The 55516-nt window shown below is 73.1% G+C and carries 58 protein-coding genes and 1 pseudogene (1 of these 59 cut by a window edge); 15 read left to right on the forward strand and 44 right to left on the reverse strand.

What is annotated here, in order from left to right:
• Positions 1-128: 128 nt before the first annotated feature.
• A complete protein-coding gene (gene rpsB / locus ACFXGA_RS14960; RefSeq protein WP_378088048.1) occupies positions 129-974 on the reverse strand; it encodes a 30S ribosomal protein S2 in 846 nt (281 codons plus the stop codon).
• Between the two features lie 484 nt (positions 975-1458).
• Between rpsB and ACFXGA_RS14965 the strand changes: the two genes are divergently transcribed.
• Positions 1459-1857, forward strand: coding sequence for a M23 family metallopeptidase (locus ACFXGA_RS14965; protein WP_378088050.1), 399 nt, complete (start codon positions 1459-1461; stop codon positions 1855-1857).
• A gap of 676 nt (positions 1858-2533) precedes the next feature.
• Here ACFXGA_RS14965 and ACFXGA_RS14970 read toward each other — a convergent pair.
• From ACFXGA_RS14970 to ACFXGA_RS15105, 28 genes are all read right to left on the reverse strand, one after another.
• Positions 2534-3520, reverse strand: a complete 987-nt coding sequence (locus ACFXGA_RS14970) for a FliA/WhiG family RNA polymerase sigma factor (protein WP_378088052.1) — start codon at positions 3518-3520, stop codon at positions 2534-2536.
• On the reverse strand, positions 3495-4472 hold the full coding sequence (locus tag ACFXGA_RS14975; RefSeq protein WP_378088054.1) for a tyrosine recombinase XerC: 978 nt from the start codon (positions 4470-4472) through the stop codon (positions 3495-3497). The genes ACFXGA_RS14970 and ACFXGA_RS14975 overlap by 26 nt, the downstream gene beginning before the upstream one ends.
• Before the next feature lie 33 nt (positions 4473-4505).
• Complete coding sequence (dprA, locus tag ACFXGA_RS14980; protein ID WP_378088056.1) at positions 4506-5654, reverse strand: DNA-processing protein DprA; 1149 nt, start codon at positions 5652-5654, stop codon at positions 4506-4508.
• A gap of 532 nt (positions 5655-6186) precedes the next feature.
• A complete protein-coding gene (locus ACFXGA_RS14985) occupies positions 6187-7698 on the reverse strand; it encodes a YifB family Mg chelatase-like AAA ATPase (RefSeq protein ID WP_378088058.1) in 1512 nt (503 codons plus the stop codon).
• Positions 7698-8051 (reverse strand): YraN family protein, encoded by a 354-nt coding sequence (locus ACFXGA_RS14990; protein ID WP_378088060.1) that lies wholly within the window; start codon positions 8049-8051, stop codon positions 7698-7700. Before ACFXGA_RS14990 ends, ACFXGA_RS14985 begins: the two co-directional genes overlap by 1 nt.
• 195 nt (positions 8052-8246) lie before the next feature.
• Positions 8247-8570 (reverse strand): DUF2469 domain-containing protein, encoded by a 324-nt coding sequence (locus ACFXGA_RS14995; protein WP_033431454.1) that lies wholly within the window; start codon positions 8568-8570, stop codon positions 8247-8249.
• Complete coding sequence (locus tag ACFXGA_RS15000) at positions 8570-9364, reverse strand: ribonuclease HII (RefSeq protein ID WP_378088062.1); 795 nt, start codon at positions 9362-9364, stop codon at positions 8570-8572. The genes ACFXGA_RS14995 and ACFXGA_RS15000 overlap by 1 nt, the downstream gene beginning before the upstream one ends.
• A 9-nt stretch (positions 9365-9373) precedes the next feature.
• A complete protein-coding gene (lepB, locus tag ACFXGA_RS15005; RefSeq protein WP_378088064.1) occupies positions 9374-10276 on the reverse strand; it encodes a signal peptidase I in 903 nt (300 codons plus the stop codon).
• 16 nt (positions 10277-10292) lie between these two features.
• Positions 10293-11195, reverse strand: a complete 903-nt coding sequence (gene lepB, locus ACFXGA_RS15010; RefSeq protein ID WP_378088066.1) for a signal peptidase I — start codon at positions 11193-11195, stop codon at positions 10293-10295.
• A 35-nt stretch (positions 11196-11230) separates the two neighbouring features.
• Positions 11231-11590: a 50S ribosomal protein L19 gene (rplS, locus tag ACFXGA_RS15015; RefSeq protein WP_073896548.1), complete on the reverse strand. Its 360-nt coding sequence runs from the start codon at positions 11588-11590 to the stop codon at positions 11231-11233.
• 164 nt (positions 11591-11754) lie between these two features.
• Positions 11755-12489, reverse strand: a complete 735-nt coding sequence (gene trmD, locus ACFXGA_RS15020; protein WP_378088069.1) for a tRNA (guanosine(37)-N1)-methyltransferase TrmD — start codon at positions 12487-12489, stop codon at positions 11755-11757.
• Positions 12479-12997, reverse strand: a complete 519-nt coding sequence (gene rimM / locus ACFXGA_RS15025; RefSeq protein ID WP_378088071.1) for a ribosome maturation factor RimM — start codon at positions 12995-12997, stop codon at positions 12479-12481. The genes trmD and rimM overlap by 11 nt, the downstream gene beginning before the upstream one ends.
• An 8-nt stretch (positions 12998-13005) precedes the next feature.
• Positions 13006-13245 carry an RNA-binding protein gene (locus ACFXGA_RS15030; protein ID WP_015104447.1) on the reverse strand — a complete coding sequence of 80 codons (240 nt, stop codon included), beginning with the start codon at positions 13243-13245 and terminating at the stop codon, positions 13006-13008.
• Positions 13242-13682, reverse strand: a complete 441-nt coding sequence (gene rpsP / locus ACFXGA_RS15035) for a 30S ribosomal protein S16 (RefSeq protein WP_378088073.1) — start codon at positions 13680-13682, stop codon at positions 13242-13244. The genes ACFXGA_RS15030 and rpsP overlap by 4 nt, the downstream gene beginning before the upstream one ends.
• Before the next feature lie 153 nt (positions 13683-13835).
• Positions 13836-14603, reverse strand: a complete 768-nt coding sequence (locus tag ACFXGA_RS15040) for a LamB/YcsF family protein (RefSeq protein ID WP_378088075.1) — start codon at positions 14601-14603, stop codon at positions 13836-13838.
• The gene (locus ACFXGA_RS15045; protein WP_378088077.1) at positions 14600-15376 is read right to left on the reverse strand and encodes a CPBP family intramembrane glutamic endopeptidase; all 777 of its coding nucleotides are present in this window, start codon (positions 15374-15376) and stop codon (positions 14600-14602) included. Before ACFXGA_RS15045 ends, ACFXGA_RS15040 begins: the two co-directional genes overlap by 4 nt.
• Before the next feature lie 9 nt (positions 15377-15385).
• Positions 15386-16096: a CPBP family intramembrane glutamic endopeptidase gene (locus ACFXGA_RS15050; protein ID WP_378088079.1), complete on the reverse strand. Its 711-nt coding sequence runs from the start codon at positions 16094-16096 to the stop codon at positions 15386-15388.
• A gap of 226 nt (positions 16097-16322) precedes the next feature.
• Positions 16323-17399 (reverse strand): amidohydrolase family protein, encoded by a 1077-nt coding sequence (locus ACFXGA_RS15055; RefSeq protein ID WP_378088081.1) that lies wholly within the window; start codon positions 17397-17399, stop codon positions 16323-16325.
• Positions 17396-18940, reverse strand: coding sequence for a signal recognition particle protein (gene ffh, locus ACFXGA_RS15060; protein WP_378088083.1), 1545 nt, complete (start codon positions 18938-18940; stop codon positions 17396-17398). The genes ACFXGA_RS15055 and ffh overlap by 4 nt, the downstream gene beginning before the upstream one ends.
• Before the next feature lie 67 nt (positions 18941-19007).
• A complete protein-coding gene (locus ACFXGA_RS15065; RefSeq protein WP_378088085.1) occupies positions 19008-19550 on the reverse strand; it encodes an AAA family ATPase in 543 nt (180 codons plus the stop codon).
• A 218-nt stretch (positions 19551-19768) separates the two neighbouring features.
• Positions 19769-22153: a [protein-PII] uridylyltransferase gene (locus ACFXGA_RS15070; RefSeq protein WP_378088087.1), complete on the reverse strand. Its 2385-nt coding sequence runs from the start codon at positions 22151-22153 to the stop codon at positions 19769-19771.
• A gap of 30 nt (positions 22154-22183) precedes the next feature.
• Positions 22184-22522 (reverse strand): P-II family nitrogen regulator, encoded by a 339-nt coding sequence (locus ACFXGA_RS15075; protein WP_378088089.1) that lies wholly within the window; start codon positions 22520-22522, stop codon positions 22184-22186.
• A complete protein-coding gene (locus tag ACFXGA_RS15080; protein WP_378088091.1) occupies positions 22519-23862 on the reverse strand; it encodes an ammonium transporter in 1344 nt (447 codons plus the stop codon). Before ACFXGA_RS15080 ends, ACFXGA_RS15075 begins: the two co-directional genes overlap by 4 nt.
• 420 nt (positions 23863-24282) lie before the next feature.
• Positions 24283-25281 (reverse strand): allantoicase, encoded by a 999-nt coding sequence (gene alc / locus ACFXGA_RS15085; protein ID WP_378088093.1) that lies wholly within the window; start codon positions 25279-25281, stop codon positions 24283-24285.
• A 25-nt stretch (positions 25282-25306) separates the two neighbouring features.
• Positions 25307-26599: an allantoinase AllB gene (gene allB / locus ACFXGA_RS15090; protein ID WP_378088167.1), complete on the reverse strand. Its 1293-nt coding sequence runs from the start codon at positions 26597-26599 to the stop codon at positions 25307-25309.
• 81 nt (positions 26600-26680) lie between these two features.
• Entirely contained in the window at positions 26681-28396 is a 1716-nt protein-coding gene (gene gcl / locus ACFXGA_RS15095; RefSeq protein WP_378088095.1) for a glyoxylate carboligase, read from the reverse strand.
• Positions 28396-29268: a 2-hydroxy-3-oxopropionate reductase gene (locus ACFXGA_RS15100; RefSeq protein WP_378088097.1), complete on the reverse strand. Its 873-nt coding sequence runs from the start codon at positions 29266-29268 to the stop codon at positions 28396-28398. The genes gcl and ACFXGA_RS15100 overlap by 1 nt, the downstream gene beginning before the upstream one ends.
• Positions 29268-30026 (reverse strand): hydroxypyruvate isomerase family protein, encoded by a 759-nt coding sequence (locus tag ACFXGA_RS15105; RefSeq protein WP_378088099.1) that lies wholly within the window; start codon positions 30024-30026, stop codon positions 29268-29270. Before ACFXGA_RS15105 ends, ACFXGA_RS15100 begins: the two co-directional genes overlap by 1 nt.
• 156 nt (positions 30027-30182) lie before the next feature.
• On the opposite strand from ACFXGA_RS15105, the gene uraD reads away from it, so the two are divergent.
• The 3 genes from uraD to pucL are packed head-to-tail and all read left to right on the forward strand — an operon-like array spanning position 30183 to position 31855.
• Positions 30183-30668, forward strand: a complete 486-nt coding sequence (gene uraD, locus ACFXGA_RS15110) for a 2-oxo-4-hydroxy-4-carboxy-5-ureidoimidazoline decarboxylase (protein ID WP_378088101.1) — start codon at positions 30183-30185, stop codon at positions 30666-30668.
• Positions 30665-30973 (forward strand): hydroxyisourate hydrolase, encoded by a 309-nt coding sequence (locus tag ACFXGA_RS15115; RefSeq protein WP_378088103.1) that lies wholly within the window; start codon positions 30665-30667, stop codon positions 30971-30973. The genes uraD and ACFXGA_RS15115 overlap by 4 nt, the downstream gene beginning before the upstream one ends.
• A 3-nt stretch (positions 30974-30976) precedes the next feature.
• Positions 30977-31855: a factor-independent urate hydroxylase gene (pucL, locus tag ACFXGA_RS15120; RefSeq protein ID WP_378088105.1), complete on the forward strand. Its 879-nt coding sequence runs from the start codon at positions 30977-30979 to the stop codon at positions 31853-31855.
• Positions 31856-31864: 9 nt separating this feature from the next.
• Here the strand turns inward: pucL and ACFXGA_RS15125 are convergent, their stop codons facing one another.
• From ACFXGA_RS15125 to aceB, 3 genes are all read right to left on the reverse strand, one after another.
• Entirely contained in the window at positions 31865-32341 is a 477-nt protein-coding gene (locus ACFXGA_RS15125) for an Imm1 family immunity protein (protein ID WP_378088107.1), read from the reverse strand.
• A gap of 75 nt (positions 32342-32416) precedes the next feature.
• Positions 32417-33613: a DUF6986 family protein gene (locus ACFXGA_RS15130; RefSeq protein WP_378088109.1), complete on the reverse strand. Its 1197-nt coding sequence runs from the start codon at positions 33611-33613 to the stop codon at positions 32417-32419.
• 1 nt (position 33614) lies between these two features.
• On the reverse strand, positions 33615-35147 hold the full coding sequence (gene aceB, locus ACFXGA_RS15135) for a malate synthase A (RefSeq protein WP_378088111.1): 1533 nt from the start codon (positions 35145-35147) through the stop codon (positions 33615-33617).
• 85 nt (positions 35148-35232) lie between these two features.
• On the opposite strand from aceB, the gene ACFXGA_RS15140 reads away from it, so the two are divergent.
• Positions 35233-35988, forward strand: a complete 756-nt coding sequence (locus ACFXGA_RS15140) for an IclR family transcriptional regulator (protein ID WP_378088113.1) — start codon at positions 35233-35235, stop codon at positions 35986-35988.
• A 163-nt stretch (positions 35989-36151) separates the two neighbouring features.
• On the opposite strand, the gene ftsY is transcribed toward ACFXGA_RS15140, so the two are convergent.
• Positions 36152-37489, reverse strand: coding sequence for a signal recognition particle-docking protein FtsY (gene ftsY, locus ACFXGA_RS15145; RefSeq protein ID WP_378088115.1), 1338 nt, complete (start codon positions 37487-37489; stop codon positions 36152-36154).
• Positions 37490-37603: 114 nt separating this feature from the next.
• Here ftsY and ACFXGA_RS15150 point away from each other — a divergent pair, with 114 nt between their 5' ends.
• Complete coding sequence (locus tag ACFXGA_RS15150; RefSeq protein ID WP_378088117.1) at positions 37604-38758, forward strand: anhydro-N-acetylmuramic acid kinase; 1155 nt, start codon at positions 37604-37606, stop codon at positions 38756-38758.
• Entirely contained in the window at positions 38745-40304 is a 1560-nt protein-coding gene (locus ACFXGA_RS15155; protein ID WP_378088119.1) for a sodium:solute symporter, read from the forward strand. The genes ACFXGA_RS15150 and ACFXGA_RS15155 overlap by 14 nt, the downstream gene beginning before the upstream one ends.
• 8 nt (positions 40305-40312) lie before the next feature.
• On the opposite strand, the gene ACFXGA_RS15160 is transcribed toward ACFXGA_RS15155, so the two are convergent.
• Positions 40313-41248, reverse strand: a complete 936-nt coding sequence (locus ACFXGA_RS15160) for a GNAT family N-acetyltransferase (protein WP_378088121.1) — start codon at positions 41246-41248, stop codon at positions 40313-40315.
• A gap of 165 nt (positions 41249-41413) precedes the next feature.
• On the opposite strand from ACFXGA_RS15160, the gene ACFXGA_RS15165 reads away from it, so the two are divergent.
• From ACFXGA_RS15165 to ACFXGA_RS15175, 3 genes are read left to right on the forward strand one after another with little or no spacing between them, the layout of a single operon-like run.
• Complete coding sequence (locus tag ACFXGA_RS15165; RefSeq protein ID WP_378088123.1) at positions 41414-42583, forward strand: cytochrome P450; 1170 nt, start codon at positions 41414-41416, stop codon at positions 42581-42583.
• 45 nt (positions 42584-42628) lie between these two features.
• Positions 42629-42964: a hypothetical protein gene (locus ACFXGA_RS15170; RefSeq protein ID WP_378088125.1), complete on the forward strand. Its 336-nt coding sequence runs from the start codon at positions 42629-42631 to the stop codon at positions 42962-42964.
• Between the two features lie 15 nt (positions 42965-42979).
• Positions 42980-43678, forward strand: coding sequence for a lysophospholipid acyltransferase family protein (locus ACFXGA_RS15175; RefSeq protein ID WP_378088127.1), 699 nt, complete (start codon positions 42980-42982; stop codon positions 43676-43678).
• 7 nt (positions 43679-43685) lie between these two features.
• Here ACFXGA_RS15175 and smc read toward each other — a convergent pair whose 3' ends face one another.
• The 5 genes and pseudogenes from smc to ACFXGA_RS15200 form a co-directional block, all read right to left on the reverse strand.
• A complete protein-coding gene (smc, locus tag ACFXGA_RS15180) occupies positions 43686-47465 on the reverse strand; it encodes a chromosome segregation protein SMC (protein WP_378088129.1) in 3780 nt (1259 codons plus the stop codon).
• Positions 47466-47523: 58 nt separating this feature from the next.
• Complete coding sequence (locus ACFXGA_RS15185; RefSeq protein WP_378088131.1) at positions 47524-47901, reverse strand: hypothetical protein; 378 nt, start codon at positions 47899-47901, stop codon at positions 47524-47526.
• Between the two features lie 235 nt (positions 47902-48136).
• Positions 48137-48205, reverse strand: a pseudogene (locus ACFXGA_RS15190) (zf-HC2 domain-containing protein); the annotation flags it as partial.
• Positions 48202-48708 carry a sigma-70 family RNA polymerase sigma factor gene (locus tag ACFXGA_RS15195; protein WP_378088133.1) on the reverse strand — a complete coding sequence of 169 codons (507 nt, stop codon included), beginning with the start codon at positions 48706-48708 and terminating at the stop codon, positions 48202-48204. The gene ACFXGA_RS15195 and the pseudogene ACFXGA_RS15190, both read right to left, overlap by 4 nt.
• Positions 48709-48741: 33 nt before the next feature.
• Positions 48742-49038, reverse strand: coding sequence for an acylphosphatase (locus ACFXGA_RS15200; RefSeq protein WP_378088135.1), 297 nt, complete (start codon positions 49036-49038; stop codon positions 48742-48744).
• A 37-nt stretch (positions 49039-49075) separates the two neighbouring features.
• Between ACFXGA_RS15200 and ACFXGA_RS15205 the strand changes: the two genes are divergently transcribed.
• The 3 genes from ACFXGA_RS15205 (at position 49076) to ACFXGA_RS15215 (ending at position 50948) form a co-directional block, all read left to right on the forward strand.
• Positions 49076-49801, forward strand: a complete 726-nt coding sequence (locus tag ACFXGA_RS15205) for a CAP domain-containing protein (RefSeq protein WP_378088137.1) — start codon at positions 49076-49078, stop codon at positions 49799-49801.
• Between the two features lie 31 nt (positions 49802-49832).
• A complete protein-coding gene (locus tag ACFXGA_RS15210) occupies positions 49833-50333 on the forward strand; it encodes a hypothetical protein (protein ID WP_378088139.1) in 501 nt (166 codons plus the stop codon).
• A 132-nt stretch (positions 50334-50465) separates the two neighbouring features.
• Positions 50466-50948 carry a hypothetical protein gene (locus tag ACFXGA_RS15215; RefSeq protein WP_378088141.1) on the forward strand — a complete coding sequence of 161 codons (483 nt, stop codon included), beginning with the start codon at positions 50466-50468 and terminating at the stop codon, positions 50946-50948.
• Here ACFXGA_RS15215 and ACFXGA_RS15220 read toward each other — a convergent pair whose 3' ends face one another.
• Positions 50949-51479 carry a GNAT family N-acetyltransferase gene (locus tag ACFXGA_RS15220; protein ID WP_378088143.1) on the reverse strand — a complete coding sequence of 177 codons (531 nt, stop codon included), beginning with the start codon at positions 51477-51479 and terminating at the stop codon, positions 50949-50951. It abuts the gene before it with no gap.
• 69 nt (positions 51480-51548) lie between these two features.
• Between ACFXGA_RS15220 and ACFXGA_RS15225 the strand changes: the two genes are divergently transcribed.
• The gene (locus ACFXGA_RS15225) at positions 51549-52655 is read left to right on the forward strand and encodes an NAD(P)/FAD-dependent oxidoreductase (RefSeq protein WP_378088145.1); all 1107 of its coding nucleotides are present in this window, start codon (positions 51549-51551) and stop codon (positions 52653-52655) included.
• On the opposite strand, the gene ACFXGA_RS15230 is transcribed toward ACFXGA_RS15225, so the two are convergent.
• Complete coding sequence (locus ACFXGA_RS15230; protein WP_378088147.1) at positions 52652-53329, reverse strand: response regulator; 678 nt, start codon at positions 53327-53329, stop codon at positions 52652-52654. The genes ACFXGA_RS15225 and ACFXGA_RS15230 overlap by 4 nt on opposite strands.
• A 243-nt stretch (positions 53330-53572) precedes the next feature.
• Here ACFXGA_RS15230 and ACFXGA_RS15235 point away from each other — a divergent pair, with 243 nt between their 5' ends.
• Complete coding sequence (locus tag ACFXGA_RS15235) at positions 53573-54007, forward strand: MarR family winged helix-turn-helix transcriptional regulator (RefSeq protein WP_378088149.1); 435 nt, start codon at positions 53573-53575, stop codon at positions 54005-54007.
• Between the two features lie 10 nt (positions 54008-54017).
• Here ACFXGA_RS15235 and mutM read toward each other — a convergent pair whose 3' ends face one another.
• The 3 genes in view from mutM to rnc are tightly spaced (at most 10 nt apart) and all read right to left on the reverse strand, a layout consistent with a single transcriptional unit that may run on beyond the window.
• Positions 54018-54875 (reverse strand): bifunctional DNA-formamidopyrimidine glycosylase/DNA-(apurinic or apyrimidinic site) lyase, encoded by an 858-nt coding sequence (mutM, locus tag ACFXGA_RS15240; RefSeq protein ID WP_378088151.1) that lies wholly within the window; start codon positions 54873-54875, stop codon positions 54018-54020.
• A 10-nt stretch (positions 54876-54885) separates the two neighbouring features.
• Positions 54886-55110 carry a hypothetical protein gene (locus ACFXGA_RS15245; protein ID WP_378088153.1) on the reverse strand — a complete coding sequence of 75 codons (225 nt, stop codon included), beginning with the start codon at positions 55108-55110 and terminating at the stop codon, positions 54886-54888.
• A gap of 7 nt (positions 55111-55117) precedes the next feature.
• Positions 55118-55516 carry the 3' portion of a ribonuclease III gene (gene rnc, locus ACFXGA_RS15250; protein WP_378088155.1) on the reverse strand. The gene runs 426 nt beyond the window's last position, so the window shows 399 of its 825 coding nt (coding positions 427-825); its start codon lies beyond the right edge, outside the window; its stop codon occupies positions 55118-55120.

Here is a 55516-nt window from a genome sequence, read left to right on the forward strand (position 1 = left end):
AGATTTTATCCCCACCCCCCCGGCGCGTTGGTCCCCGACGGGTTGGGGGGGTCTCGCGGGGGGGGGCCCCCCCCGGGGGCGCCCGGGCCCGCCGGGGCCGGGGCGGGCGCGCGGCGCGCGGGCGGACATCAGGACTGGACGGTCTCGGTGCCCTCGGCCGGCGTGGCCGGCTTGTCGGTCGCCTCGGCGCCGACCAGCAGCTCCTGCTCCCACTCGGCCAGCGGCTCGTCGGTGGCGACGCCCGGCTCGGGCTTGTCGGCGCCGTCGGCGGCCTGGGTGCGGGCGCCGGAGCGCGCCATCAGACCGGCGGCCGCGGCCTCGGCCACGACCTTGGTCAGCAGCGCGGCGGACCGGATCGCGTCGTCGTTGCCCGGGATCGGGTAGTCGACCTCGTCCGGGTCGCAGTTCGTGTCGAGGATCGCCACGATCGGGATGTTGAGCTTGCGTGCCTCGCCGACCGCGATGTGCTCCTTCTTGGTGTCCACGATCCACACGGCGCTGGGCACCTTGGACATGTCGCGGATACCGCCGAGCGTGCGCTCCAGCTTGTCCTTCTCGCGGTTCATCATCAGGATTTCCTTCTTGGTGAAACCCTGGAAACCGCCGGTCTGCTCCATCGACTCCAGCTCCTTGAGCCGCTGGAGGCGCTTGTGCACCGTGGAGAAGTTGGTGAGCATGCCGCCCAGCCAGCGCTGGTTCACGAAGGGCATGCCGACGCGGAGGGCCTCGTTGGCGATGGCCTCCTGCGCCTGCTTCTTGGTGCCGATGAACAGGATCGACCCGCCGTGCGCGACCGTTTCCTTCACGAACTCGTAAGCCCGGTCGATGTAGGTCAGCGTCTGCTGCAGGTCGATGATGTAGATGCCGTTGCGCTCGGTGAAGATGTAGCGCTTCATCTTCGGGTTCCAGCGCCGGGTCTGGTGCCCGAAGTGCACGCCGCTGTCGAGCAGCTGCTTCATGGTGACGACGGCCATGGCCGGGTTCGCACCTCTTCGTTCAGGCGCGACCGGCCTCGGGCCGGCGCGCGTTCCGGTTCGTCGCGGCGGACCGGGTCGGACCGCCGCCCTGGTGCCCCTGCCGCCGTCCGAACCGGAGGACGTCTCGCCTCAGGACCGCCGGACGCCGTGACTCGACCACAACGGAATGGCCGGATCTGCATTGGCACGCGAAGTCGCCCCGCACTCACACGGGCCGCGCACCGAGTGTACGCCGACGGGGCCGGGGACCACGAACCGGGCCTGGAGTTGTCCACAGGGCTCCGAGTTGTCCACAGGTACGCGGAAGCCACTGGTAGCCCCCGGTGCGCCCCGCAATCCTGGACCCGTGACTCCCACCATGCGAACACTGCTGGTCCTGGCCTTGACAGTCGCCTCGACCCTACCCGTCCACCCGGTCGGCGGCCCGGCGTGGGCGGCCCGCCCGCAACGCTTCACCTGGCCGCTGGCACCACCGCATCAGGTGACACGCGCGTTCGAGGCCCCGGCGACGGCGTACGCCCCCGGCCACCGCGGCGTCGACCTGGCCGCGCCCCGCGACGCCCCGGTACTGGCCGCCGCCGACGCGGTGGTGCTGCACGCCGGTCGGGTGGCCCACCGGCCGGTGGTGTCGCTGCGGCACGCGGGCGGCCTGCGGACCACCTACGAACCGGTGGAGCCGACCGTCCGCCGGGGCCAGTTCGTGCGTCGAGGGGACCGGATCGGCACCCTGCGCGAGGGCCACGAGGGCTGCCCGACCGCGGCGTGCCTGCACTGGGGCGCGCTGCGCACCACCCCACCGGCCCCAGGCACCTACCTGGACCCACTGCACCTGCTGACCACCACCCGCGTCCGCCTGCTGCCGAGGGCCGACAGCGGCTGACCACCACCCGCACCCCCACGTGCATCCCACCGAACACCCGCACCCACCGCACTGCCCCGTGCCACGCACCACCGCACCAACCGCACGGCACCCGTTGCCAGGCCATTGCCGCTCCCGCCACCGCGTCCGGCCGTCACGCCGCGCCCCGCCGCATCCGCCCTGAACCCACTGGCTGCCGCGCGGTTCACCGGGGTCGCCACCAATCCCGGCCTCAACCCCACTGCGCCGGGCCAGGCTTCAACGCCACCGCGCCGGACCAGCGGACGGCCCCGCTCACCGCCCGGCGCAGCGAGGTTGAGGCAGCGGGATTGACGCAGCGGGTTGAGGCAGCGGGGTTGAGGCGGGGCAGCCACCGGGTTCGGGTGTCCCGTGCGGTCCGGTCCGGTGCCTGCCGTGCGGTGCGGCGCGTGCGGCGCAGGCGGCGCAGGCGCGGGCGGTGCGGCGCGGGTGCGGGCGGTGCGGCGCGGGTGCGGGCGGTGCGGCGCGGGTGCGGGCGGTGCGGCGCGGGTGCGGGCGGTGCGGCGCGGGTGTGCGGGGTACCCGCGGTGCGGTGCGGATGCGCGGGCTGCCTGCGGTGTGGGTGTGCGGTGCGGGTGTGCGGTGCGGTGCTCGTGGTGTGGGTGCGTGCGGTTCGCGGAAGGCCGTGGGCCGTGAGCCGTGGTCGGTGGCGGTCAGGTCAGGTCTCGAGTTGTTCGTTCAGCTTGGTGCGCAGGCGCAGGACCGCGCGGGTGTGCAGTTGGCACACGCGGGACTCCGTGACGCCCAGGACCTTGCCGATCTCGGCCAGGGTCAGGTTCTCGAAGTAGTACAGCGTGACCACGACGCGGTCCCGTTCGGCGAGCTGCGCGATCGCGTCGGCGAGCTGGCGGCGGCTGTCCTGGTCGACCAGGGTGGCGATCGGGTCCTCCGCGCCCTCGTCGGGCAGGGACTCCGCCAGCGACGAGCCGGCGCCGCCCGTGCTGCGGCCGGCGGCGATCAGCTCGTCCAGTGCCACCACGCTGGTGAGCTGGAGCTGCGCGTACAGCTCGCGCAGCTCGCCCAGGCCGATCTTCAGCTCGGCGGCCAGCTCGCGGTCGGTCGGGGTGCGCTGGAGGCGTCCGCCGAGGCGTTCGAGGGCGCGCTCCACGTCACGCGCGCGGCTGCGGACCGAGCGCGGCACCCAGTCCTGCGAACGGAGGTCGTCGAGGATCGCGCCCCGGATGCGCTGCATCGCGTAGGTCTCGAACTTGAGGCCGCGCTCGGGCTCGAACTTCTCGATCGCGTCGACCAGGCCGAAGATGCCGGACTGGATGAGGTCCGCCACGTCGACGTGCGCGGGCAGGCCCGTGCCGACCCGGCCGGCGACGTACTTCACCAGCGGCGCGTAGTGCAGCACGAGGCGGTCCCGCAGCGCCTGCTCGCGCGATTCGCCGTAGGTGTGCCACAGCGCGATGATCCCGGCTTCCACGTCGTCGGCGGTCCGCGACTCGGACGCCGCGTGCGCGGGCCTCCCGGGCACGACGTGCCCGTTCGCACGCGGCGGCTCGTCCACGTGGTGACCGTTCGTCCCAGCCGCGGAGCGCGCCGCCGACGAGGTCCCGACGTGCGCGGCGGAGGGAGAGGTCACGGTTGCGGTCCGCGAACCTCCCCCTGCGACGTCAGGAGCGGGGGTGGGTTCGGTCATGGATCGCCTTCAGCCGTTCGACGGTGACGTGTGTGTAGAGCTGAGTCGTTGCGAGCGTAGCGTGACCAAGGAGCTCTTGGACGGTGCGCAGGTCCGCTCCCCCTTCCAACAGGTGCGTGGCCGCTGAGTGGCGCAGGCCGTGGGGTCCGGTGTCGGCCGTGCCCGGCACGGCACCCACTACATCGTGGACAACCCTCCTGGCGGTACGCGGATCGAGCCGGCCGCCGCGCGCGCCGAGCAGCAGCGCGCGCTGGGAGCGGTCGTTGACCAGGGCTGATCGACCGTGTTCCACCCAGCGCCGTACTGCCCGTTCGGCCGGAACGCCGAACGGCACTGTGCGCTCACGACCACCCTTGCCCAGAACCCGAATCACCCTTTGGGAGTAGTCCACGTCGTCGAGGTCGAGACCGCACAACTCGGCGACCCGGACACCTGTTGCGTAGAGCAACTCCACCACGGCTCGGTCACGCAGCGCAACCGGATCGCCCTGTTCCGCACCTACTTCGGCAACTGCCATGGCCGCGCCGGCCTGGTCCGGCCGCAGTACGGCGGGGAGGGTCCGGTGCGGGCGGGGTGCGCTGAGCCGAAGGCCGGGGTCGGCGTCGAGCAGGCCCGTGCGGGTGGCCCACGCGGTGAACGTGCGGGCGGAGGCGGCGCGGCGGGCCATCGTCGTCCGGCTCGCGCCGGCGGAGTGCTGCGAGGCCAACCACGACCGCAGGCCGGCCAGGTCGATCGCTTCGACGGTGGCGTTCTCGGGCGCGTCGCCGGATAAGTGCGCCAGCAGCGCGACCGCGTCGCCGAGGTACGCGCGCACCGTGTGCGGGGACAGGCCGCGTTCCATCGCGAGGTGGCGTTCGTAGCGGTCCAGGGCCTCGGCGACGTCTCCGGGCAGCGCGCGGCGCAGGCGAACGAGGTCGGCACGACGTGTCCGAGCGGGCGGCGGCGGGGACATAGCCCCTGACGCTGCGCCCTTGAGCGCTCTTGGTCAAGTATCGCCACGCCAACTCCCCTTCTGGGAACGCTTCCAACCGGTTTCGGACCGTTCGGCGAGACCGGCCAGTTCCAGTTGTGGCAACAAAGCGCGCACCCGTGGCAGCTCCACCCCGGACTCCACCGCGATGGCCTTGGTGCTGTGCCCGACCGTCAGCCCGAGCGCTTCGAAGACCCGCATCGCGTCGCCCTGCGGCGGGTCCGGGTCGGTGTTGCGGGTCGCTTCGACGAGGTCGACGCCGAGCCGTCCGGTCGACTCGATGACCTCGGCGACGCTCGTCACCGGCAACGCTTGCCCCGACCGCAGCAGCTCGTGGCAGCCCGACGAGCTGATCGAGGTGATCGGCCCCGGAACCGCCATGAGCACCCGCCCGAGCGCGGCCGTGGACGCCGCGGTGTTCTTGGCCCCGCTGCGCTGCCCGGCTTCGACCACCACGGTGCCCTCGGCCAGGGCCGCGATGAGCCGGTTGCGGGTCAGGAAGCGGTGGCGCGCGGGCGTGTGCGTCGGCGGGTATTCGCTCACCAGCAGGCCGTGGCTCGGGATGCGCTCCAGCAGGGCGCGGTGGCCGGCCGGGTAGGCGACGTCGATGCCGCAGGCCAGGACGGCGATCGTCGGCCCACCCGCCGTGATGGCACCGCGGTGGGCGGCCCCGTCGATGCCGTAGGCCGCCCCGGACACCACCGTGACCCCGGCCTCGGCCAACCCGAACCCGAACTCGCCCGCGACGTGCTGCCCGTACCCGGACGCGGCCCGACTGCCCACCACCGCGACCGCGCGTTCGGTGATCGAGGCCAGGTCCGCCTCGCCCCGGACCCACAACGCCAACGGTTCCAGCCCGCACCGCAGGCCGTTCGCGGCGGCGAGGGTGAGGGCGTTGAAGGGCCACCGCGGCCACTCGTCGTCCTCGGGGACCACGAGCCGCCCACCGACCTTGGCGGCGGCCTCCAGGTCCTGCTCGGCCTGGTCCAACGCCCGCCGGGCCGAGGTCTGGCTGTCGACGGCCGAGGGCACCTCCCCGGCCCGGACCAACTCGGCCGCCCGCACCGGGCCGACCTCGGCCACGAACCTGACCAGCGCGGCGGCGGGCGGCTCCGCGACCCGGGAGAGGTAGGCGCGGGCCAGCCGGACGTCGTCGGTGGTCACGGCGACCTCCACCAGTCACGCGGGCGAGGGCGCGTGGTCCGGCTCGGTGCGCGGGCCACCACGAGGGGGAGGTCGCGGTCGGAGGCGGGGTCCGGGTCGCGGTCGGGCGCAGGGTCGGGGATGCGGTCGGCGGCACGGTCGAGGGCGGGGTCGGCGGCACGGTCGAGGGCGGGGCCGCAGTTGGGAGCACGGCCGCGGCCGGCGGCGGGGGCGCAACCAGGGGCGGGAGCGCGGTCGGGAGCGGGGGCGCAGTCGGGAGCGGGGTGCGTGTCGGTGGGTGGGCGGACCGCCTTGGAGCCGAGCGGGGCGGGACCAGCCGGCGGAGGCGTCGGTGGCGGAATGGTCGCCGGTGGAGGAGGTGGCGAGGCGGCCGAGGGCGAGGGTGAAGACAGGGAGGCAGGGGGCGGTGCGGCTGGCGGCGGATAGGTGGAGGGCGGTGACGTCGAGGACGGTGAGGTCGAAGGTGGTAGGGGAGGTTGAGGGGCGGAGGGTGGTGGGGTGGTGGTGCGGGAGGTGGGGTTGTTGGTGGTGGTCATGACTTCCTGCGCTCTCGGAACTCCAGGGCGGCTGCCACGTGGTCGGCTGTCGGTCGGTCCACCTCCGCCAGGTCGGCCAGGGTCCAGGCGACCCGCAGGCACCGGTCCGCGCCGCGGCCCGTCAGCGCGCCGGTGCTCAGCGCCCGGTCCAGGACGGTGGTCGCTTGGCGGGGCAGGGCGAACTCCCGCCTCAGGACGGGGCCGGGGACGTCGGCGTTGGTCAGCCAGCCGTGCTCCGACCAGCGCTCCGCCGCCCTCGTCCGGGCCTTCTGCACCCGCTCCCGCACGGCGGCCGTCGGTTCGGGCGGTCCGAGGTCCGCGGCGCTCATGACGGTCAGGGGGCGCATCACCACCCGCAGGTCCACCCGGTCCAGGAGGGGGCCGGACAGCTTGCTCTGGTACCGCCTGCGGGCGGCCGGGAGGCACACGCAGTCGATGTCCTTCGGCGGCGCGCACGGGCACGGGTTGGTCGCCATCACGAGCTGGAACCTGGCCGGGTAGCGGGCGATGCCGTCGCGCCTCGCCAGGCGCACCTCGCCCTCCTCCAGCGCCGTGCGCAGCGCCTCCAGCTTGGCCGCGCCGAACTCCCTCGCCTCGTCCAGGAACAGCACGCCCCGGTGCGCCGTGCTCATCGCGCCCGGCCTCGCCATGCCGGTGCCGCCGCCGATCAGGGCGACCACGGACGTCGAGTGGTGCAGTGACACGAACGGCGGCCTGGTGACCAGCGGCGCGTCCGGGCTGAGCAGGCCGGCGATGGAGTGCACCGCGGTGACGCCCAGGGCCTCCTCCGGCGACAACGGCGGCAGGAGGCCGGTCAGGCGCTGGGCCAGCATCGTCTTGCCCGTCCCGGGCGGGCCGGTCAGCAGGACGTGGTGGCCGCCCGCCGCGGCGACCTCCAGCGCCCACCTCGCCTCCGGCTGCCCCACCACGTCGGCCAGGTCCGGGCCGTCCGGCGGAGGGGCGATCGCGGGCGGGGTGGTGCGGTGCAGTTCCCGCTCGCCCGCGAGCCAGGCCAGGACGTCGGCCAGGGTCTCCGCGCCGAGCACCGTCATGCCCTCGACCAGCGCGGCCTCCGCCAGGACGTCCACCGGCACGACCGCTTCGGCCAGCCCCGCCCGCTTGGCCGCCAGCAACGCGGGCAGCACGCCCCGGACGGCGCGCACCCGGCCGTCCAAGGCCAGCTCGCCCAGCAGCACGGTCTCCGCCAGGCGCTCCCCCGGGATGGACCTCGCGGCGGCCAGGACCACGCACGCGATGGCCAGGTCGTAACCGGAGCCGTTCTTCGGCAGCGTCGCCGGGGACAGCCCCAGCGTCACCCGTTGCGACGGCCAGTCGTGCCCGCTGTTGCGCACGGCCGCCTTCACGCGGTCCTTCGACTCGTGCAGCGCGGCGTCCGGCAGGCCGAGCAACTGCGTCTTCACCGTGCCGACGCCCACGTCGGCCTCGATCTCCACCGGCACGCCGTCCACCCCGAACAACGCCACCGACCACGTCCGCGCGAGCGCCATCACACACCCCGCACGTGGTGCAGGCGGACCCGGCCGGACGGCGGCCACTCGATCGCGATCACGTCGAGCCGGATCTCCACCCGGCCGACCCGGTGGGCGCTCGACCAGCGCAGGGCCGCCTTGCGAATCCGCTCCACCTGCTCCGGCGTCACCGCCTCCAGCGGCGTCCCCCGCGAGGTGCCCGAACGGCACTTGACCTCGACCACCACCAACCGCGTGCCGTCGGTGGCGACGACGTCCAGCTCACCGTCCTCGCACCGCCAGTTGCGCGCCAGGATCGACAGGCCCTGGTGCTCCAGGTACCGGCACGCCGCGTCCTCGCCGCGCCGGCCCAGCTCGGTCGCCGTGCTCATCGCTCCCACCTCCGGAATCGGTCCTGGTTGCGACCTTGCCGGGGGTGGGGCGGGCTGACGAGCGGGAGTGCGCGAACTGTGGACAACTCCCGGGGCTGTGGACAGCTCCGAGGGAATTGTCGGTATCGCGTGGTATCGGCGCGAAAAGACGCGAAGGGGCCCGCCTCGCGGCGGGCCCCGGAGACTTCGCGGGTGTCAGGAGTTGAACGGGCCGTCCTCGGGCAGCCTGAGTTCAGGTTTGTCCAGCTCCTCCACGTTCACGTCCTTGAAGGTGATCACCCGGACGTTCTTCACGAAACGGGCGGGGCGGTACATGTCCCACACCCACGCGTCGGACATCCGCACCTCGAAGTAGACCTCGCCGTCCGCGTTGCGGACCTGCACGTCCACCGAGTTGGCCAGGTAGAACCGACGCTCGGTCTCCACGACGAACGAGAACTGGCTGACGATGTCGCGGTACTCCTTGTACAGCGACAACTCCATCTCGGTCTCGTACTTCTCGAGATCCTCTGCACTCATCACGCCTCCGCGCGGGTAATCATCGAATCCGCGCCCCTCCTCGTCGCGAGCCTGCCACCGCTGGTCTGCGGGGTTGTCCCATTCTGGACCACGGTGGCCGCGACCACGCCGCGCGCCACCCGGTGCGGCGGTTCCAGCCCGTGCCGGAGCGCCGCGGCGGTCACGTTCGCATACGACCAGCGGTGTTGCCCACTCGGGCCGTGCTCTGCCAGCGCCGCCTGGTGCTCGGGGGTGCTGTAGCCCTTGTGCACGTTGAACCCGTAGACGGGCAGCTCCTCGTGCAGGCCGGCCATGATCCGGTCCCGGGTGACCTTCGCCAGCACGGACGCCGCCGCGACGCACGCGGCCACCCGGTCGCCCTTGACCACCGGCATGTTGGGCGCGGTCAGGCCCGGCACCGGGAAGCCGTCGGTCAGCACGTACCCGGGGTGCGCCCCGAGCCGCGCGACCGCGCGCCGCATGCCCTCGATGTTCGCCACGTGCACGCCGATCAGGTCCACCTCGGCGGCCGGGATCACGATCACCGCGTAGTCCAGCGCGCGCTTGAGCACCAGGTCGTACATCCGGTCGCGCGCGGCGGCGGTGAGCAGCTTCGAGTCGGTGAGCCCGTCGAACTTCGCCGCGTCACCCGGCTTGAGCACGCACGACGCCACGACCAGCGGCCCCGCGCAGGCCCCGCGACCGGCCTCGTCCACGCCGGCCACCGGGCCGAACCCGCGCCGGTCCAACGCGGCTTCGAAGGCCCAGATGCCCGCGGCCTGCCGTACCTGGACGCGAGGCGGCTTGCGGATCACCCCTCGACCCTATCTCAGCCGCGAACCCCGGAGCCGGGCCCTCACGCGCTTGCCGAGCAGCAGCACGGGCCACGCCGCCGCGAAACCGACGCCCACCGGCAGCGCGTCCTGCCACGCGGGCGCGCCGATGGCCGTGACCTGCGGGTTGTGGTCGCCGATGCCCTGCCAGCGCGACGGCGGCAGCACGATCACCCGCGCCTTGCCCACCACGTTGTCCACCGGCACCAGACCGCCCTCGCGGCCGTCGCCCTGGCACCGCGAGTCGCACGAGTCGTTGCGGTTGTCACCCAGCACGAACAGGTAGCCCGGCGGGATCTTCAGCTCGGCGAACGACTCCTGCACCGTGCTGCGGCCCGGGGCCCAGTACACGTACGGCTCGTCCAGCGGCTTGCCGTCGACCACGACCCGGTTGCGGTCGTCGCAGCACTGCACGGTCTGCCCGCCGACCGCGATGACCCGCTTGACGAAGTCCTCCTCGTTCGGCGCCGGGAACCCCAGCAGCGAGCCGAGGCCCTGCACCGCGCGGGTCACCGGGTTGGTCGGCTCGGCGGCCACGAAGTCCTGGTTGATCCAGGTGTCCGGGCCGTGGAAGACGACCACGTCACCCGGTTCGGGGTCGGTGAAGTCGTAGGTCAGCTTGTCCACCAGCACCCGGTCGCCGAAGCAGCCGCCGGAGCAGCCGTGCAACGTCTGCTCCATCGACTCCGACGGGATCATGTAGACCTTCGCCAGGAACGACTGGATCAGCACCGCGAGCACCACCGCGACACCGATCAGGATCGGCAGCTCTTTCCAGAACGAGCCCTTGCGCTTGGTCGATTTGCGCGCGCGGGCACGCCACCGCTCGACCTTCTCCTCGTGCTCCGGGTCCCCCTCGTCGGAGGAGCCCCGGGACGATGCGACGTCCACCACCCCGCCAGCGTACCGATCAGGGCTGTGAGGCCCTGGTCAACCGCCTGCGCAACCGGCGACCGAAGAACACCAGGGGCCACGCCGCGGCCAGTCCCGCGCCCGCCGGGATGGCGCTCTGCCACGCGGGCGCGCCGAGCGCCACGGCCTGCGGGTTGTGGTCGCCGATGCCCTGCCAGCGCGACGGCGGCAGCACGATCACCCGCGCCTTGCCGATGACGTTCTCCTCCGGCACGGTGCCCGCCACGCCGCCGCCGCCCTGCTTGCGCGAGTCGGTGGAGTTGGTGCGGTTGTCACCCATCACCCAGAGGTGGCCTTCGGGCACCTTGACCGGCTCGAACGGGTCGTGGTTCTCCGGCGACGTGCCGGGCTGCCAGTAGATGTACGGCTCGTCCAGCGGCTTGCCGTCCACGAGCACCCGGTGCTGCTCGTCGCAGCACTGCACGGTCTGCCCGCCGACCGCGATGACGCGCTTCACGAAGTCGCGCTCGTCCGGGGGCGCGAGCCCGATCAATGACGCGATCGACTGAATTCCGGCCACGATCGGGTTATCCGAACGGCTGGAGGTGAAGTCGTTGTTGCCCCACGTCTCGGGGCCGCGGAACACGACGACCTCACCGGGCTCGATGTCGGTGAAGTCGTAGACCAGCTTGTCGACCAGCACCCGGTCGTTGTTGCACCCCGGGCAGCCGTGGAGGGTCTGCTCCATCGACTGCGACGGGATCACGTACACCCGCGCGAGGAACGTCTGGATCAGGACCGTGAGGACGAGCGCCGTCGCGCCGAGCACGAGCAACTCGCGCCACAGCGGGGGCTTCTTCTTGTCCTTCTTCGACTTGCCGCCCGCAGCCGGGTCCGGAGTGGACTCGGCTGCGGGTTCCTGACCGTCTTCGTCAGCGGAGCGGTGCACGGGGTCTGCCACGAGTGGCAGGCTACTGCTTCCGCGTGTGCCCGGCGTCAGGAGGCCGGCTTGGCCTCGCGCTTCTCCTTGATCTTCGCGGCCTTGCCGCGCAGGTCGCGCAGGTAGTACAGCTTCGCGCGGCGGACGTCGCCGCGGGAGGCGACCTCGATCTCGGCGATGTTCGGGGAGTGCACCGGGAAGGTGCGCTCGACGCCGACGCCGAACGAGACCTTGCGGACGGTGAAGGTCTCGCGGATGCCGCCGCCCTGGCGGCGGATCACGACGCCCTGGAACACCTGGACCCGCTCGCGGGAGCCCTCGATGACGCGGACGTGGACCTTCAGCGTGTCGCCCGGCCGGAAGCTGGGGATGTCGGAGCGCAGCGACTGGGCGTCAAGAGCGTCCAGGGTGTTCATCGGTGGTCCGTCCTCGTCCTCACGTGTATTGCGTACTCCCCCAGGGCGCGGCCGAACTCATGTCACACACGCGCGGGGGCGGGCCTAGCGCACGCCGGATGAGTAGAACCGGGTGCAGCAACCTGTCCAGTGTGCCAGACGAGGGGCGGCGGCACGAAATCGCCCTAGTCGAGCCCGTCGAGCAGCGCGCGGTCGTGCTTGTCCAGCGCCCCCTCGGGCAGGGCGTCGAGCAGGTCCGGCCGGCGCTCGCGGGTCCGGCGCAGGGCCTGGTCGCGCCGCCACCGGTCGATCGCCCGGTGGTTGCCCGAGCGCAGCACCTCGGGCACGGCGAGGTCGCGCCACACCTCCGGACGGGTGTAGCTGGGCCCCTCCAGCAGGCCGTCGGAGAACGAGTCCTCGGCGGCCGACTTCGGGTTGCCCAGCACGCCGGGCAGCAGGCGGACGACGGCCTCGACCATCACCAGCACCGCCACCTCGCCCCCGACCAGCACGTAGTCGCCGATGGAGACCTCGTCCACGCGCATCCGGCGGGACGCGTCGTCCACCACCCGCTGGTCGATGCCCTCGTACCGCCCGCAGGCGAACACCAGGTGCTCCTCGCCGGCCAGGTCGTGCGCCATCCGCTGGGTGAACGGCCGGCCGGCGGGCGTGGGCACGATCAGGCGCGTGGCCGGGGTGCACACCGCGTCCAGCGCCTCGCCCCACACCTGGGGCTTCATCACCATGCCCGGACCGCCGCCGTACGGGCTGTCGTCGACGGCCTTGTGCACGTCGTACGTCCAGTTCCGCAGGTCGTGCACGCCGACGCTGATCAGGCCCCTGTCGATCGCCTTGCCCAGCAGGGCGGCGCGGAGCGGGTCCAGGTACTCCGGGAAGATCGTGACGACGTCAATCCGCATCGAGCAGGCCCTCGGGCGGGTCCAGCACCACGCGCCCGCCGGGGATGTCCACCACGGGCACGATGTCGCGCACGAACGGCACGAGCGCCTCGTCGCCGTTCTCGCGCTTCACGACCAGCAGCTCGCCGCCCGGACCGTGCACGACCTCCAGCACGACGCCGACCCTGGTGCCGTCCGCCAGCTCGGCGGTCAGCCCCTCCAGCTCGTGGTCGTAGAACTCGTCCGGGTCGCCGGTCGGCGGCAGGTCCTCGGTGCTGCCCAGCAGCAGCGTGCCGCGCAACGTCTCGGCGACGTCGCGCGTCAGCACTTCCTCGAAACGCACCAGCAGCCGCCCGGAGTGGTTCCGGGCGGCTGCGACGGTGAGGTTGCGGGACGAGCCGTCGCGCAGCTTGGCGGCCAGCACCGAGCCCTTGGCGAACCGGGTCTCCGGCGAGTCCGTGCGCACGTCCACGGCCAGCTCGCCGCTGATCCCGTGCGCCTTGGCCACGCGGCCGACGACGACGTCCATGTGCGCGGTCAGCGGTCGGTGTCGACCACGTCGACGCGCACGCCACGACCACCGATGCCGGCCATCACGGTGCGCAGGGCGGTCGCGGTGCGGCCGCTGCGGCCGATCACCTTGCCGAGGTCGTCCGGGTGGACGTGCACCTCGAGCGTGCGACCGCGCCGGGTCGTGACCAGGTTCACCCGGACGTCGTCCGGGTGGTCGACGATGCCTCGAACGAGGTGTTCGAGAGCGTCAGCCAACAAGCTCACGCCTCGTCCTTGGCAGCCTCGGCGGCGGGCTCGGCGTCCGCGGCCTTCTTGGCCGACTTCTTCTTCGGGGTCGTCGCCTCGGTCGTCGGGGCGTCGCCCGCGGCGGCCAGCGCGGCGGCGAACAGGTCCGCCTTGCTCGGCTTCGGCTCCTTGACCTTCAGCGTGCCCTCGGCGCCCGGCAGGCCCTTGAACTTCTGCCAGTCACCGGTGATCTCCAGCAGGCGCTGGACCGACTCGGTCGGCTGCGCGCCGACGCCCAGCCAGTACTGCGCGCGGTCGCTGTCCACCGCGATGAACGACGGCTCTTCCTTCGGGTGGTACTTGCCGATCGTCTCGATGGCCTTGCCGTTGCGGCGGGTGCGGGCGTCGGCGACGACGATCCGGTAGTACGGCTGACGGATCTTGCCAAGCCGCTGAAGCTTGATCTTGACGGCCACGGGTGTGGGTGCTCCTCGTGCTCTCGTGTGCTCAGGTGCGGGCAGTCCTCACCCGAGTGGGGCACGGGTGGTGAAAGCCCAGGTGTCTGGGGCGCCATGGCACGGTGAGAGGGACCGACCTCGGCGAACAACCAACCATTCTGCCAGACCGGTCTACCGCGGCACGAATCGGGCCACGGGGACGCCCGCCCCCGCCAGCGCGGCGCGGACCCGCTTCGCGTGCTCGACCGCGCCCGGCGTGTCGCCGTGCAGGCAGACCGAGTCGACCTCCGCCCGCAGCACGGTGCCGTCGGTGGCGACCAGCTCGCCGCGTTCGGCGAGGCGGAGCACCTGCGCGACGACGGCGTCCGTGCCGCTCAGGACGGCGCCGGGCTCGGATCGCGGCACGAGCGTGGCCTGCGGGGTGTACGCGCGGTCGGCGAACGCCTCCCGGACCGCGCGCAGGCCCGCGCGCCCGGCGTGGTGGAGCAGGCGCGAGCCGGGCAGCCCGAGCACGGGCAGGTCGCCGAACGCGCGGACGCCGGCCACCACGGCCTCGGCCTGGCGGTCGTGGTGCACGGTCGCGTTGTAGAGGGCCCCGTGCGGCTTGACGTACTCGACCCTGGTCCCGGCCGCGCGGGCGCACGCGTCGAGCGCCCCGATCTGGTACAGCACCTCGTCGGCCAGCTCGACCGGGTCGGCGTCGATGAAGCGGCGGCCGAAGCCCGCCAGGTCGCGGTAGGAGACCTGCGCGCCCACCGCCACGCCCGCGGCCGCCGCCTGCCCGCACACCCGGCGCATGGTCGACGGGTCGCCCGCGTGGAAGCCGCAGGCCACGTTCGCGCTGGTCACGATCCCGAGCAGGGCTTCGTCGTCGCCGAGGCGCCAGATGCCGAAGCCCTCGCCGAGATCGCTGTTGAGGTCGATCGCGCGTGCGGTCACGCGGGCATCACCCCGATCGAGACGAGGAGGAGGGTCAGGCCGGGCAGGAAGTTGTTGATCACGTGCGCCACCACGCTCGCGGTGAGCCTGCGGGTGATGAGCCGGGCGATGCCGATGGGCACCGCGATGACGATCAGCAGCGAGGTCCGCAGCGGTTCCAGGTGGCTGGCCGCGAAGATGAGCGTGGTCAGCACGAACGCCGCCCAGCGGCTCCAGCGCTGCCGCTCGATCGCGCCCCACAGCAGCCCGCGGTAGATGATCTCCTCGCACACCGGGCCGAGGAAGCACACGTAGAGGAACATCGCGACGGCGGCGGCCAGGGGCAGCGCCGCGCCGTCCACCAGCTCGCCGATCGCGGAGGTGGCGTTCTGGTCGCCGACCACCTTCGACCAGACGACCGCGGCCACGTAGGTGAGCACCAGCCCGAGCGCGCCCAGCTTGAGGCCGACCTTCACGTCGGCCCAGTCCCAGGCCAGCCGGAGGTCGCGGAACGGGCCGTTGCCGCGCAGGTAGGTGATGGTCACCGCGACCAGGGCGGCGAGCACGGTCGGGACCATCGAGCCGATGAGGATGTAGGCGGGCGAGGAGCCGGTGCCGGTCGTGCGGGCCACCGCGGTGATGAACACCGCGCTGAGAATGAAAACCGCTTCGACCAGCAGGAACGCGCCGAAGCCCCACCGCTGGCCGGCGTGCACCGCTTCCGGCTCGCGCCCGACCGCGCGGACGCTCGCGATCAGGCCGGGCGGCGGTTCATCCGGTCGTGTCACAACCATCAACCCTAATCAACCGGCGTAGAGGTACACGGCGGGCAGCAGGTTGTTCGTCGCGTGGGCGACCACGCTGGACGCCACCCGGCCGGTCACCATGCGGGCCGAGCCGATGGCGAGCCCCTGGGCGAACAGGCTGAGCACGCGCCAGCTCTCCTCGTGCAGGAACGCGAAGACGAGGGCGGTGAGGGCGAGGATCGCGATCCGCGGCACCCGGTAGTGGGCCAGCGCCTGCCACAGGGCTCCCCTCGTGAGGAGTTCCTCGGTCAGCGGTGCGCCGAGGAACACGAACAGCGCCGCCGCGGCCAGCCAGATCGTGCGGCCGCCGGAGAGCGCCCCGATCCGGTCCAGGGAGCTGGACCGGTCCGGGTTGAGGCGCAGCAGCAGCGCGCCGAGGAGCCACGCCGCGAGCAGCGCCGCCCCGCCGGCCGCCAGGCCGACCTTGACGTCCCGCGCCGTGGGCACCAGGCCGAAGTCCCGGTTGGGGCCGCCGCCGCGCGCCCACGAGACGACGACCGGGCCGAGCCCGAGCAGCACGTTGGGCAGGAAGACCAGCAGCAGGAGCGGGCCGAGGACGGGCGGCGCGGTGACGTCGACCTCGGCGAAGCGATCGGCGGTCGCGGCGGTGAAGACGAGCGTGACGAGGTGGTAGCCGCCCAGGCCGGTGAAGAACGCCAGGAAACCCCAGTGCGCCCGCCCCGTGTCCCGGTCCTGCTGTTCCGCCACTCGTCCGAACGTAGTCGGCCGCCGGGGCGCGGTGCTGCCCGAGGTCGGTCAAGATCACCCTGACGGCGGCAGCACCGTGACCGGGTGGCGGAAGAATTCCCGCGACACCGCCCCATCACCGGTTTTCCCACCGTCGCGGCAGGCGTGCGGCCGAACGCGCGCCGCGCCCGGCCGGCGGCGGGCCGGAAACCCCGCACCGCCGAACGGCGGCGTCCCCGCCGACCGGTCAGACGTGGATCCGGCCGCGCAGCATCACCAGCGACGGGTGGCGCAGGGCGTCGAGGTCCTCGCGGGGGTCGCGGTCGTAGACCACGACGTCGGCCGCCGCGCCCTCGGTCAGGGACGGGAAGCCCAGCCACTCGCGGGCGGCCCAGGAGGCCGCGCCGAGGGCCTGCTCGGTGGTCATGCCGACCCCGTGCAGCGCCTTGACCTCGTCCACGATCCGGCCGTGCTCGATGCCGCCGCCCGCGTCCGTGCCCGCGAACACCGGCACGCCCGCCTCGACCGCCTTGGCGATGGTCCCGGTGTTGCGCGCGTACAGGTCCCGCATGTGGCCCTGGTAGGTCGGGTACCGGTCCGCGCCGGCCGCGATGGCCGGAAAGTTCTCGATGTTGATCAGCGTCGGCACGAGCGCCGTCCCGGCGCGCGCCATCCGGTCGATCGTGTCGTCGGTCAGGCCGGTGCCGTGCTCGATGCAGTCGATGCCCGCGTCGAGCAGGCCGGGCAGGGCGTCCTCGCCGAAGACGTGCGCGGTGACCCTGGCCTTGTTCTCGTGCGCGACCTTGATCGCCTCGGTCAGCACGTCGGTCGTCCACAGCGGCGCGAGGTCGCCGGTCGTCCGGTCGATCCAGTCGCCGACCAGCTTCACCCAGCCGTCGCCCGCCGCGACCTGCTCGGCCACGGCGGCGGGCAGGTCGGCCGGGTCCTCGATCTCGACGCCCAGGTACTTGATGTACCGCTTGGGCCGGGCCAGGTGCCTGCCCGCGCGGATGATGCGCGGCAGGTCCAGGCGCTCCTGCAGCGGACGGGTGTCCAGCGGCGAGCCGCAGTCGCGGATGAGCAGCGTGCCCACCCGCCGGCCGGCCAGCGCCTGGTCGACGGCCTCGGGCAGGTCGACCGCGCCCTTGGCGCCGAGGCCGACGTGGCAGTGCGCGTCGACCAGGCCCGGCACCAGGTAGCCGCCGGTGCTCACGGTGGTCGCGCCCGGCACCGGCCGGGTGCGGATGCGGCCGTTGACCACCCAGAGGTCCCGCGGTGCGCCGCCCTCGGGGAGGACCACGCCCCGCAGGTGCAGGCCGGTCACTTGTCGAACTTCAGCTTCGACGGGTCGAAGCCGGGCGGGAGCTGGTCGAGGCCGCCCAGGCCCGGCGGGAGGCCCTGGCCGCCCTGCGGCGGCATGCCGGGCATCCCCGGCGGCAGCATGCCGGGCATGCCGGGGAACCCGCCGCGCACCTTCGGCGGCGTGGGGCCGCGGCCCTTGCCCTTCTTGCCCTTCTTCCCCTTGCCCTTGCGGTTGTTCTTGCCGCCGCCGCCCGGCAGGCCGAACCGGCCCGCCATCTGGCTCATCATCTTGCGGGCTTCGAAGAACCGGTTGACCAGGTCGTTCACGTCGCTGACCCGCACGCCGGAGCCGTTGGCGATGCGCAGCCGGCGGGACGCGTTGATGATCTTGGGGTCGTCACGCTCGGCCGGGGTCATGCCGCGGATGATCGCCTGCACCCGGTCCAGGTGCTTCTCGTCCAGGTTGGCGAGCTGGTCCTTCATCTGGCCCGCGCCGGGGAGCATGCCGAGCAGGTTCGCGATCGGCCCCATCTTGCGCAGGGCCAGCATCTGCTCCAGGAAGTCCTCCAGCGTGAGCTGGCCGGAGCCCATCTTGACCGCGGCGGCCTCGGCCTGCTCGGCGTCGAACGCCTGCTCGGCCTGCTCGATCAGGGTGAGCATGTCGCCCATGCCCAGGATCCGGCTCGCCATCCGGTCCGGGTGGAAGACGTCGAAGTCCTCCAGCTTCTCGCCGTTCGAGGCGAACAGGATGGGCTGGCCGGTGACCTCGCGGACGCTGAGCGCCGCGCCACCGCGGGCGTCGCCGTCGAGCTTGGTGAGCACCACGCCGGTGAAGCCGACGCCGTCGCGGAACGCCGTGGCGGTGTTGACCGCGTCCTGGCCGATCATCGCGTCGACCACGAACAGCACCTCGTCGGGCTGCACGGCGGCGCGGATGTCGACGGCCTGGCGCATCATCTCCTCGTCCACGCCGAGGCGGCCCGCGGTGTCGACCACCACGATGTCGTGCTGGGCCCGCTTGGCCTCCTCGATGCCCTTGCGGGCCACGTCGACCGGGTCGCCGACGCCGTTGCCGGGCTCGGGCGCGAACACGGGCACGCCCGCGCGCTCGCCGACCACCTGGAGCTGGGTCACCGCGTTGGGGCGCTGGAGGTCGCAGGCGACCAGGATCGGGGTGTGGCCCTGGCCCCGCAGCCACTTGGCCAGCTTGCCCGCCAGGGTCGTCTTGCCCGCGCCCTGGAGGCCGGCGAGCATGATCACGGTCGGCGGGTTCTTCGCCAGGTTCAGCCTGCGGGTCTCCCCGCCGAGGATGCCGATCAGCTCCTCGTTGACGATCTTGACGACCTGCTGCGCCGGGTTCAGGGCCTGGCTGACCTCGGCGCCCTTGGCGCGCTCCTTGACCTTCGCGATGAACGTGCGCACCACGGGCAGCGCGACGTCGGCCTCCAGCAGCGCGACCCGGATCTCGCGCGCGGTCGCGTCGATGTCGGCCTCGGACAGCCGCCCCTTGCCCCGCAGGTTCTGCAGGACCGAGGTGAGCCGGTCGGAAAGGGTGTTGAACACGGTGCCGCCAGACCTCGCACGTCGTCGGTGAGTGCCTCGTTGAGTAGCTCGTCCTTAGGGTAGCCGTTCACGCCGGCGTCACGGACAGCCGCAGGTGGTCACGCCGGGTCAGCACGGTCAGGCCCTGCCAGCCGCGCGGCGGCGTGCCGGCCGCGAAGCGGGTGCGCAACCGGGCCGCCCGCCGCACGTGCCGGGAGAACGACCGCGAGCGGATCAGCCTGCCCCGCCGCACCTGGCCGGACAACGCCTCCTCGGGCGTCGCGTCCAGCCACACGAAGTGCCGCGGCCGGTTCGTGAGCGCGCCGACGGCGACCAGGCCCGCCCGCGTGGTCGGGCGCGTGGACGGCTCGTGCACCAGCAGCAGGCCGTCGGCGGTGATCGCGAACCACAGGATCCGGGCGCGGTGCACCAGGTGGACCAGCGGTCGGTAGAGGCGGTACGGGACGGACTCCGGGAACACCGCCCGCAGCCTGGTCCGCACCTGGTCCGAGTCCAGCACGACGGTGGGCGCGCCACCCGTGTCGGCGGAGGCGAGCAGCGTCGACTTCCCCGCTCCCGGCAGTCCGGCCAGCACGACCAGCGAGCGCGGCCTCACGGCGACAGCGGTCATCGCATCCATACTAAAGAGACGTTTCGGGCGTCCACGCGTTCCGCCGTGATCGGGAGCGGCCCCACCCCTCGACGGGCCGCCCCCGGTCACGTGGTGGCGATGCCCGCCGAGCCCCCCGGTCCGGCGGTCCCCCGTGCCACGGGGGAAGCCTCTCCCGGCACGGGGGTCCGCCGGCAGCGTGAGCCCCCTCGGTCGGTTGTGCGTAGACCTACGCAACTTCAGCGGGCGGCCAGCAGGACGGCCCGCTCGATGCGTCGCCGGAGGTCGGTGGTGAGGCCGGCGGCGCCCTGGCCGCCCGGCACGGTGATGGCGAACGAGTCCACCACCGTGGAGCCCAACGTGGACACCCGCGCCCACACGATGTCCGCGCCGCACCGCTCCAACGCGTCGGCCACGTGGTGCAGCAGGCCGATCCGGTCCGCCGCGCGCAGCTCCAGCACCACCGCGCCGGTGGACTCGTCGTCGAACCACAGCACCTTCGGCGGCGGCGGGTCCTGCGGCGGGCCGCCGTAGTCGCGTTCCTTGGCGGCGAGCTTGTCGGCCAGCGCCAGCGACCCGTCCAGGGCCCTGGTGAGCTGTTCGCGCAGCAGGGTGACGTCCGGCAGCGAGCCGAACCGCGGCGACACCGTGAACACGTCCACCGCGGCCGCGCCGAGCACGGGGTCGTGGTGCGAGCGCAGGGTCGCGGCGTGCACCTCCAGCGAGTTGAGCGCCAGCACGCCGGCGGCCCGCGACAGCAGCCCCGGCCGGTCCGGCGCGACCACCGTCACGGTGGCGGCGTGGTCGATCCGGTCCACCAGCACGTCCGGCCGGCCGGTGGTCAGCGCCGCCCGCGCCAGGTCCTGCCTGCGCTGGTCCAGCGGCTCCGGGGCGGGCAGCGGGTCGCCCGCCATGGCCGTGCGGCAGCGCGCGACCAGGTCCCTGATCAGCGACGCCTTCCAGTCCGACCACACGCCGGGCCCGGTGGCCACGGCGTCGGCCTCGGCCAGCGCGTAGAGCAGTTCCAGCAGCACCGGGTCGCCGCCGAGGGTGTCCACCACCCGGCGCACGGTGGCCTCGTCCTCGACGTCGCGGCGGGTGGCCGTGTGCGGCAGCAGCAGGTGGTGGCGCACCAGCGCGGTGAGCGTGACCACGTCCTGCGGCCACAGGCCGAGCCGTTCGGCGATCTGCGTGGTGAGCGCCGCGCCCACCTCGGAGTGGTCGGCCTGCCTGCCCTTGCCGATGTCGTGCACCAGCGCGCCCAGCAGCAGCAGGTCCGGCCGGGACACCCGGGTGACCAGGCGGGCCGCGTGCGCGGTGGCCTGCACCAGGTGGCGGTCCACGGTCCAGGTGTGGGCGGCGTCGCGGGGCGGCAGGTCCCGCACCGCGCCCCACTCGGGGAACAACCTGCCCCACAGGCCGGTGCGGTCCAAAGCCTCGACCACGTCGATCAGGCCCGTGCCGGTGCCCAGCAGCGCGATCAGCTCCTCGCGCGCCTCCTTGGGCCACGGCTGCCGCAGCTCGGGCGCCGAGTCGGCGAGCTTGGCCAACGTGCCGGCGGCGATCGGGTGCTTGCTGCGCGCGGCGGCCGTGGCGACCCGCAGCAGCAAAGCCGGGTCACGGCTGGGCAGCGCGTCCCGCGCCAGCGCCACCTCGGAGCCGTGCAGCACGACGCCCTCGTCCAGCGGGCGCCGCGCGGGGGTGCGCCGCAGCGGGGAGCGGGCGAACACGCCCAGCCCGCGCTTGGGCACGGCGGCACGCGCGGTGCGCATGCCCACGTCCACCGCGTACACGATCGTGCGCGCGGCCGACGAGATCGAGCGGGCCAGCGTGAACCGGTCCGGCAGGCCCAGCGCGGCGGCGACCTCGTCGCCGTCCTGCGCGCGCAGCACGTCCCGCGGCTTGCGCGCCACCCGGCGCAGCTCGGTGCGCACGTCCAGCAGCAGCCTGCGGGCCTCGTCGACCTCGGCGGACGGCCGGTCGGTGAGCTGCGCCGCGCTCAACGCGTCCAGCAGCGTCACGTCCCGCAGCCCGCCGCGGCCGTGCTTGAGGTCCGGTTCCACGCGGTGCGCGATCTCGCCGCTGCGCGCCCAGCGCCGCGACGCCGACTCGGCCATCTCGTCCAGCCGGGTGCGCACCCCCGTGCGCCACGCCTGCCGCGCGCTGTCGGTCAGGCGTTGGCTGATCTCCTGGTCGCCCGCGATGTGGCGGATGTCCAGCAGCCCCAACGCGGTGCGCAGGTCGCCGGCGGCGACGCGCAGCGCCTCGCCCACCGTGCGCACCGAGTGGTCCAGGCCGATGCCGGAGTTCCACAGCGGGTACCAGAGCCTCTCGGCGATCCCGTCCACGCCCTTGTGCCCGTTGTGCACCAGGAGCAGGTCGAGGTCGGAATAGGGCACCAGCTCCCGCCTGCCCAGACCCCCCACGGCGACCAGGGCGACCCCACCGCCCGGCCCGCCGACGCCCGCCTGCGAGGCGTGCGCGGTGAGCCAGAACTCGTGCAGGTCCACCAGCGCCTCGCGCAGCGACTCCCCCGTCAGACGGCGCCGACCTGGCGCGAGCAGCCGATCGCGTGCTCGCACCAGGTCGTCAGCCGTGACGACGGCCGTCTCGGCGTTGTCCATCCGGCCGTCTCCCGTTCCTACGCCGGACCCCTACAGGGCATCCGAGCCGCGCTCCCCGGTGCGGACCCGGATGACCGTGTCGACCGGGGTCACCCAGACCTTCCCGTCGCCGATCTTCCCGGTGCGCGCGGCCTCCACGACGGCGTCGAGGACCTTCTCCACGGCGGCGTCGTCCACCAGGACCTCGATGCGCAGCTTGGGCACGAAGTCCACGGCGTACTCGGCGCCGCGGTAGACCTCGGTGTGGCCCTTCTGCCTGCCGTACCCCTGGACCTCGCTGACGGTCATGCCCAGCACGCCGAGCTGCTCCAGCGACGCCTTCACGTCGTCCAGCGTGAAGGGCTTGATGATCGCGGTGACCAACTTCATGACTTGTTGCTCCCCTCAAGGACAGCAGTGGCGCCGGCGGCGACACTGGGCTTGCTGCCGCCGCGGGTGCCGATGCCGCTGCCGAACTCGTAGGCCGTCTCGGCGTGCTCGGCCTCGTCGATGCCGGTGACCTCGGCCTCCTCGTCGGCGCGGAAGCCGATGGTGAGCTTGACCAGGTAGCCGAGCACGAGGCTGAGCACGAACGAGTAGACGAGCACGGCGAGCGCGCCGACGACCTGCCGCCAGAGCTGGTCCACGCCGCCACCGTAGAAGAGGCCGTCGACGCCCGCCGGGGCGGAGGAGCTGGCGAAGAAGCCGATCAGGATCGTGCCGGAGAGGCCGCCGACCAGGTGCACGCCGACCACGTCGAGCGAGTCGTCGAAGCCGAAGCGGTACTTCAGGCTGACCGCCAGGGCGCACAGGGCGCCGGTGATCGCGCCGATCGCGATGGCGCCGACCGGGGTGACCGAGGAGCAGGCCGGGGTGATCGCGACCAGGCCCGCGACGATGCCGGACGCGGCGCCGAGGGTGGTGGCGTTGCCGTCGCGGACGCGTTCCACGAGCAGCCAGCCGAGCATCGCGGCGGAGGTGGCGACGAGGGTGTTGACGAAGGCGACGCCCGCGGTGCCGTTGGCGGCGACGGCGGAGCCCGCGTTGAAGCCGAACCAGCCGAACCACAGCAGGCCGGCGCCCAGCACGACCAGCGGCAGGCTGTGCGGCTTCATCCGCTCCTTCGGCCAACCGACGCGCTTGCCGAGGATCAGCGCCAGGGCGAGGCCCGCCGCGCCGGCGTTGATGTGCACCGCCGTGCCGCCCGCGAAGTCGATGGCGAGGAGCTTGTTGGCGATCCAGCCGCCCGGGTCGACGACGTTGCCGTCGGCGTCCTTGCCGTCGAAGTCGAACACCCAGTGCGCGACCGGGAAGTACACCAGCAGCGCCCACAGGCCGGCGAACAGCAGCCACGGCCCGAAGCGGGCGCGGTCGGCGATCGCGCCGGAGATCAGCGCCACCGTGATGATGGCGAACATCGCCTGGAAGGCGACGAAGACGGTGGTCGGGATGGTCCCGAACGCCGACTCCTTGTCGAGCAGGCCGTCCAGGCCGAAGAACTCGAACGGCTTGCCGAGCAGACCGGCGCCGACGTCGGTGCCGAACGCCGTGGAATAGCCGACCAACACCCAGAGCACACCGACCACGGCGATTGCGCCCAGGCTCATCATCATCATGTTGAGCACACTCTTGGACCGGACCATGCCCCCGTAGAAGAAGGCAAGTCCCGGCGTCATCAACAGCACCAGTGCGGCACTGGTGAGCACCCAGGCGGTGTCCCCTGTATCCACGTCGACCTCCACTGCACGTCGGTTGCAGGGAGCATCGGTATGTCCTGTTTCACGCGGCCGCGCCTCAGGTTTCGCGCAGGTGAACTGTCCCGACCCTGGTGTTACGGACGCGTTTCGCGGGCTTGAAGCGGGTGGTTCGACCCGCGATCGGACCGGCTCGCGGCCCCGGCCCCGGTGACGGACCGTGGGAGCACGTCTCGCCTGTCCGGTGGTTCGTGTGATCTCGCGGAGGATCACGGCGACGCTCGGTCACCGATGACGTGCCGGTGTCCGCGGCGCGACGCGGTCGAGCCTGCCAGACCGGCCGGGGCCGCCCGCACCGGGTGGTGGGACGGCCCCGTAGCCCCTCGGCGGAACCCCGCGGACGCGCTGCGATTCGCGTCGGGGTCGGACGGCGCCGGGCCGGGGCTCCTCGGGCGGTTACGACGACTCGCGGTAGCGCCGGGTGATCGCGTCCAGGCCGTCGGGCGTCAGGCGGCCGAACAGCCGCAGGCGGGCCATCCCGCCGTCCGGGTAGATGTCGAGCCGCGCGTGGGTCGCCTCGGCCGCGTCCTCCACGCGGAAGCGGTGCCGGGTGTCGGGTTGCAGCCGGGTGCGGGGCAGCACGTCGAACTCCGCGCCGGTGCGCGCGTCCCGCCCCCGGATCGAGGCCCAGCCGGGCGCGTTGCCCTTGAAGTGGCTCGTGTCCAGCTCCGCGAGCCGGATCACGCCCGGCGCGGCCAGCTCGACCTCCACCCAGTCGTTGCCGCCGTCACGGCGGCGCGCGGTCTCCCAGCCCTCGCCCATCACGGCCGCCTGACCGGGCGCGATGAGGTTGTTGGGGTGGCCGAAGAACATGTCGCTGCACCCGGTGACCGACGCGCCGTTCTCCAGCGCGGCCAGGTCGAGCGCGTCCGGCACGACCAGGTCCGGGTCGACCACCGGCGCGCCGAACACGCGCAGCCTGGCCACGCCGCCGTCCGGGTAGATGGTCAGCCGCACGTGCGTGTACCGGCGGCGCGAGGACACGTCGAAGTAGTGCTTGCGGTCCCCGCCGAGCGGCGACTTGGGCACGATCGGCTCCCAGTCAGTCAGCTCCTCGGGCGCGGGGTAGCCGGCGGCGGAGGTGGCCTCGACCGACGCGAACGGCGGGTAGTTGCCCTTGAAGAACGCGGTGTCCACGACGACGCCCTCGATCACGCCCGGCAGGCCGAGGCGGACGATCGCCCGGTCCTCGCCCTCGTCGCGCCGCCGCCGCGTCTCCCACCCGTCGTAGACCTGGCCCTTGTGGCCGAACGTGAACGTCCGGTACCGCGGCTCCGACGGCAGGATCAGGTTCTCGCGCTCGGCGAACAGCTCGTCGTTGGCCCACACCACGCTGCCGCCGACCGGGCGGCACGCCAGGTCGGGCAGTCGGGTCCAGCCGGGGACCTCCGCCATGCGTCTCCTCTCGTCCGTCCCCGGCTCAGCCGGGGCCGCCCAGCAACCGCCCGCGCGGTCGGTCGTCGATCGGCCGCCCGCGCAGCCACGTCTGCCGCACCACGCCCGCCAGCGGCCGGCCGTGGTAGGGCGTGACGGGGTTGCGGTGGCGCAGCGCCGCGCGGTCCACCACGAACGCGTCGTCCGGGGCGAACACGCAGAAGTCGGCGTCCGCGCCGGGCGCGATGCGGCCCTTCGCGGTGAGGCCGACGAGGTCGGCCGGCGCGGTGGCCATCCAGCGGACCACGTCGGTCAGGTCGTGACCGCGCTGCCGGGCCTGGGTCCACACGGCGGGCAGGCCGAGCTGCAGGCTCGCGATGCCGCCCCACGCGGTGGCGAAGTCGCCGCGCTTCAGCTCCGGGGTGCACGGCGAGTGGTCGCTGACGACCAGGTCCACGAGCCCGTCGCGCAGCGCGCGCCAGAGCTGCTCGCGGTTGGCCGCGTCGCGGATCGGCGGGCAGCACTTGAACTCGGTCGCGGTGTCGCCGATCTCCTCCGCGACGAAGGTGAGGTAGTGCGGGCAGGTCTCGGCGGTGAGCCGCAGCCCCAGCTCCTTGGCGGTCCGGACCTGCCGCACGGCCTCGCCGCTGGACAGGTGCAGCACGTGCAGCCTGGCCCCGGTCTCGTTGGCCAGGTCGACCACCGTGGTGATGGCGTGGACCTCGGCGCGGTGCGGGCGGGAGTCGAGGAAGCCGCGGTAGCCGGGGCCGGGCTCGGTGACCTCGTGCGGGTCCTCCGCGTGCACGATCGTGAGGGCGTCGCGCGGGCCGAGCCGGGCCAGCGCGGCTCGCAGCTCGGCCTCGGTGACGTGCGGGAACTCGTCCACGCCCGAGTGGATCAGGAAGCACTTGAAGCCGAACACGCCCGCGTCGTGCAGCTCCACCAGGTCGTCCAGGTTGGTCGGCACGATGCCGCCCCAGAACCCGACGTCCACGTGCGCCCGGCCGCAGGCCGCCTCCCGCTTGGCCTCCAGGGCGGCGACGGTGGTCGTCGGCGGGAGGCTGTTGAGCGGCATGTCGATGATCGTGGTGACGCCGCCGGCGGCCGCCGCCGCGGTCGCGGTTTCGAAGCCCTCCCACTCGCCGCGGCCGGGGTCGTTCACGTGGACGTGCGTGTCGACCAGGCCGGGCAGGAGCACCTCGTCGTCGGCGAGCGCCACGACGTGCCGGCCGTCCAGGCGGTCGGCCACCGCGACGATCCGGCCGTCCTCGACGCCCACGTCGGCACGGCGTTCACCCTCGGGGGTGACGACTCGGGCAGCGCGCAGCACCACGTCCATGGTCGTCACTCAACCAGGCGATCGGCGGCGATGCGAGCGGCCGGACGTCGGGGGATCGGCCCGCGCCGCCGGTGGGGGCGGTCACGGCGCCTCCTCGTACTCGCGGACCGCCGCGATCGACGTGCCGTCGGGGGTGTCGGCCTCGCGGTCGATCATGATCTCGACCAGCACGGGCCTGCTGGTGCGTCGGGCCTCCTCACGCGCCCACGCCAGGCCCTCCCGGATCCGGCCCGGCTCGGTGACCCTGGTGCCGGAGCAGCCGTACGCCTCCATGATCTTGACGTGGTCCGAGCCCACGTCGTCGTAGTGGAGGTCCACCTGGTACGCCATGCCGTAGCCGCCGTGGTCCTCGGCCATCCGGATCAGGCCCAGGCCCTCGTTGTTCAGCATGATCAGCACGAACGGCACGTCGTACTGGGCGCCGACGGCCAGCTCCTCCACCAGGAACTGGAACGAGTAGTCGCCGACGATGCCCACCACCTCGGCGGACGGGTCGGTGCGTTCGAGGGCCTTCTTCACGCCAATCGCGGCGGGGATCTCCCAGCCGAGCGGCCCGGCCTGGCCGCACACCTGGTAGCGGCGGGGCTTGTGCGCCTTCTGGTGCTGCCCCGACCAGATCTGGTACAGGCCGATCGCGGTGACGAAGTAGGTGTCCGGGCCGTAGAACTCGTTGACCTCCTTGAACACCCGCGGCGCCTTGACCGGCACGGTGTCGAAGTCCTCGCGGCGCGGCAGGTTCGCCTTCAGCTCCCGCGTGCGCGCGGTCCAGTCGTTGTCCGGGCGCGGGCCGGTGCGGGCGCGGGCCGACGCGAGCAGCGCGGTCAGGAACGCCTTCACGTCCGACACCACGCCGAGGTCGGGGCCGAAGACCTTGCCGATCTGGGTCGGCTCGACGTCGACGTGGATGAACTTCCGGTCGCCCCGGTAGGTCGGCAGGTCGCCGGTGTGCCGGTCGCCGAACCGCGCGCCCAGCGCGAGGACCAGGTCGCTCTCCAGGAACGACGCGTTGCCGTAGCGCTGGGACGTCTGGATGCCCGTCATGCCCGCGTACAGCGGGTGGTCCTCGTCGAACGCGCCCTTGCCCATCAGCGTGGCCTGGACCGGCACGTTGAGGTGCTCGGCCACGGCGAGCAGCTCCTCGTGCGCCTCGCCGAGGATCACGCCGCCGCCCGCGAGCAGCAGCGGCCGTTCGGCGGCCAGGAGCAGGTCCAGCGCCCGCTCGACGCGCGCCGGGTGCGGTTGCGGCCTGGTGACCGGCAGCGGCGCGTCGATGGTGTGGTCCCACTCGATCTCCTGCCGCTGCACGTCGACCGGCAGGTCGATCAGCACCGGTCCGGGCCTGCCCGACCGGGCGACCCGGAACGCCTCGCGGAAGATCCACGGCGCCTGCGCGGCCTCCTTGACCTGCACCGCCCACTTGGTGACGGGCGTGGCGACGGCCACGATGTCGACCGCCTGGAACGCCTCCTGGTGCAGCTTGGTCGTCGCCGCCTGCCCGGTGACGCACAGGATCGGCACGGAGTCGGCCCGCGCGGTGTAGAGGCCGGTGATCATGTTGGTGCCCGCGGGGCCGGATGTGCCGATGGCCACGCCGACGTTGCCGGTCGTGCGCGACCAGCCGTCGGCCATGTGCGTGGCGCCCTCCTCGTGCCGCACGATCAGGTGCTCGATCGTGCCGTCCTGCTCCATCGCCTGGTAGAGCGGCAGGATCGCCGCGCCCGGGCAGCCGAAGACCGTGTCGACGCCCTCGCTCTTGAGCACTTCCACGACCGCCCGCATGACGGGGACCTTGGCCATCACGCCCTCCCGGACAGGTTCTCGACGACGGTCAGCAGGGCAGAGTGGTCGAGCGCGCCGTACCCGCGGGCACGACCGGCGGCGACGAGCTGGGCGACCAGCCCGGTCACCGGCAGCGCGACGTCGGCGCGCCGGGCCGCGGCCAGCGCGATGCCCATGTCCTTGTGGTGCAGGTCGATGCGGAAGCCCGGCCGGAACTCGCGCGCGACCATCGAGTGCCGCTTGAGGTCCAGGACCCGGTTGGCGGCCAGCCCGCCCGCCAGGACGTCCAGCCCGGTCCCGGCGTCCACGCCGGATGCCTCCAGCAGCACGATCGCCTCGGACACCAGGGCGTAGATGCCGCCGACCACGAGCTGGTTCGCGGCCTTCACGACCTGGCCCGCGCCGTGCGGGCCGACGTGGACGACGGTCGTGCCCAGGGCGTCGAGGACCGGTCGGGCGGCGGCGAAGTCCGCCTCCGCGCCGCCGACCATGATCGACAGGGTGCCCTGCTCCGCGCCGGTCTGACCGCCCGACACCGGCGCGTCGAGCACGCGCACGCCCCGCTCCGCGCCCGCCTCGGCGATCGCCGCGGACGTCTCCGGGCGGATGGTGCTCATGTCGATCAGGAGCGTGCCCTCGGCGACCACGTCGAGCACCGTGCCGAGCACGACCTCCTCCACCTGCGGGTGGTCCGGCAGCACGGTGATGACGACTTCCGCGCCTTCGACCGCGTCGCGCACGCTCGCGGCCGCCGTGCCGCCGGCCGCGGCGAGCCTGCCGAGGGCGTCCCGGTCGAGGTCGAAGCCGGTGACCCGGTGGCCGGCGGCGACCAGGTTCGCGGCCATGGGCGTGCCCATGACGCCCAGGCCGATGAATCCGATGGTGCCCATCAGCGCCCCTTCCCGGGGATCCAGTCGAAGCCGCCGGTCGACGCCCGGTACTCCAGGCCGACGTGGCCGCGGTAGCCGTTGGCTTCGAGCTTCGCGAGGTAGCCGAGGACGTCGAGGTCCCCCGTGCCCGGCGCGCCGCGGCCGGGCACCTCGGCCACCTGCACGTGGCCGATGCGGTCGACGTGGTCGGAGACGACGGCGTCGAGGTCGTCGCCGTTGACGGCCAAGTGGTAGAGGTCGGCCAGCAGCGCCACGTTGTCGCGCCCCACCCGGCCGACGACCTCCAGCACGTCGGCGGCCGTGCGCAGCGGGTAGTCCGGCGCGCCGGAGAGCGGCTCGACCAGGACGACCGCGTCCACCTCGGCCGCCACGTCGGCCGCGAACGCGAGGTTGGCCAGCGCCGCGTCCGTGGTGGGGAAGTTGCCGTGCAGCGCGTTGAGGGCGCGGCAGCCCAGCCGCCGCGCGATGCCGGCCGCGATCTCCACGCCGGCGCGGAACTCCGACTGCCTGCCGGGCCACGCCACCAGGCCGCGGTCGCCGGCGGACAGGTCGCCCGCGAAGAAGTTGAGGGACACCAGGCGCACCCCGGCGTCGGTGACGGCCGCCTCGAACGCCTCGACCTCGCGGGACGGGGGCACGGCCTCGGCGAACGGCCACCAGAACTCGACCGCGTCGAACCCGGCGGCGCGCGCCGCGGCGGGCCGTGCCAGCACCGGGAGGTCGGTGAAGAGGATCGACAGGTTGACGTCGTACCGCATGGGGAACTTCCTTCCACAATGCGGAAGCTATCTTCCGTATAACGAGAGACTAGGCAAGGCCCGACGGCGGCGCAAGACTGTTGACACGCTCGGAGGGCACTCGTACGGTCCCTCTTTGCGGAACCCGGATTCCGCGATCCAGAAAAGGGAACCTCAGTGCCCGACCTCGAAGGGTTCAACTCCGCGCCCGCGGCCGACCTCCGCCCCGTGCTCGCGGACTGCCTCGCGGTGCCGCGCTGGGTCGACGCGGTGCTGGCCGGCCGCCCCTACGCCGACGTGGAAGCGCTGCTGGCGGCCTCCGACCGGTTCGCCGACCTGAGCGACGACGAGGTGCGCGCCGCCGTCGCGGGCCACCCGCGCATCGGGGAGAAGGCCGCGGGCGACGGCGTCCCGGCGAAGTGGTCCGCCGACGAGCAGTCGGGCGTCGCCGAGTCCCTCGCCGACCGGCTGGCGGCCGCCAACGCCGCCTACGAGGACCGGTTCGGGCACATCTACCTGGTGTGCGCGACGGGGCTGGACGGCGAGCAGGTGCTGGCCGACCTCTCCGCCCGGATGGCCAACCCGCCGGACGTCGAGCTGCGCGTGGTGAACCGGGAACTGGCGAAGATCGCGGCCCTGAGGTTGAGGAAGGTGCTGGCATGACACCCCCGGCGTCGACGTCGCTGTCCACCCACGTGCTCGACGCCGAGGCAGGCCGGCCGCGCGTCGGCGTGCCCGTCCGGTTGGAGCGCGACGGCTCGGTGCTCGCCGAGGGGGTCACCGACGACGACGGCCGGCTGCGGTTCGCCGAAGGGGTGGCCCCCGGCGTGCACCGGTTGGTGTTCGAGGTCGACACGCCGTTCTACCCGGAGATCACGATCGCGTTCCGGGTCACCGGCGAGCAGGGGCACCTGCACGTGCCGGTCCTGCTGAGCCCGTTCGCCTTCACGACCTACCGAGGGAGCTGACCGATGGCCATCGTCCTGGGGCCGAACCAGTACGGGAAGGCGGAGGTCCGCCTCGTCACGGTGACCCGCGACGGCCCCGTGCACACGATCAGGGACCTCACGGTCGGCACCTCCCTGCGCGGCGACCTCGCCGACACCCACCTGACCGGCGACAACTCGAAGGTGCTGGCCACCGACACCCAGAAGAACACCGTCTACGCCTTCGCCAAGCAGGCCCCGGTCGGCGAGGTCGAGGACTTCGCGCTGCGGTTGGGCCGGCACTTCGTCGCCACCCAGGAGGCGATCACCGGCGCCCGCGTCCTCATCGACGAGCACGCGTGGGAGCGGATCGAGGGCAACGGTCACTCGTTCGTGCGGGGCAGCGACGAGAAGCGCACGACCGCCGTGACGGTCGACGGCGACCGGGCGTGGGTCGTGTCGGGGGTGCGGGACCTGGTCGTGCTCAAGTCGGCGGGGTCGGAGTTCCACGGCTTCCCGCGCGACGAGTACACGACGTTGGCCGAGACCGACGACCGGATCCTGGCGACGTCCGTGACGGCCCGGTGGCGCTACCAGGGCGACGGCGTCGGCTGGGCGGAGAGCTTCACCGCGATCCGGGGGCTGCTGCTGACCGCGTTCGCGGACACGCACAGCCTGTCGTTGCAGCAGACGCTCTACGCGATGGGCGAGGCGGTGCTGCGGGAGCGGCCCGAGGTGGCCGAGGTGCGGCTGTCGATGCCCAACAAGCACCACTTCGCGGTCGACCTGTCGCCGTTCGGGCTGCAGAACGACAACGAGGTGTTCTTCGCCGCCGACCGGCCGTACGGGCTCATCGAGGGCTCCGTGCTCCGCGACGACGCCGAGGACCCCGGTTCGGCCTGGTACGCGCTGCCGGCGTTCTGAGCGGGCCGGTCACTTCCGGTCGCTGGTGACCCCCTTGCGCAACGCCATCCGCTGCAACCGCCAGGCGTGGAACAGGTCGGCCTCCTCGTACCAGTCCACGAGCGTCGGCCGCCGCGCGGTGACCATGAACTCCAGCAGCAGCTCGCGGTACGTCGTGAGCGGCACGCCCACACCCGGCGGGAAGTCGGTGTAGTCCTCGTCCACGTAGGGCGCGTCCGGGTCGCCCTTCGGCCAGCCGGTGAACCGGTCGTCCACGTAGTTGAGGTAGCCCCACCGGCCCCGCACGGCGAGCACCAGGTTGTGGTCGCTCTCCCCCTCGGCGTCGGGCGCGCGGGCGAAGTGCTCCAGCATCCCGTCGTTGCACTCGGGCCGCGCCAGGGCGGCGATGAGCACGTCCACGTCCGCCGCGCACGCCACCACCTGGTAGCGGAACTCCGCCCGCTCCAGGTCCGGCAGCCCGGTCCACAAGCCGGCCCTCATGGTCATGCACACACCCTGACCGGTGTCGCACGGTCCGGCCTTTCGCCGGTTCGAGAATCACCTCATCCAGCGATGCCGTGATCACTCTCTTCTGGCTAGCGCCCGGAGATCGGTCACGCTGAGTCCCGTGGCGCGGTGCAGTTCGTCCTCGTCCAGGGCACCGCAGTCCAGGGCGCGGAGGAACGACGACGACAGCGCCTGCGCCGTCGCGGGCTCGTCCAGCACCGCGCCACCCGCCTTCGCCACGTACGCCCGCAGCCGCGCCGCGTCCGCCGCCACGCCTTCGAGGTGGAACGCGTGCACGGCCGCGTACCTCGTCACGAGCTGCGCCGGGTGCAGGTCCCAGCCCTGGTAGAAGCCGTGCGCCAACGACCGGCGCACCAACCGGTAGTGCGTGCGCCAGCCCTCGTGCACGGCGTCGCCCACGGGCAGCACGTTGGTCGAGCCGTCCGACAACTCGACGCCGGTGCCCGCCGCCGACACCTGCATGACGTTGCGGGCGAAGTCGCACGCGCCGTGCGCCAGGTGTTGGTGCGCCGCGCCGAGGCCGCAGCCCGCCGTGTAGTCGTAGGTGCCGAAGTGCAGGCCGCTGACCCGGCCGCGGCCCGCCTCGATGAACCTCGGCAGCGCCAGCCTGCCCTCCGGGTCCACGACCGACCGCGTGGTCTCGACCTGGATCTCGAACCGCAGCGGCAGCCCGAACAGGTCGAGCACGTCGCCGAGCACCTCCACCTGGGCGACCGAGGTGACCTTCGGGAAGGTGATCACGAAGCCGTCCGGCGCGTCGCCCAGCGCGGTGAGGAAGACGTCGAGCGTCCGGATGCCGCGCTCGCGCGAGGCCCGGGTGTCGAACGACTTCATCCGCAACCCGAATCGCAGCGGCGCCACGCCGTCGCGCAGCCAGTCCCGCACCACGAGCGCGGTGCGTTCGGCGTCCGCGTCCTCTTCCGCGTCGGGCCGGACGCCGTAGCCGTCCTCGAAGTCGATGCGCAGGTCCTCCACCGGCTCGGCGGCCAGCTTCGCCCGCACGCGGCCGTCCACCGCGCCGGCGACGTCCGGCCCGAGGTCGAGCACCCCGGCCAGGCCGTCCGGGGCGTGCGCGTCCAGCGCCGCAAGCGCTTGCGCACCCCAGTCACCGAGCGTCGCCGGGGTCACCCGGTCGGCGGGCACGTAGCAGGTGTGCACCGGCTGGCGGCCCGCCGGCGCGTGCGACGGGCCGTCGGACAGCCGCGCGGTGACCGCCCGCACCGCCTCGGCCGGCAGCGACGTGCGCGGCACGTCAGTCGATCCGCTCGTAGGCGGGCAGGGTCAGGAAGTCCACGAACTCGTCCGACAGCGCCACCTGGTCGAACAGCTCCACGGCCAGGTCGAGGTGCTCGCCGTCGAGCTGCTGCTTCGTCCGGGCCAGCACGTCGCGCACCAGTTCGGCGGTGACCGGCGTGCCGTCGTCGAGCACGACGTCGTTGTGCACCCACTGCCAGAGCTGCGAGCGGGAGATCTCGGCGGTGGCGGCGTCCTCCATGAGGTTGTGGATCGCCGCCGCGCCGTTGCCGCCCAGCCACGACAGCAGGTAGCGCACGCCGACGTCCACGGCGGACTCCAGCCCCGCCCGGGTCGCGGCGCCGCCGGCGGACGCGAAGTCCAGCAGCTGCTCGGCGGTGACGGACACCTCGGGCCGCAGCTCGTCGAGCTGGTTGGGCCTGCCGTCCAGCTTCGCGTCGAAGATGTCCGCGCACTCCGCCACCAGGTCCGGGTGCGCCACCCACGAGCCGTCGAAGCCGTCGCCCGCCTCGCGGCGCTTGTCGTCGCGCACCTTGGCCAGCGCGTCGCGCGTGACCTCCGGGTCGCGCCGGTTCGGGATGAACGCCGCCATGCCGCCCATGGCGAACGCGCCGCGCTTGTGGCACGTCCGCACCAGCAGCTCGGTGTAGGCGCGCATGAACGGCACGGTCATGGTGATGCTGTTGCGGTCGGGCAGCACGAAGTCCGGCCCGGCGTCGCGGAAGTACTTGATGATGCTGAACAGGTAGTCCCAGCGGCCCGCGTTCAGGCCCGACGCGTGGTCGCGCAGCTCGTAGAGGATCTCCTCCATCTCGAACGCGGCGGGGATCGTCTCGATCAGCACGGTCGCCCGGATGGTGCCGTGCGGCACGCCGAGCCGTTGCTGCGCGGCGGTGAAGACGTCGTTCCAGAGCCGGGCTTCGAGGTGGCTCTCCATCTTCGGCAGGTAGTAGTACGGCCGGCCCAGCTCGGCGTTGTGGAAGAAGTGCAGGCCGAAGTCGACCAGTGCGCCGACCGCGGGCCGGCCGTCGATCTCCAGGTGCCGCTCGGGCAGGTGCCAGCCGCGCGGCCGGACCACGATCGCCGGCCGCGGCACGTCGTCCCGCAGCACGTAGCGCTTGCCCTCCGGGGAGGTGTGCTCGATCGTGCCGCGGGCGGCGTCGTACAGGTTGACCTGGCCGGAGACGACGTTGTGCCAGTGCGGCGTGTTGGCGTCCTCCAGGTCGGCCAGCCACACCTTCGCGCCGGAGTTCAGCGCGTTGATCGTCATCTTCCGCTCGGTCGGCCCGGTGATCTCCACCCGCCGGTCGCGCAGCGGCTCGGGGGCCTCGGCGACCCGCCAGTCGCCGTCGCGGACCGCCTGCGTCTCGGGCAGGAAACCCAGCGGGCGACGCCGCGCGCGGCGGGCGAGCAGCTCGTCCCGGGTGGCGGCGAAGTCGCGGTGCAACCCGGCGACGAACTCCAGCGCGTCCGGCGTGAGGATCTCGCCCCCGCGCTCCACCTCGCCCCCGAGGACGCGAACACCGGACATGGGAGCCCACCTCGATTCCGAGTCGGTTTCTACTTCGCGGACTATAGTTTTCGCCACGCGGAACGGCAACGAAGGAGTGGTGTCGGTGGCGGCGGAGTCCACGGGCGGCGTGCAGTCGCTCCAGCGTGCCTTCGACCTGCTCGAACGCCTCGCCGACGCCGGTGGCGAGGCCGGTCTGTCCGAGCTGGCCGCCGCCTCGGGCCTGCCGCTGCCGACGATCCACCGGCTGATCCGCACCCTGGTCGCGCTGGGGTACGTGCGGCAGAACAGCAACCGCCGGTACGCGCTCGGGTCGCGGCTGATCCGGCTCGGCGAGACCGCGTCGCGGCAGTTCGGCACGTGGGCGCGGCCGTTCCTGGCGGAGCTGGTCGACCGGGTGGGCGAGACCGCGAACCTGGCCGTGCTCGACGGCGACGAGGTGGTGTACGTGGCGCAGGTGCCGTCACGGCACTCGATGCGGATGTTCACCGAGGTCGGCCGCCGGCTGCTGCCGCACGGCACGGGCGTGGGCAAGGCGATCCTGTCCCAGCTGCCGCGCGACCAGGTGCGGGCGTTGCTGGCGCGCACGGGCCTGCCCGCGTACACGCCGAACACGATCACCGACGCGGACGTGCTGCTGGCGTCGTTGGACCGGATCGCCGCCCGGGGCTACGCGTTGGACGAGAGCGAGCAGGAACTGGGCGTGCGGTGCGTCGCGGTGCCGTTGCGCGCCGGCCCGGCGTTGGCCGCCGTGTCGGTCTCCGGTCCCGACAGCCGGCTGACCAAGGAGTCCGTGGCGCGCATCGTGCCCGCCGTGTTGGCCGTGGCCGAACGCCTCTCCGCCCACACCGCCCACACCTGACCCGCGTGTCGAACCCTCAGGACCCGTGAGTCGAACACTCGGGACCCCCGAGTTCACCGCTCGGGCGGCCCGGCTCCCGCCGAACGGGGTGGGACCTGAACGGTGAACTCGGAGGTCCTGGAGGTTCGACTCACGGGGCCTGGAGGTTCGACACGCGCCGGGGTCAGGAGAGGAGGGCGTCCACGAAGGCGGTCGGTTCGAACGGGGCCAGGTGGTCGGCCCCCTCGCCCAGGCCCACGAGCTTCACCGGGACGCCCAGCTCGCGCTGGACCTGGAACACGATGCCGCCCTTGGCGGTGCCGTCCAGCTTGGTCAGCACGATGCCGGTCACGTCGACCACCTCGGCGAACACCCGCGCCTGGGTCAGGCCGTTCTGCCCGGTGGTGGCGTCGAGCACGAGCAGCACCTCGTCCACTTCGGCCTGCTTCTCCACCACCCGCTTGACCTTGCCCAGCTCGTCCATCAGGCCGGTCTTGGTGTGCAGCCGGCCCGCGGTGTCGACCAGCACGGTGTCCACACCGTCCTGGACGCCCCGCTTCACCGCCTCGAACGCCACCGACGCCGGGTCCGCGCCCTCCGCGCCGCGCACGGTGGCCGCGCCGACGCGCGACCCCCACGTCTCCAGCTGGTCGGCCGCCGCCGCGCGGAACGTGTCCGCCGCGCCCAGCAGCACGGTCCGGCCGTCGGCCACCAGCACGCGCGCCAGCTTGCCCGTCGTGGTCGTCTTGCCGACGCCGTTCACGCCGACCACCAGCACCACGGCCGGCTTCACGCCACCCGCGCCGTCGGCGTGCGGCAACGCGTTCACCGCCCGGCTCATCTCCGGGTGCAGCGCGTCGACCAGCACCTCGCGCAGCAACGCGCGGACGTCGTCGGACGTGCGCACGCCGCGCGCCACGATCTGCTCCCGCAACGCCGTCACGACCTGGTCGGTGATCGCCGCGCCGAGGTCCGCCATCAGCAGCGTGTCCTCGATGTCGGTCCACGAGTCCTCGTCCAGGTCGCCCGCGCCGAGCAGCCCCAGCAGGCTCTGCCCGAACGTCGAGCGCGACCGCGACAGCCGCCCGCGCAACCGCTCCAGCCGGCCGGCGGTCGGCTCGATCTCCTCGACCTCGGACGCTTCCTCGGGCAGCTCGACCTCGACGAACCCGCGCTTGACCGAGTCGCGGGGCACCGCCGCGTCGTCGCCGACCCCCGGCTGCCCGTCGACCTCGGTGCGGTCGGCGACGGGGTGCTGGACGGGCTCGACCACCTCGGCGGCCGGGGACGCGCCCGACGGCTCGACGGGCTCGGCCGGTCTGGTCGGTTCGGTCACCGGCGGCGCGGGCTGGTTGAACGTGATGGCGCCACCGGCTTGGTAGCCGCCCTTGGCGGGCTGGTCCCGCTCGGGCTCGGTGAGGCTGATCCGCCGGCGTCGCGCCAGCACGACGCCCGTCACGAGGGCGACCGCGAGCAGTGCCGCGACGACGACGATGATCCAGATCAGGGACGTGGTGGACACGGCGCCATCCTCGCACGCCACCGTATGTTGACGATCGACGAAGCAGGTTAGGTTCCGGCAACTTTCCCACAAAGACCCTTGCGCGAGCGTTCAGTGTGGAATAGACCACAGGGCGTGAGGGTGATCGGGCTCATTTCGGGCACCTCGATGGACGCCATCGACGTGGCCGTGGCCGACCTGTCCCTGGACGGCCCGACCGTCCGGCTGACCCCCGTGGCGCACGCCGAGCACCCGTTCCCGGAGGAGCTGCGCAGGCCGCCCACCAGCGCCGCGGACGTGTGCGTGCTCGACACCCGCCTGGGCCAGGCGTTCGCCGAGGTGGCCGCCCGGTACCGGGGCGAGCTGGTCTCGTCGCTGGGCCAGACCGTCCACCACTGGGTCGAGGACGGCCGCTGCCTGGGCACGCTCCAACTGGGACAGCCGGCGTGGATAGCCGAAGCCACCGGCCTGCCGGTCGTGTCCGACCTGCGCGTCCGCGACGTCGCCGCGGGCGGGCACGGCGCGCCGCTGGCGAGCACCCTGGACGCCCTCTGGCTGGCCGGGTTCGGCGGACCCGCCACCGCGCTGAACATCGGCGGCATCGCGAACGTGACCAAGGTTTCGCCCGAAGGTGTGATCGCCTACGACACCGGACCGGGCAACGCGCTCATGGACGCCGCGATGACCGCGCTCTCCGGCGGTCTGCGCCACCAGGACACCGACGGCGAGTTCGCCCGCCGCGGCCGGGTCCGCGACGACCTGCTCGACCGCCTGCTGGCCGACCCGTACTACGCCCGGCCCGCGCCCAAGTCCACCGGCAAGGAGCACTTCAACCGCGCCTACCTCGACCGCGTCACCGACGGGCTCACCATGCCCGCCGAGGACCTGCTGGCCACGCTCACCGAGCTGACCGCCCGGACCGTCGCCGCCGAGTGCGAGGGCGCCGTCATCGGCTCGGGCGGCGGCATGCGCAACCCCGCGCTGGTCGAGGCCCTGGGCCGGCGCGTCGACCTGCGCACGAGCGACGAACTCGGACTGCCCGCCGCGGGCAAGGAGGCGTACCTCGCCGCCCTGCTGGGCTTCCTCACCTGGCACGGCCTGCCCGCGAACGTGCCGTCCGCCACCGGCGCCGCCGGCCCGCGCCCGCTGGGGTCGATCACCCCCGGCCGCCACCCGCTGCGCCTGCCCGAGCCCGCGGTCACCGCCGTGACCGGACTGACCGTCGTCCAACCCGGGCGGTGGTCGGGCCTAGGAAGCCAGGGAGATGGAGGAGACCGTGCGCGCACTTGATGTCGGCATCATCGTGCTGTTCCTGGTGGGCATGCCGCTGCTCGGCGTGTGGATCGGCGGGCGCCAGCGCTCCGCGACCGACTACTTCGTCAGCGAGCGCCGCATCTCGTGGTGGGTCGTGTGCGTGTCGGTGGTGTCCGCCGAGACGTCCACGCTGACCGTGCTCAGCGTGCCGACGGTCGCCTACCTGGGCACGATGACGTTCCTGTCGCTGGCCATCGGCTACCTCCTCGGCCGGATCGTGGTGTCGTTCGTGCTGCTGCCCAAGTACGTGGCGGGCGAGCTGATCACCGCGTACGGGTTCCTCGGCAAGCGGTTCGGCCGCAACATCCAGAGCACCGCGTCGGTGACGTTCCTGGTCACCCGGCTGCTGGCGGACGGGCTGCGGCTGTTCGCCACCGCCATCCCGGTCAAGGTGGTGCTCGCGGCGTACGGCGTGAACGCGTCCTACTGGGCGATCGTGGCGGTGCTCGGCGTGGCGATGGTCGTCTACAGCTTCCTCGGCGGCGTGCGGGCCGTGGTGTGGGTCGACGCGATCCAGATGCTCTGGTACGTCGTCGGCGCGTTCGCGGTGATCCTCGTGCTGAACGGCAAGCTGCCCGACGGCTGGTTCGGCAGCGCCGCCGACGCGGGCAAGTTCCAGGTCTTCGACTTCGGCGCCAGCGCGTTCACCTCGCCGTACGCCATCGCGACGGCGTTCATCGGCGGCGCGGTGCTCTCCATGGCCTCGCACGGCGCGGACCAGCTCATCGTGCAGCGGCTGATGGCGACCAAGGACGTGCGCGCGGCGCAGAAGGCGCTGATCGCCAGCGGTGTGGTGGTGTTCCTCCAGTTCGCGCTGTTCCTCTTCATCGGCGTGATGCTGTGGGCCTTCTACCGGGCGGCCAACCCGGTCAAGGACCTCGGGCTCAACAACAACGACGAGCTGTTCGCCAACTTCATCGTCAACGACATGCCGTCCGGGCTGTCCGGGTTCGTGATCGCGGGCATCCTGGCCGCCGCGCTGTCGTCGTCGCTGGGCGCGCTGGCCTCCTCCACCGTGACCGACGTGGTGCAGCGCGTGGTGCGCCGGCCGATGAGCGAGGCCGAGGTGTTCCGGCAGGGCCGGATCTGGACGGTGGTGTGGGCCGGCCTGCTGATCGTGTGCGCCGGGCTGTTCGCCTCGCTGACCCGTCGCGGCAACCCGATCGTCGAGCAGGGCCTGTCGATCGCCGGGTTCACCTACGGCGCGCTGCTGGGCGCGTTCCTGCTCGGCCTGGTGTTCCGCAAGGCGCGGGAACTCGACGCGATCGTGGCGTTCGCGGTGACGGTGGTCGTCATGGCGTTCGTGATCCTGGGCGTGAAGTTCGTCGGCCCGGACGCCCGGCTGGCGATCGACTTCTCGGCGGCGGCGCCCGCCCAGAAGATCGTCTCGCTGGCGTACCCCTGGTACACGGTGATGGGTGTGCTGCTGACGTTGGTCGTGGGCGGGCTGATGTCGTTGCGGCACCAGGGCCACCAGCCGCCGGACGCCCGGGACGACGTGGTGTCCGCCAAGGCGGCGTAGGACGGGGTTCAGGCGGCGGGTCTGGCGCGGTAGGCCACGAGTTCGAGGTGGAGGCGGAAGCCGAGCCGGTCGAAGAGCCGTTGGGACGACCGGTTGCCGGCCAGTATCGCGGCGGCGACCTGGGGTCGGGCCCCGGATTTCTCGGCCAGCTTCCAGACCAGCTCGGTGACCAGCGCCGCGCCGACCCCCTGCCCCCGCACGTCCGGCTCCACGGCCACGAAGTCCAGGTAGAACTCGCCCGGCTCGGCCTTGCCCGAGGCGTACCCGAGGACGCGGTCGCCGTCCATGGCGACCACCACGGTGTGCTCCCGGCTGCCGTCCACCAGCCGCCGGCCGGGCAGGTGGGTCCGGGGGAAGCACCGGTCGTGCAGCACGGCCACGGCCTCGTGCACGGCCCGGTCGGTCGGCAGCACCCGCATCTCGCGGGCCGGGCCGGTGCGCGGGCAGCTCGCCTCGCGCAGCAGCAGGCCGCGCAGGCCGTCGCCGTCGAGGACGTGGATGCCGCACGGTCGGGCGGCGGCGAACCGGTGCCGCTCGGCGAACGCGGCCAACCGCCGGTGCCCGGTGTGGCCGAGCAGCTCGCGGTCGGAGGTGCCGTCGAGCAGCGGCTCGGCGGCGGCGTAGAGGGCGTCGGCGGTCTGGTCCCAGATCCGGCTGCCCGCCGGGTGGTTGACCGGCACGTCGACGAACGGTCCGTGCAGGTAGGCGCGACGGGCGTCGGTGTCGACCTCGACGCTGAGCGCGCCGCGGACCCCGCCCGAGTCGTCGGTGGCGACCACGGTGCACGAGGCCCAGTCGGGCTCGAACTCGGCCAGCTCCGCGGAGATGTCACCGAGCGTCTCGCCGAGGTAGCCGATGTGGTGCGCGTCGTCGGCCTGCAACCGCAGCACCAACGCGAGCACGGCGTCCAGGTCGTCCTGGGCGGCGGGACGGATGTCGTACATGTCTGGAATGGTCACCCGCCGCGACGGGGAACGCGAGGGAGTTTTCCACTCCCCGTCCACGCCTCGGACGCCCTGGTCCGGCGCGTCTGCTCTGGGCGAACGCGGCGGCCGAAGCGCACCGGATGGCGCTCGCACCGCGCCGCCCCGGACTCCTAGCGTCGGGGTATGACCGACGACGTCCTCGACATCCCCTTCGCCGACGCCTTCGCCTTCGACCCCTCGCCCACGTGGGCCCGGCTGCGGGAGGAGGAGCCGGTGGCCCGGGTCCGCACCCTGGCCGGCGCGGAGGTGTGGTTGGTCACCCGCTACGACGACGTGAAGCTGGTGCTGGCCGACCCGCGGTTCTCCCGCGCCGGCGTGGTGGCGGCGGGCGCGCCCAGGGTCGGCGTCTCGCGGCCGTTGCCCGGCACCCTGCCGACCACCGACCCGCCCGAGCACACGCGGCTGCGCGGGCTCGTGTCCGGCGCGTTCTCGCACCGGCGGATCTCGGCCACCCGGCCGTGGGTGCGGGAGCTGTGCGAACGGCTGGCCGACGACGTGGTGGACGGCGCGGACCTGCGGCAGGTGTACGCGCTGCCGCTGCCGATCCAGGTGATCTGCACGCTGCTCGGCGTGCCCTACGCGGACCGCGAGCGGTTCCGCGGGTGGGTGGAGCTCGCGTACAGCCTGGAGATGTCCGAGCAGCCGCGGGTCGAGGCGGCGATGGACGCCCTGCTGGGGTACATGGGCGAGCTGGTCGCGGCGAAGCGGCGGGCACCGCGGTCCGACGACCTGCTGGACGAGCTGTGCGCGACGTCGCTGACGCACGACGAGCTGGTCGCGTTCGCGCTGAACCTGCTGGTCGCGGGGCACGAGACGTCGGCCAACCAGATCACCAGCTTCGTCGCCACGCTGCTGCGGGAGCGGTCGCGGTGGGACCTGCTGGCGCGGGACCCGTCGCTCGTGCCGAACGCGGTGGAGGAGCTGATGCGGTTCACCCGGCTCAGCGAGGTCGGGCAGTTGCGGGTGGCGCTGGAGGACGTGGAGGTCGGCGGCGTGGTCGTCCGGGCCGGCGAGGGCGTGATGGCGGCCATCGGCTCGGCCAACCGCGACCCCCGCGCGTTCGACTCGCCGGACGTGTTGGACCTCACGCGCTCGCCGAACCCGCACCTCGCGCTGGGCATCGGCCCGCACTTCTGCCTCGGCGCGCAGCTGGCGCGGATCGAGCTCCAGGAGGCGCTGTCGGTGCTGTTGCGGCGCTTCCCGGGCCTGCGGGCGGCCCGGCCGGTGGAGGAACTGGCGTGGCGGAGGGTCCTCGTCAGCGGTCTCGCCGAGTTGCCGGTAAGCCTCGGATGACCGACATCTATTGCCGGAGGTTTCGCGTTGGGGAACCCTGGGAGGGTGAGCGAGGAAACGATCCAACTCGAACTCAACGACAGCGGGGTGGCGGTAGACCTGCCGATGCCTGTCAACCAGCGGGACCAGGTGCAGGAGGTCCCCTATCGGCCGGTCGAGTTCCGTGACGACGACCTGCCCAACGCGTTGGAGCGCGCAGCCACCTGGCTGCGCCAGACGCAGGAGTGGCTCGGTGAAGCGGTCGACGTGATCGCGGTCCACCTGGACTACGACGACACCAAGGGTTCGCCGTATTACGCCCTGAAGCTGCTGTGCAATGAGGAGGACCTGGCGGGCGTCCCGCGAGTGGTGCGCGAGCACGATCGCACTACTGGCGAGTAACGTACGCTGGGTTCCATGCCAGATCGCGTGTACCCGCCGGTGATCGCCGCGGCCAAGTTGATGTTCCGCCTGCTCGACCTGCGGATCACCGTGGAGGGCGCGGAGCACGTGCCGACCACCGGCGGGGCCGTGCTGGCCTCGAACCACGTCTCCTACCTCGATTTCATCTTCGCCGGCTACGGCGCGCACCCGGCGCGCCGGTTGGTCCGGTTCATGGCCAAGCACGAGGTGTTCCGGCACCCCGTGTCGGGCCCGCTCATGCGCGGGATGCACCACATCCCGGTGGACCGGGCCGCCGGCCAGGCGTCCTACCAGCAGGCGTTGGCCGCGCTGCGGGCCGGCGAGATCGTCGGGATCTTCCCGGAGGCCACGATCAGCCGGTCGTTCACGGTCAAGGACGTGAAGAGCGGCGCGGTGCGGATGGCGGCCGAAGCCGGCGTGCCGCTGCTGCCGACGGCCGTGTGGGGCACCCAGCGGCTGTGGACCAAGGGGCGGCCGAAGTCGCTGACGCAGCGGCACGTGCCCGTCACGATCATCGTCGGCGAGCCCGTGGAGCCCACCACGGACGCCGCGCTGCGCGAGCGGATGCAGGAGCTGCTGGACGACGCCCAGGCCCGTTACCCGGAGTCGGGCGAGGGCCGGTGGTGGCAGCCTGCCCACCTCGGCGGCACCGCGCCCACGCCCGAAGAGGCCAAGGCGCTCGACGAGCGCTGACGTCCTCCTAGGCGGGCGGTCCGGCCTCCGGCTCCGAGCCGGGTTCCGGGGTCGATCCGGGCGTGCCGGCCTCCGCGTCGCCTCCGGTCGCGGCAGCTCCGGCGGCCTCCGGCACGACGCTGTCGGGTTCGGCGGCGGCGACGTCGGGTTGGGCGTCCGGGACCGCGGCGGCTCCCGGAGCCGCGGCGACGGCGGCCCGGCCCCGTTTCGGCTTCTCCTCGCCGCGCAGGCGCTGCGAGATCACCTGGCTGATGCCGTCGCCGCGCATCGACACGCCGTACAGCGCGTCCGCGATCTCCATCGTCGGCTTCTGGTGCGTGATGATCAGCAGCTGCGACCGCTCCCGCAACTGCTCGAACAGGCCGATCAGCCGGTGCAGGTTGGTGTCGTCCAACGCGGCCTCGACCTCGTCCATCACGTAGAACGGCGAGGGCCGGGCGCGGAAGATCGCGACCAGCATCGCCACCGCCGCCAGCGACTTCTCGCCGCCCGACAGCAGCGACAGGCGCTTGACCTTCTTGCCCGGCGGCCGGGCCTCCAGCTCGATGCCCGTGGTCAGCATGTCGTCCGGCTCGGTCAGCACCAGCCGACCCTCGCCGCCGGGGAACAGCACCTTGAACACGACCTCGAACTCGCGGGCGACGTCCTCGTAGGCCGACGTGAAGACCTCCAGGATCTTGTCGTCGACCTCCTTCACCACGGTCAGCAGGTCGCGCCGGGTCGCCTTGATGTCCTCCAGCTGGTTGGACAGGAACTTGTACCGCTCCTCCAGCGCCGCGAACTCCTCCAGCGCCAGCGGGTTGACCTTGCCCAGCAGCGACAGGTCCCGCTCGGCCCGCTTGGCGCGCCGCGCCTGCGTGTCCCGGTCGTACGGCATCGGCTGCGGCGCGGTCACCGCCTCGCCGCGCTCCCTGGCCGCCTCGTACTCGGCGAGCTCTTGGGGCGACGGCGGGATGAACACGTCCGGCCCGTACTCGGCGACCAGGTCCTCCAGGCCGATGCCGAACTCCTCGGCGACCTTGGTCTCCAGCTGCTCGATGCGCATCCGCTGCTCGGCCCGCAGCACCTCGTCGCGGTGCACGGCGTCGGTCAGCTTCTCCAGCTCCACCGACATCTCGCGCACCAGGCTGCGCACCTGCGCCAGGTACATCTCGCGCTGCGCCTTGCGCTCCTGCGCGGCGTCGCGCTCGCGCGCCGCCCGGGCCAGCGAGTCGGCGATCCGCGACAGCGCCAGCTCGCCGCCGCGCACGACGGCCTTGGCCACGACCGCGCCCCGCGCCCGGGCCGCGTGGGCGCGCTGGGCGCGTTCGCGGGCCTCGCGCTCGGCGCGTGCCGCCCGGCGCAGCCCTTCCGCCTTGCCCTGCAACGCGCGGGCGCGCTCCTCGGCGGTCCGCAGCGCCAGCCGGGCGTCCACCTCGCCCTGGCGGGCGGCGGCCAGCTCGGCGGCCATCTCGTCGCGGTGCGCGGTGTCCGGCTCGTCGTCCAGCGGCTGCTCCTGCGCCACGAGCAGGCGCTCCTCCAGCTCGCCGAGCTTGAGCAGGTTCTCCTCGCGGGCCGCCTCGACCTTCTCCCGCTGCGCCCGCACGCGGTCCACCTCGGCCTCGGCCGACCGCACCGCCGCCGCCAGCCGGTTCAGCCGCTCGGACGACCGGGCGCGCCGCACCTTGGCCTCGTTGAGCTGCTCCTTCACCGCCGCGACCTCGGCCCGGCGCGCCTGCTGCTCGGCCCGCGCGCCCTCCAGCGCCGCCGTCGCCTGCTCCGCCGCGCGCTCGGCCAGCGCCAGCTTCTCCGACGCCTCGTCCACCGCGGCCTGGACCTCGATGACGCTCTGGCTGCGCCCGGACCCGCCGACCGCCCAGTCCGCGCCCAGCACGTCGCCGTCCCGGGTCACCGCACGCACCGACGGGTGCGCGTCCACCAACGCCCGCGCGGTGGCCAGCGAGTCGACCACGGCGACCCGGTCCAACGCCCGGTGCAGCGCGGGCCGCAGCGGCTCCGGCGCCTGCACCAGCTCGACGGCCCACCGCGCGTCCGGCGGCAGCGACGGCCAACCGGACCGGTCCGCGGTCGCCGGCGCGCCGCCCACCAGCACCCCGGCCCGACCGGTGTCCTGTTCCTTGAGCAGCTCCAACGCCGCCACCGCGGCGGAGCCGGACGCCACCGCGACCGCGTCCGCGATCGGGCCCAGCGCGGCGGCCAGCGCGACCTCCGCGCCCGGCTCCACGGTCAGCAGCGCCGCGACCGACCCCAGCAGGCCGGGCAGCCGGGACGCCAGCAGCGCGCCCGCGCCGTCCTTGCGGGTCAGGCCCAGCGACAGCGCGTCCACCCGGGCCTTCCACGACGCGATGTCGCGCTCGGCCGCCCGCTCCGCCTTGACCAGTTCCTCGACCCGGCGGCGCGCGGCGTCGTCCGCCTCGACGGCCAGCCGGTGCCGCTCCTGGAGCCCGACGTCGTCCTCGTCCTCGGTCCCGGTCGCCTCGCGGGCCTCGGCCAGCTCCTGCTGCGCGACCTCGGACCGCTCGACCGCCTCGGCGAGCGCGGTCGACATCCGCTCGATCTCCTCGGCGGTCGCGCTCGTCTTCGACCGCAGGGCCTCCACCTGCCCGGACAGCCGGGCCAGGCCCTCGCGCCGGTCGGCGATCGCCCGCACCGCGGCCAGGTGCGCCTTCTCCGCCGCGGACACCATCCGCTCCAGCTCGGCCCGCGTCTCCACGGCCTCCGCCAGCCCGACCCGGGCCTCCGTCACGCCGTCCTGCAGCTCCTGCTCCAGGATCGCGGTCTGCTCGGCCTCGGCCTCCAGCTCGTCCGGGTCGCGCCCGCCGCGCGGCGCCTCCACCGCCGCCGACAGGTGCCGCTCCCGCTCGACGGCCAGCCGCACCGTGCCGCGCAGCCGCTCCTCCAACGCCGACAGCCGGTACCAGGTGTCCTGGGCCTGCTGGAGCTTCGGCGCGTCCGCCGCGACCTGGTCCTCCAGCTCGTTCTGCTGCGACTGGGCCTGCTGGAGCGACTTCTCCACCTCGGCGCGGCGGGCGCGGGCCGCGGCCTCGTCCTGCTCCTCCCGCGCCAGCGCCTCGCGCTGCGTCACCAGGTCGTCGGCCAGCAGGCGCATCCGGGCGTCCCGCAGCTCCGACTGCACGACCTGGGCGCGGCGGGCGATCTCGGCCTGCTTGCCCAGCGGCTTGAGCTGGCGGCGCAGCTCGGCGGTGAGGTCGGTCAGGCGGGTCAGGTTCGCCTGCATCGCCTCCAGCTTCCGCAGCGCCTTCTCCTTGCGCTTGCGGTGCTTGAGGACGCCCGCGGCCTCCTCGACGAACGCCCGCCGCTCCTCGGGCTTGGACTCCAGGATCGCGGCGAGCTGGCCCTGGCCGACGATCACGTGCATCTCGCGGCCGATGCCGGAGTCGCTGAGCAGCTCCTGGATGTCCATCAGGCGGCACGAGTTGCCGTTGATCTCGTACTCGGTCGCGCCCTCGCGGAACATCCGGCGGGTGATCGACACCTCGACGTAGTCGATCGGCAGCGCGCCGTCGGAGTTGTCGATGGTCAGCGTCACCTCGGCGCGGCCGAGCGGCGCGCGGCCGGACGTGCCGGCGAAGATGACGTCCTCCATCTTGCCGCCGCGCAGGTCCTTCGCGCCCTGGGTGCCCATCACCCAGCGCAGCGCGTCGAGCACGTTCGACTTGCCGGACCCGTTCGGACCGACGACGCACGTGATGCCCGGCTCGAAGCGCAGCGTGGTAGCCGAGGCGAAGGACTTGAAGCCCTTCAGCGTCAGGCTCTTGAGGTGCACGCCGGGCAGAGTACCCGTGCGGGCCGCGAGCCAGTCGTCGGCACGCTGACCAGCGCGATCACGGTCGCACCGAGACCAGCACCGTCATGTCGACCACCACGTCGAGCCGTTCGATCTCCCCCACCGGGAACGAGGTGGAGCCGGGGATGCGCTCGTCCGGCGCGTGGTCGGTGCCCCACCAGCCGCCGATCTCGGTCCGCCCGGACCTGTCGTGGACGATCAGCTTGCACCTCATGCCCTTCGGCATGTTCTCGATGGTCATCCACAGCTCGGTGCCCCACGACTTGCCGACCAGGTCCGCGGTGGCCACCACGCCGGAGGTGGCGTCGGCGGCGTGCCAGGTGACGGCGGCCGGGCCGTCGTCCCGGGTCAGCCGCGGCACCAGCACCACGCCCAGCGCGACGAGCACGGCCAGCACGGCCGCGCCGACCAGCACCGGCCACCGCCGCCGGGGGGGCTGCGACGCCGCTCCGTGCCCGCGTGGGGGCGGGGGGGGGGGGGGGGGGGTGGGGGGGCGGCGGCAGCGGCCGCAGGTCCGGGTCGGGGGCGGGGTCGTCGAACGGCAGCTCCAGGTCCTCCAGCCGCACCTGGCCGAGCAGGCCGGGCAGCGGGGCCAGCCGCACCATCTCCCGGCGGCACACGGCGCACCCGGGCAGGTGCCGCTCGAACGACGAGCGCTCCGCCGGGTCGAGCGCGCCGAGCAGGTACGCGCCGAGCGCCACGGTCCGATCACAGCTCACGACTCGGTCACCCCCCGCTCCTCCAACGCGTCGCGCAACGCCCGCAGGGCGTAGAAGCAACGCGACTTCACCGTGCCCTGCGGGATGCCGAGCACCGCCGCCGCCTCGGCCACCGACCGCCGCCGGTAGTACAGCTCGACCACCACGTTGCGGTGGTCGGCGCTCAGGGCGCGCAGCGCCTCCGCGACCTGCCAGCTCTGCAGGACGTGCTCCACCTCGTCCGCGACCGGCGGCAGGTCCCCCGGTTCGATCGGCACCTCGGAGTTGCGGCCGCCGCGCTTGCGGAAGCCGGAGATGACCAGGTTCCTGGCCACCGTGTAGAGCCACGGCCCGGCGTCGGCCGGGGTCAGCTCGTCGACGTGCCGCCAGGCCCGCAGCAGCGTCTCCTGGACCACGTCCTCGGCGTGCTGGTGGTCACCGCCGACCAGCCGCAGGACGTAGCCGTGCAGCGGGCCGCGCCAACGGCCGTACAGCTGCCTGACGACATCTTCGCCACGGTCCACATCGAAGTACTACGCCATCGGCGCGCCCGCCGTTCAACGCTCCACGAAACCCGTGAGGCCCCCGCGGGCCTCCGACCAGCGCTCCACGACCGATTCCACCCGACCGGGGGTATCACCGGAACGCAGCGCCACCAGCAGCGCCCGGCAGGCGGATTCCGGCCCTTCCGCGTTCACCTCGACCCGACCGTCCCGGAGGTTGGACGCCGAACCGACGAGTCCCAGCTCAAGCGCCCTCGCCCGGGTCCACCACCGGAAGCCGACGCCCTGCACGCGACCCCGCACCCAGGCGGTCAGGCGCACCGTCCGCTCTACTCCAGCCACCACAACCATCCTGTCATTTCACCCGATAGTGGTACGGTGCGCGACCGTGACAGCACGGCGCGGCAACCGATCCGTGATCGGCGGACTCGTCGGCCTGCTCCTCGGCGCGGCCGGTGCGACCGGCGTCGCCTTCGCGAACCCGGACCAGCTCGCCCCGTTCGTCGGGCCCAGCGCAGCACAGGGCCGCGGTTCGGACAACCTCGGCGTCGGCGGGGTCGGCGGGGTGGGCGAGCCCGCGCAGCGCCCCGAGCCGGACGTCCCGCCGACCGCCGCCGTGCCGACCTCGTCCGCGGCGACGACCACCGAGACCACGACCACCACCGAGACCACCACGACGACGGAGACGACGACCACGGCGTCCGAGCCGCCCGTCGAGACCACGACGACCACCGAGCCCGCCGACGTGCCGCAGGCCCAGCAGGTCGTCGCCCTGGTCAACGAGGCCCGCGACCTCGCCGGCTGCAAGCCGCTGCGGGTGGACGAACGGGTCGTCGCGGCCGCGCAGGCCCACAGCACCGACATGGCCGAGCGCGACTACTTCTCGCACACCACCCCCGACGGCGTCGACTTCGCCCGGCGGATGCGCGAGGCCGGCTACCCGAGCCCCGGCGGGGAGAACATCGCCAAGGGCCAGCGCTCCGCCGAGCAGGTCATGCGGGCCTGGATGAACTCCGACGGGCACCGCCGCAACATCCTGAACTGCGGGTTCACCACGATCGGCGTGGGCCTGGACACCCGCGGCTGGTACTGGACCCAGAACTTCGGCTGGTAGAGACGCCGTCCGACACCCCTTGGGAGAACCGTTGTACGAGACCCCGGAGCCCGAGCGCCGCCGCCTGCGCGTGTCGCCCCACGTGCTGCTGGCCGCGTCCGGTGTCGCCGTGTCGACGATCTTCGCCACCATCGCGTCCCTGGCGGGCGCGAGCCCGGACGCGGCGGCCGGCGACCGGTTGCCGCGCGAGGACGTCGTGTCGCGCAGCACGCTGACCACGCTCCCGCGCACGTCGTCGTCCTCCGCCTCGGTCAGCCTGACCACGACCGCGGAGTCGACCACCACGACGACGGACACCACCACGACCACCACCACGTCGCGGCGCACGCGCGTGACGACGGTGACGCGGCCGGACGGCACCACCACCACGACGACGGTCGAGGACACGGGTCCCCCGCCGGTCGTCACCACGACCACGCAGCCGCCGCAGAACACCACCACCACGACGACGACCACGCCGCCTAAGCCGACGACGACCACCACCACCCCGGCCACCACCACGCCTGAGACCACCGAGCAGTCGGGCACCTAACGAGGTCGTCCGCCGGTGGTCACGGTCATCCACCCCATCGAGGGACGACCGATCGAACGATGAGGCCACCGGCAAGATCCGCCGATAACTCGAGCACTGACCATCCGTCCGGATTCCCCACAGGGAGATGGCGTGTTCGAGGAAGATCGACAAGCGTCGCCGAAGCCGAAGAAGAAGCTCTCCTCGGTGGTGCTGCTGGCCGCGGGCGGCGCGATCGTCGCCACCGTGATCGCCACCCTCGCGTCGGTGCTCACCGGCAAGGGGACGATCGCGACGCCGCCCGAGGAGCCCCTGGCGGAGGTGCAGACGTCGACCGGGGCCCCGGTGCGGGCCGTGCCGGGCGCGAGCACGGCCACGGTCGTGGTGACGGTGTCGAAGCCCGTGACCACGCAGCCGGGCAAGCCGGCGGTCGCCAAGCCGGAGGAGCCGCTGCGGCAGGCCCCGGAGCCGAGCACGGCGGGGGTGTCGTCCGGGCCGAGGCCGACCGCGCAGCCGCCGACGACCGAGCAGCCGACGACCGCCGACCCGACCACGTCCACGCAACCGCCGTCGTCGTCCTCCCCCGCGTCCGCCACGACCACCACCACCGCGACGACGACGGAGGACACGCACTAGCTACCAGACGTCGCCGTCACGCCAGTCGCAGGTGAGGTCGCCCGTCACGTCGAGCGGCACGACCGGCAGGACGAAGATCCCGTCGTCCTCCTCCTCGGTGCGCTCGACCCCGGCGGGCGTCAGCGCGAACGTCCTCCCCCGCCACCGCTGCCACCCCCGCGCCTCGTAGAACGCCATCGCTTCCTCGGACGCGCTCAGCGCCCCGAGGGGGTACGCGCCGCGCACGACGTCCTCCAGCGCCCCCATCACGGCCGCGCCGACGCCCCGGCGACGTCGGCCGGCCCGCACCGCCACGCCCTCCACGTAACCGGCCCGCAGCGCGCGCCCGTCGTGCACCAGCCGCCGCTGCACGACCGCGCCGTGGCCGATCAGCTCGTCACCGTCCCAGGCGAACGCGTGCACGCCGCCCAGGGAGTGCTCCCAGTCCTCGTCGCTGAAATCCCCGTCGAACGCCTCGTCCAGCAGCGCGCGGGCGGCCGCGAGGGTGGCCGCGGGCACCTGCCAGGTGTGCAGCACGGAAAAAGATGACACAGGTCACACCCTATGCCGTCACATTCCCAGCCCCCGTCCCGCTCCATGGTCGACCGAAAGGACGGGGACATGGCAGAGCACATCGTGGTCATCGGGGCGGGGTACTCGGGTCTGGCCGCGGCCAGGCTGGCGGCGAAGTGGACCGACGCCCGGGTCACCCTGGTCAACGCGCGGGACCGGTTCGTGGAGCGGGTCCGGCTGCACCAGTTCGCGGCCGGGCAGCGGCTGCGCGACGCCCCGCTCGCCGACCTGCTGAAGGGCAGCGGCGTCGAGCTGGTGGTGGACCGGGTCACCGACCTGGACCTGGACGCCCGGAAGGTGCAGCTCACCGGCGGCGTGCTGGGCTACGACCGGCTGATCTACGCGCTGGGCAGCCACGCGAACCCGGCCGCCGTGCCGGGCGCGGCCGAGCACGCCCACCCGCTGTCGACCCAGGAGGACGCGGAGGAGCTGGTCGAGGCGCTGAAGACGGCCCGCACCGTGGCCGTGACGGGCGGCGGGCTGACCGGCATCGAGGCCGCCGCCGAGCTGGCCGAGTCGCGGCCGGACCTCGACGTGCTGCTGGTCACCGGCGGGGAGTTCGGCGAGGCGTTGTCGGACAAGGGCCGGCGGCACGTGCGCCGGGTGTTCGACCGGCTGGGCGTCCGGGTGCGCGACCACGCGACCGTGGCCGAGGTCCGGGCCGACGGGCTGGTGTCGGACCGGGGTGAGCTGATCGCCGCCGACACCGTCGTCTGGACGGCCGGTTTCGGCGTGCCCGACCTGGCCGCACGGGCCGGGTTGGCGGTGGACGGGCGCGGCCGCGTCCTGGTGGACCAGACGTTGACCTCGGTCTCGCACCCGGAGGTGCAGGCGATCGGCGACGCCGCCGCGATCAAGCGGGCGGACGGGCTGGAGCTGCGCATGGCGTGCGCGACCGGCCTGCCCACCACGCAGCAGGCCGTGCGGGCGCTGGCCCGGCGGCTCACCGGCCGGGAGCCCGCCGACCAGCTCCGGTTCCGCTACGTGCAGCAGTGCGTCAGCCTCGGCCGGCGGGACGGGCTGATCCAGTTCGTCGACGCCGACGACCGCCCGAAGGAGTTCGTCCTCACCGGCCGGACGGCCGCGCGCTACAAGGAACTCATCGTGCGGGTCGCGTTCCTGTTCCAGCGCCACCCCACGATGCCCGCGGGCTAGGGCTCGAACCGGTACCCCATCCCCGGCTCCGTCACCAGGTGCCGGGGACGGGACGGTTCGGGCTCCAGCTTGCGCCGCAGCTGGGCCAGGTAGACGCGCAGGTAGTGGGTCTCCTTCGCGTACGCCGGGCCCCACACCTCCTGCAGGAGCTGCTTCTGCCCCACCAGCCGGCCCCGGTTGCGGGCCAGGACCTCCAGCAGGCCCCACTCGGTGGGCGTCAGGTGCACCTCGACGCCGTCGCGGCGCACCTTCTTCGCCGCCAGGTCCACGGTGAACGACGAGGTCTCCACGACCGCGTCCTCGCCCTCCACCACCGCCGACCGCCGCACCGCCGCCCGCAGCCGAGCCAGCAGCTCGTCCATCCCGAACGGCTTGGTCACGTAGTCGTCCGCGCCCGCGTCCAGCGCCTGCACCTTGTCGGCCGAGTCGACCCGCGCGGACAGCACGATGATCGGCACGGTCGTCCAGCCGCGCAGGCCCGCGATCACCTCGGCGCCGTCCACGTCGGGCAGGCCCAGGTCGAGCACCACCACGTCCGGCTTGCCCTCGGCCGCCGCCCTGAGCGCGGCGGCGCCGTCGTGCGCGGTCAGGACCGAGTAGCCGCGCGCCGACAGGTTGATCCGCAACGCCCGCACGATCTGCGGCTCGTCATCGACCACCAACACCTTCGTCACGCCCGGACACTACGCCGGGATCGCGCACCCGCTACCGTCGGCGAGCGCCCTGACGGCGTCTTGACGGACGTCCCACCTCCCTTAATGCCGTTTTGACGGTTCCGTCTCCGCATCGGTGCGGAGAGCGTTGAGTACATCCGGGTGCGAATGAAACCGTTCTCTGGACAGCCGTACTGCGATAGTGCGAATGTCCTGTCCGAATTCGGACACTTGCTCACTCACGGTGAGCCGCGAGGAGGTCTGATGACCACCAGTGTGACTAATCAGGACGCGTTACAACTCGTGGTCGCCGTGCACCGGCTGATCCGGAGCCTGCGCCAGTCCGCGTCCGTCCGGCGGCTGCAACCCACGCAGTTGCTCGTGCTGGCGGAACTCGCGTCGCAGGGGCCGATGCGGATCGGCGAGATCGCGGTGCGTGCGCTGTGCTCGCAGCCCACGGCGACCACGGTGGTGACGGGCCTGGAGTCGGGCGGCCTGGTGCGCCGCGAATCCGACCCCGCCGACGGGCGGGCCACGATCGTCGAGCTGACCGGCCTGGGTCGCGACACGATCCTGTCCCTCGCGCACGGCGAGGCGGAGCTGCTGTCCGAGCGGCTCTCCCGGCTGGAGCCGGAGGAACGCGACGCGCTGAGAACGGTGACGCCCCTGCTGCGCAGGCTCGCCGACCCGCCGCGGTGAACCGGCCGCGTCAACCCCTGGGACGCGGTTGGCAGCGCGGGCACGAGTAGGACGAGCGGTTCATGAACGGCTCGCGCCTGATCGGCGTCCCGCACCGCCGGCACGGCTCGTTCTCCCGCCCGTAGACGGCCAGGGACCGGTCGAAGTAGCCCGACTGGCCGTTCACGTTGACGTAGAGCGCGTCGAACGAGGTGCCGCCCTCGCCCAGCGCCTCGTACATCACCTGCGTCGCGTGCGCCAGCAGCTCGGCGGTCTTGGCCCTGGTCAACCGGTCCGCCGGGCGCAACCCGTGCAGCCGCGCCCGCCACAGCGCCTCGTCGGCGTAGATGTTGCCCACCCCGGAGACCAGCGTCTGGTCCAGCAGGGCGCGCTTCACCTCGGTCCGCCGCCTCCGCAGCGCCGCGACGGCGGCGTCCGGGTCGAACGCCGGGTCCATCGGGTCGCGCGCGATGTGCGCGACCGGCAGCGGCAGCCGGGCGCCGTCGACCTCGACCAGCTCGGCCAGGGCCAGCCCGCCGAACGTGCGCTGGTCCACGAACCGCAGCTCGGGACCGCCGTCGTCGAACCGGACGCGCACCCTCAGGTGCTTCTCGTCGGGCGCGCCGACCGGCTGCACCAGCATCTGGCCGCTCATGCCGAGGTGCGCGAGCACGGCGTCACCACCCGACAGGTCCACCCACAGGTACTTGCCGCGCCGACGCGCGGCTTCCAGGCGTTGACCGGTCAGGCGCACGGCGAAATCCGCCGCACCGGGCAGGTGGCGGCGGATCGCCCGTGGGTGGAGGACCTCGACCGCGGCGACGGTCCTCCCCGCGACGTGCTCGTGCAGACCTCGGCGGACGACTTCGACCTCGGGCAGCTCGGGCACGGGCGGGTGATCAGTCCTCGGCGTCGCGCGCGGCGGCCTCGGCCTGCTCCAGCTCTTCCAGCATCTCGTAGGCGGCTGCCTGAGGCTTGGTCGGCTTGAGCATCCAGCCGCCCGCCTGGGCGGTGTCGCGCACGAGGACCAGGCCCTGGATGCCGCCGTTGCGGCCGGCGTTCAGCGGGCGGGACGGACGCGCGTGGCGCGCGCGCCGGTTCGTCCGGACGTTCGTGGCATACATTTCGGCGTCAGTCTTCCTGAGTAGGTGAAGCCTGAGGTGAAGCCTGGGGTGGTGCCTCGGTCGCCGAGCCGGGCGCGTGGCCGTTGCCGGAGGCGCCGGTCTCCTGATCGGCGCGGACCCGCTCGTGCAGCACGCGGTAGGCGGCCTCGGCCGCCTTCTGCTCGGCTTCCTTCTTCGTCCGCCCGTCGCCGGTCCCGTGGGCCTGGCCACCGACGAGCACCGTGGCGGTGAACTCCTTGCGGTGGTCCGGGCCCTGGTCGTCCACCCGGTACTCGGGGACGCCCAGGCCGGCTGAGGCGGTCAGCTCCTGGAGACTCGTCTTCCAGTCCAGTCCAGCACCTCGCAGTGGCGCCTCGGCCAACAACGGGTCGAACAGGTGGTGAACGAGTTGACGCGCGGTGTCGAT

Source organism: Actinosynnema sp. NPDC059335, from assembly GCF_042752395.1.
Classification (GTDB): domain Bacteria; phylum Actinomycetota; class Actinomycetes; order Mycobacteriales; family Pseudonocardiaceae; genus Actinosynnema.

Excerpts from the sequence above, each read along its gene's own strand:
- rpsB (WP_378088048.1), bottom strand. The coding sequence starts at position 974 with ATGGCCGTCGTCACCATGAAGCAGCTGCTCGACAGCGGCGTGCACTTC.
- ACFXGA_RS14970 (WP_378088052.1), bottom strand. The coding sequence starts at position 3,520 with ATGACCGAACCCACCCCCGCTCCTGACGTCGCAGGGGGAGGTTCGCGG.
- ACFXGA_RS14975 (WP_378088054.1), bottom strand. The coding sequence starts at position 4,472 with ATGTCCCCGCCGCCGCCCGCTCGGACACGTCGTGCCGACCTCGTTCGC.
- ACFXGA_RS14985 (WP_378088058.1), bottom strand. The coding sequence starts at position 7,698 with ATGGCGCTCGCGCGGACGTGGTCGGTGGCGTTGTTCGGGGTGGACGGC.
- ACFXGA_RS14990 (WP_378088060.1), bottom strand. The coding sequence starts at position 8,051 with ATGAGCACGGCGACCGAGCTGGGCCGGCGCGGCGAGGACGCGGCGTGC.
- ACFXGA_RS14995 (WP_033431454.1), bottom strand. The coding sequence starts at position 8,570 with ATGAGTGCAGAGGATCTCGAGAAGTACGAGACCGAGATGGAGTTGTCG.
- rplS (WP_073896548.1), bottom strand. The coding sequence starts at position 11,590 with ATGAACACCCTGGACGCTCTTGACGCCCAGTCGCTGCGCTCCGACATC.
- trmD (WP_378088069.1), bottom strand. The coding sequence starts at position 12,489 with ATGCGGATTGACGTCGTCACGATCTTCCCGGAGTACCTGGACCCGCTC.
- rimM (WP_378088071.1), bottom strand. The coding sequence starts at position 12,997 with ATGGACGTCGTCGTCGGCCGCGTGGCCAAGGCGCACGGGATCAGCGGC.
- ACFXGA_RS15045 (WP_378088077.1), bottom strand. The coding sequence starts at position 15,376 with ATGGTTGTGACACGACCGGATGAACCGCCGCCCGGCCTGATCGCGAGC.
- ACFXGA_RS15065 (WP_378088085.1), bottom strand. The coding sequence starts at position 19,550 with ATGACCGCTGTCGCCGTGAGGCCGCGCTCGCTGGTCGTGCTGGCCGGA.
- ACFXGA_RS15070 (WP_378088087.1), bottom strand. The coding sequence starts at position 22,153 with ATGGACAACGCCGAGACGGCCGTCGTCACGGCTGACGACCTGGTGCGA.
- ACFXGA_RS15075 (WP_378088089.1), bottom strand. The coding sequence starts at position 22,522 with ATGAAGTTGGTCACCGCGATCATCAAGCCCTTCACGCTGGACGACGTG.
- alc (WP_378088093.1), bottom strand. The coding sequence starts at position 25,281 with ATGGCGGAGGTCCCCGGCTGGACCCGACTGCCCGACCTGGCGTGCCGC.
- allB (WP_378088167.1), bottom strand. The coding sequence starts at position 26,599 with ATGGACGTGGTGCTGCGCGCTGCCCGAGTCGTCACCCCCGAGGGTGAA.
- gcl (WP_378088095.1), bottom strand. The coding sequence starts at position 28,396 with ATGGCCAAGGTCCCCGTCATGCGGGCGGTCGTGGAAGTGCTCAAGAGC.
- ACFXGA_RS15100 (WP_378088097.1), bottom strand. The coding sequence starts at position 29,268 with ATGGGCACCATCGGATTCATCGGCCTGGGCGTCATGGGCACGCCCATG.
- ACFXGA_RS15105 (WP_378088099.1), bottom strand. The coding sequence starts at position 30,026 with ATGCGGTACGACGTCAACCTGTCGATCCTCTTCACCGACCTCCCGGTG.
- ACFXGA_RS15115 (WP_378088103.1), top strand. The coding sequence starts at position 30,665 with ATGACACCCCCGGCGTCGACGTCGCTGTCCACCCACGTGCTCGACGCC.
- pucL (WP_378088105.1), top strand. The coding sequence starts at position 30,977 with ATGGCCATCGTCCTGGGGCCGAACCAGTACGGGAAGGCGGAGGTCCGC.
- ACFXGA_RS15125 (WP_378088107.1), bottom strand. The coding sequence starts at position 32,341 with ATGACCATGAGGGCCGGCTTGTGGACCGGGCTGCCGGACCTGGAGCGG.
- aceB (WP_378088111.1), bottom strand. The coding sequence starts at position 35,147 with ATGTCCGGTGTTCGCGTCCTCGGGGGCGAGGTGGAGCGCGGGGGCGAG.
- ACFXGA_RS15160 (WP_378088121.1), bottom strand. The coding sequence starts at position 41,248 with ATGTACGACATCCGTCCCGCCGCCCAGGACGACCTGGACGCCGTGCTC.
- ACFXGA_RS15165 (WP_378088123.1), top strand. The coding sequence starts at position 41,414 with ATGACCGACGACGTCCTCGACATCCCCTTCGCCGACGCCTTCGCCTTC.
- ACFXGA_RS15175 (WP_378088127.1), top strand. The coding sequence starts at position 42,980 with ATGCCAGATCGCGTGTACCCGCCGGTGATCGCCGCGGCCAAGTTGATG.
- ACFXGA_RS15200 (WP_378088135.1), bottom strand. The coding sequence starts at position 49,038 with ATGGTTGTGGTGGCTGGAGTAGAGCGGACGGTGCGCCTGACCGCCTGG.
- ACFXGA_RS15225 (WP_378088145.1), top strand. The coding sequence starts at position 51,549 with ATGGCAGAGCACATCGTGGTCATCGGGGCGGGGTACTCGGGTCTGGCC.
- ACFXGA_RS15235 (WP_378088149.1), top strand. The coding sequence starts at position 53,573 with ATGACCACCAGTGTGACTAATCAGGACGCGTTACAACTCGTGGTCGCC.
- ACFXGA_RS15245 (WP_378088153.1), bottom strand. The coding sequence starts at position 55,110 with ATGTATGCCACGAACGTCCGGACGAACCGGCGCGCGCGCCACGCGCGT.